Consider the following 52,075-nt stretch of genomic DNA (forward strand, 5'->3'; position numbering starts at 1 on the left):
TCTACACTTAAAATCATCGCCACAACAAAAGATGTTGTTCACGGATTTGAAGTTGCAGGAACAAATATTAATATGATGCTTGAACCAGGGTTTGTCAGTGAATATACAACAACCCTTGATAAGACAGGGGAATTTCTAGTTGTCTGTAATGAATATTGTGGTGTAGGTCATCACACAATGAAATCTATGATTAAGGTGGTGGACTAAAATGAAGCGATTTGTAAGGATTGATAAAAAAGATGCTACATTGGCGATGGCACATATTTATGTAGGCTTTATTGCCTTGGCACTAGGTGGATTGGCAGGATTATTACAAGTGTTGGTGAGGTCAGGGAAGTTCATATTGCCTGCAGGGATCGGCTATTATCAGGTGTTAACGGTTCACGGTGTATTACTGGGGTTGGTATTGACCACTTTCTTCATCTTAGGATTCCAGCATGCTGCCATTTCGCGAACTTCCGGTACCTATTCCGGGAAATCCCGCTTGTTTGGCTGGTTAGGCTTCTGGGTCATGCTTATGGGCACAATCATGGCCGCTGTTATGATTCTATTAAATGAAGCAACTGTACTATATACTTTCTATGCTCCTTTGCAGGCCCACTGGATATTTTACTTAGGGTTGACCTTCGTCGTTGTTGGAAGCTGGTTGGGTGGAGCCGGCATGATCATCAAATATGTAAGCTGGCGAAAAGAAAACCCTGGACAACCAAGCCCTCTGTTAACATTCATGGCCATCATCAATACCGTCTTATGGATTGTCGCCACCATTGGTGTGGCTGGAACGGTTTTATTTCAGCTCCTTCCTTGGTCTCTCGGTCTCGTTGATCGGGTAGATGTACTTGTTAGCAGAACATTATTTTGGTATTTCGGTCATCCCCTTGTATATTTTTGGCTGCTGCCTGCCTATATGGCATGGTATGTCATTATCCCAAAAATCATTGGCGGGAAAATATTTTCAGATTCGTTAGCCAGACTTTCCTTTATATTGTTCCTCCTATTCTCTATCCCGGTTGGTTTTCATCACCAATTAGTGGAACCGGGAATCGACGCGTATTGGAAGTTTTTACAGGTAGTTCTTACCTTTATGGTTGTCATACCTTCCTTGATGACTGCATTTTCTCTGTTCGCAACCTTTGAAATGTACGGCAGATCCAAAGGAGCTACCGGATTGTTTGGATGGTTTAGGAAGTTACCATGGGGAGATGCCCGCTTTACAGTGCCATTTATCGGCATGGTTGCCTTTATCCCAGCGGGAGCAGGCGGATTAATCAATGCATCGAACCAGATGAACCAGGTTGTTCATAACACCATCTGGGTCACCGGTCACTTTCACTTAACCTTGGCCACTTCTGTTGTCTTGACGTTCTTCGGTATTGCCTATTGGCTCGTACCTCATTTAACAGGACGCGTCTTGACGAAAGCAATGAACAAGCTGGCGATCGTGCAAGCCATTGTTTGGTCTGTAGGAATGGGCATCATGTCAGGTGCCATGCATGCTGTCGGATTACTCGGCGCTCCAAGAAGATCCTCTTTTTCAACTTATGGGGATGCACCGCAAGCCCTTGAATGGATTCCGTATCAAGTCGCACAAGCCATCGGGGGAACGATTCTTTTTATCGGGATCATTCTGGTTCTATACATCTTTATCAATCTGGCATTCTTCGCACCTAAAGGAGAGGAAGAATTCCCAGTCGGTGAAAAAGCCGAAGCAACTGAGAAAACACCAATGGCTATTGAAAACTGGAGGATTTGGTTAACCATCTTAGCAGCCCTCATTCTTGTTGCCTATACCGTTCCTTTCATAGACATGATTCAAAACGCGCCTCCTGCTTCCAAGGGATATCGTTTGTGGTAAATAGAAAAGCGGAGGCGGCTCGCCCTGGGGCGACAAGCATAAGCCAAGTAACCCGGAAAGGCGCTCTTTGCCTTTTTGTGTTACTTGACTTATGACCTCGAGCCCCAAGCCGCCGGAGCTGGACATATGGAAAAGCGGAGGCGGCTCGCCCTGGGGCGACAAGCATAAGCCAAGTAACCCGGAAAGGCGCTCTTTGCCTTTTTGGGTTACCTGGCTTATGACCTCGAGCCTCTAAGCCCTGGAGCTGGACATATCGAAAAGCGGAAGGGCTTTGCCCAGAGGCGACAAGCATAAGGCGGCCCCACCGGAAAGGCGCTCTTTGCCTTTTTGGTGGGGCTGACTTATGACCTCGAGCCTCTAAGCCCTGGAGCTGGACATCGCGAAAAGCGGAAGGGCTTTGCCCAGAGGCGACAAGCATAAGGCGGCCCCACCGGAAAGGCGCTCTTTGCCTTTTTGGTGGGGCTGACTTATGACCTCGAGCCTCTAAGCCCTGGAGCTGGACATCGCGAAAAGCGGAGGCGGCATGGTCAGGAAGGAAATTACTAAATGTATACTTATACTAATGGAAAAGAGGCTGCCTCGGGCAGCCTCTTTTCTATTTCTCTTTAATAGGAACAAACAACTCTAATTTCCGTCTGGAGTAGTCTTTTTCATAGCCATTTTCCTTAATCCAATTAAAGATCGAAAAGTAGGCTTGTTCTACTTCCGTTGACAGCCCTTCATAAAGAGCGTGAGCATAGACGCCTGCAGGGAGAGACAGTTCGACTAACCCCGGTGGAAGCTTGTCCACACGATCAACCTCTACGGTACAATAATACGTAAAATCAGTCGCTCTGTCATGGAAAGGAGCGTATATGCATTCATCTCCATTGATGTGGTGAATGGATGGGATCATCTGTAGAAACTTAGTGAATAGTCTCGGGATCTCTGCCCCTTTTCCATATGGACCTGTCCAGCCTATTCCAACAAGCAATTTATCCTCTAGTGATGCAACGTTTATTTCCATGATTTTGCCTCCATTGTATTCGTTAATTCAAGGAATATACCTTTGAATACTTCTCCGTTAAATACTCGGCCAAGTACTTTGCATTAAGCCCTTCTCCAGTAACTTCCCTGATGATTTCCAGCGGTTTTTTCATCTTGCCCCACTGATGGACGTTTGTCGTCAGCCATTCTCTGATGGGAACAAGATTTCCCTCTTCCAACAGCTCTTCATAATGAGGAAGATCTTTCAACATGGCACGCTTAAACTGCGCAGCGTACATATATCCTAATGCATATGACGGAAAGTAACCGAAGCTCCCACCAGCCCAATGAACATCTTGAAGGACACCTTCACCGTTATGAGAAGGGCGGATTCCCAAGTACTCTTCATATTTCTGATTCCAGATTTCAGGAAGATCCTTCACGTCTATCTCATCATTAAATAATCCCTTTTCAATTTCATACCGGATGATAATGTGTAACGCGTACGTTAATTCATCTGCTTCGATTCGGATTAAAGATGGCTTCGATTCATTGATTGCCCGGTAGAAATCGTCTTGTTCAACGGAATCGAACTGTCCTGAAGAGTAATCCTTCAGTAAAGAATAATTCTTCTTCCAGAAAGAATGATCTCTTCCTACAAAGTTTTCATAGAACAGGGATTGAGATTCATGGATCCCCATAGACGTTCCCGTGCATAGTGGTGTACCAATCAAATTCTTGGAAATGTTCTGCTCATACAGAGCATGTCCACCTTCATGGATTGTCCCGAACACGGCTGTTCTCCAATCCTTCTCGTCATATTTAGTTGTTACCCTTACATCACCAGGGTTTAAACCAATCGCAAATGGATGGACGGTCTCATCCAATCTGCCTGAGTTAAAATCATACCCCATTTGCTCAAGGATCTTTAAGCTGAAATCCTTTTGCTTATCCTTTGGAAAGTGTTCAAAGAGGAAATCGGTATGTGGCTTATGTTCCGATTCGGAAATCTTATGTACAAGCGGGACAATTTGATCTCGAAGATCGCCAAATACCTTATCTAACACTTCAACCGTTACACCTGGCTCATACATATCCAGTAACGTATTATATTTGTTATCTTCGTAGCCCCAGTAATCAATAAAGCGTTTCGTAAATGCCACCAGTTTTTCTAAATAGGGCTGAAACATAGAGAAATCCGCTTTTTCTTTGGCTTCTTCCCATACACCTTCAGCTTTCGATTGTAACACCACGTATTCCCTATATTCAGAAGCGGGAATTTTTTTATTCCGATCATACTCTTTTTGACACTCTTCTAACAGCTTTTGTGTCATGTTATCCAATTTGTCCATTTCTGGCGACAGTTTAGCCAGGTATGCAGCCATTTCATTTGAGGTCGACATTTCAAAAAGCTCAGATGAAAGCATCCCAATGACTTCAGATCGTTGTTCAACCCCATTTTTCGGAGCACCTGTCCGTAAATCCCATAACATCAAACCAAGCGCTTCGTTGTAGGCAGACATTTTTTTTACATAATCATGGAAACGATCTCTTATTTCTATTACTGATTCTTTCATTCTAAAAAAGCCCCCTTTTTTTACATTCAATCTATTTTATCATATTTTTCTGGCAACTTGGGTCAGAAAGATTGATAGAGAGACGATTAGAGAAGTCATAGTAGTCGAAGAGTAGATGTCTCTACATACAGAAAAAAACCGCCCAATTCAGGCGGCTCTTCCAACACTTTATGAATTCAACACTTCAATTCCAACTGGTAAAACGGATTCTACCAACTGTTTATAAGCTGCTTCATGACCGTTCACCAAGACATGGACGCTTCCTTTGTCCTCGCTCGTCCGAATCAATCGGCCAATACCCTGTCTCAGTCGAAGGAGCATGTAAGGAATGTCCACTTCTTCCACTGAGTTTTCAGCATGATTTCGTTTCGCATCAAACACAGGATCCCTAGGAGGGAATGGGAGTGAATAGATAATGACTTGGGAAAGTGACTCTCCTGGCACGTCCAAACCTTCCCATAAATGATAGGAGCATAGAACTGTAAAGGTTTCCTGCTGGAACTGCTGGACCGTTTCACTAATTTCCCTGTCACCTTCATAAATCACATTCCAGCCCTGGTTTCCCTGCTGCTTTTGATATTGTCTAAAAACATTCATTTCTTCCTTAGTAGAGAAGAGAATCAACGACTTCCCTTGGTTTTTCTTCAACATGTCAAAGGCATACTGATTTTTAGAATCACTGCCTTCTTCCAATGAAGGAAGAAAAGCTTTCATCATGTCTTCGTATTTATAAGGAGACTCTACCGAGAACCTTTCATATTTTTCAATCCCCAGCGATTGAGAAACATAAGAGAAGTCTCCATTATAAGAAAGGGTGGCAGAAGAGAAAATAAATGGGATATTTTGAGAAAAAACTTGTTCTCTCAAAATTTCTTCCACCAATCTTGGCATCACAACAAAGGTGTGTTCTTCTTCTGACGTTTCCAACCAATAGATTCCTTTTTCATCATCTATGAATAGTTTCAAGGAAAACTGAATCTGCTCAAGATACTCTTCTACTACCTTTAGTAAATAATCATCCATGACATACATTTCTGATTCAAAGACTAGCTCATTTAAAAGATTTTCAATTTTCTCAGTCAGCGCTCTCCCTTGCTGTAATATGGCTTCGGAACGCGAAATGTATTGTCTCTCAGAACCATTCTCTCCTTTGGATTCTTTCTCCAGGAGTTCGAACCACTTTTCATTATCCAGAATGATATCTTCAATGACATACAACGTTTCTTCCCTCATATCAGACGCTGAAAGCTTCTCCAGTAAGCCTTCAAGGGTCTCCATTCTCATGCGGTAAGTCATCGCTTTTTGAGAAGCAAATTCCAATAAGTGACCCTCGTCAAATACAACAGAGCTCGCTTCTGGCAGAAGTGGAAGTTGCCCTTCCCGTTTGCGGGAGTCTTTCGTCCAAATATGTTCCATATAAAAATCATGGGAACAGATGATTAAGTCTGCTGCCCCCCGGTAATGTTCACGATGAAGTGTAAGACCACAGCGATGGCGATAAGAACAAGACATACAGTCCTGAAGAGAATCCCAGCCAACTTGATTCCATTCTTCATCAGATAGATGAGCATATTCTTTTCTATCCCCATAATGACTAAAGCTTCTCATGGATGAATTATCGTGTACAAAACCCGGTAATTCCTCCCATATGTCCTGGTACCCCTTGTTTTGGGGGATGTTTTCTTCAAGTTTTTTTATACATAGATATTGTTCTCTGGACTTTGCCAATCGAACATCTATATCAAGATCCAGTGCATTCTCAAGCTTCTGTATGTCCCCTTCCTTTTTCACAATCTGCTCAATGAGCGTTTCATCCGCACACGCAATGATTGCCGGTTTGCCAGTATATCTGGCAAATGATAACGCATATAATAGGTAGACAAGGGTTTTCCCCGTACCGACACCTGCTTCTGCAAACATAACCTGCTTATTTTTATATGCTTGATTTAGCTGAAAGGCCATAAATACCTGTTCATCCCGTAAATCAAATCCCTTTTCAGGCAATAGATCATAAAACACGTCACCGACCCAATCGGATAATGCTTCATAAAATGATTGCTCCTTGGTTAATTCAAATGGTAATTTTCTTCTCATGAGGACCTCCTGCGTTACACAATATTTCTAATTTACTAGAATTCTTTCTTATTGAAAAGGGATAACCGTCATTTTTTTAATTGAAGGCTTTAACAATGGCTCTTTTCGCAATAATTGTTGTTTTCAAGAATAGAATCTGCCAGGGCTCTGTCAACCGGTTTATGCTGGATGGTGAGGGGAACTGCTCCGCTTGCAGCTAGCGTTCGGCCGAGCCTCCACAGCTTAGCCGAACGGGGTCTCGGCACGCCCGTACTTCCGCAGGAGTCTGCGCAGTTCCCCTCACCATCTTTAACAGAATTTTCATGACAGAGCTTCAAGGTGTGCAAGAACACAATGTAACTAGAAAAAATAATTCCTCTTCCTAAAAAGGAAAATCAATTTCTACTTACCTTAAATGAGATTGTTTGATAAAATTCTTGTTTTTATTGTATTCCATTGAGGATACATGCTCAGAAAGTTGATTCTCGCTGCAGGATGCTCGACTCCTGTGGGAATAGCTGGACAGTACGAAAAGCGGAGGGGCTTTGCCCAGGGGCGACAAGCATAAGACGAGTCTGCCGGAAAGGCGCTCTTTGCCTTTTTGGCAGACTTGGCTTATGACCTCGAGCCCCTAAGCCCCGTAGCTAGACAGGTGAGACCCCGGAGGCGCAGCCGAGGAGGCTCACCGCCAGCCCCGCGGAAAGCGAGCATCCTGGAGCGGAAATCAACTATTACTTTCTCCTCTACAATAGCAACAAACTATACGAAAAGAGCCTAAACAAAAGAAAAGAGACGCTCTATACAAGGGTAGTTCTACCACTTGTATGGATGTCCCTAGTCTCCCGAGAATGCACTCAGTCGTATATTCTCTTTTTCCTTAACAATTCATATTGAAAAGCCTGATCAAGGTTTTTCGTCGCTTCATCCAAGCCGGCTTGAATGGCTGCTCCTTCTTCTCCTGAAATGGAAGAAATAGAGCTTTGTAATGCCTGATAGATTTTGTGGTAATCGATGAAGGAATGGTCCATCCTCTTTCACTCCTCTGAAAATGATAGAACTATTATACGCAGGAAGTGAAAGGGATATTCTGAACTTCTTTTCTTTTTTTTGTACTTGAAATGATTACCCTTTTCTCGGTGGACGCGGGCCAAAGTACTGGTAATAATCTGTTCGAATGAATCCGTTAAACAATTTACGTTTTTTCGTAGCTTGTTTACCGTAGCATTGTTCAAAGTTTTCATGGGAAGTCATCATGTAAACAGACCAAGTATCGAGCTTCTCGAAAGCTTTCCCCATTTCCTGGTACATTCTTTCTACTTCTTTTCTTTCTCCCAAACGTTCACCATAAGGAGGGTTTCCGACGATGATGCCATATTCCAGTTCTGAAGTGAAGTCTCTGACTTGCATTTGTTTAAATTTCACCAAGTCTCCAAGCCCCGCTTCCATTGCATTCTCTTTGGAAACTTCGATCATTCGGTGATCGATGTCCGTACCCAGTATTTCAAGAGGCTGATCGTAGTTAGCCAAATCCTCTGCTTCCAAACGTGTTTTCTCCCAGACCTCAGCAGGCATCATTGGCCACTTCTCTGACAAAAACTCACGATTGAATCCTGGAGCAATATTTTGCCCGATCAAGGCCGCTTCAATCGGAATGGTTCCAGACCCGCAAAATGGATCTACAAATGGACGGTCAGGGTTCCATGTCGTTAATTGGATAAGGGCAGCTGCCAGTGTTTCCTTTAAAGGAGCCTCACCTTGTCCGATTCGATAACCCCTCTTATGAAGACCTTGTCCACTCGTATCCAGGGTGATGCTTGCTACATCTTTATGGATCGCCACCTCGATTTTAAACAAGGGACCGGTTTCGTCAAGCCACGCTGTACGTTTGTATGCTGTACGTAAACGTTCAACGATTGCTTTTTTTACGATCGCCTGGCAATCAGGTACACTGTATAGCTTTGATTTGACCGATTTCCCCTGAACAGGAAATTCCGCGTCTACTGGAAGGAAGTTTTCCCATGGCAGTTTCTTTGTATTTTCAAATAGTTCATCAAAGGAGTACGCTTTAAAGTCTCCGACGAGAATCTTTATCCTGTCAGCTGTTCTTAGCCACATATTGGCTCGCGCAATCGCTGTTTCATCTCCTTTGAAGATGACTTTTCCGTTATCCACCTGACATTCGTAGCCCAATTCTTTCACTTCTTTTGCAACAATCGCTTCTAAGCCCATCGCTGCCGTTGCAATTAATGTATATGTACTCAAATTCGTCACCCCGTTAATCATTATCTTTATTTCAATAGTATGGTCTTGTTTCCTTAAATATAAAAAGGACTGATACAAAAGAGCAGTGTATTACCTGCATGTATCAGTCACTTGCATTATTTAATCCATATTGCTCTTATCCCGTAATAGTGTTCTGTAAGCCATGTTTTGTTCCGTTGTACTACAAACGACTCTTCGTCTCGTACTCGGGTGGTAATCATCTATCTACAAAGGAAGCTCCTTTGTCCCTCTCTTCGTTCGTTTCCTCTGAGAGGATTCCCCTACCTAATTTTGGGTTTCTCGCTCGTGGGGTTTACCTCGTTCCACTCCTGCCATTTCTAACAGGACTTCGTCACTGTGGCACTTTCAAGGTAGTCACACCATATCCAAAGGACTTAGGTGTTTTCCCTGCCGTCAACTCAAAACTTGAGCTGCCCTAGCTTATGAATTGGCTAGGCACGAACACTACGTGCATCTCAGCACCGTGCGAGCATGGACTTTCCTCTACAACTTAACGTTGCAGCGATTACCCGAACACCATTAAGGATCAGCAATAACTAATTATACTGTAGTTCTTCCGAGTATTCAACTGGAAATATCAGTCATACAATTTGTTTCCAAATACGTGTTTCTCTAAATTAGACAAGCGCTTAAGAATATCGAAATTCGTTGTGCCTGTCTGTTGAGCAGGAGCAGCGGAGCGTTGTTTACTTGCTCCCTCCACTTGTTTCTTCAATCGCAGGTTCTCTTGTTGCAGATCTTCTATTTCTTGATGGAAGGTTTCATAATCTTTAATAATCAAATCTAAAAATTTATCTACGTCTTCTGGTTTATATCCCCGCATACCACTTTTAAATTCTTTTTCTAGGATATCCTTTGCGGTTAATTTCACTTTATCTGAGATCATTATATTCACCTCTATATTTATCACTATCATTTTTTCAAATAACCATCAGTTTGTCAATTATAATTGTTTTCGGGGCTATACAATTCCCGAAGTGTTAATGAGTGATAAAACATCCTCTACTCAATCTTCCACTGCTCTTCTTCGACGACCCATTGCAGATCATGGAAGGTGATCGCCCTTATTTCAAAGGAAGGATCAGTTTCTTTCTTCTTCTTTGCTTCTTGATAGAAGTACCTGGGTGAGCCTTCTTTTTCTTCATCATACAGTATCACTAACGCTTGGCTTTTTTGCAAGAATAACTGATTTTTATTTCGGAATTGCTGTGGACTCTTGTAAGGTTCTTTTGAGATTGACTCGACAAAATCAGCTTGAGAAAGAATGAGTTCATAGTACTCTTTATTCACGTCATTCCAATTTTCTTCTTGGGAGAGAAAAGGAGTCAATATAGCCAGTTTAAGATCAGGATAATCTTCCTGAAGCTCAAATACCACTTCTGCTCCCCAAAGTTCAACCCCAAGTTGCCCACTAATGAGTACCCATTCTAAATCTTCATCCAAAAGGGAAACTAATTCTTTCTTTAAAGCCTGCTTTATGTAGTAAATTGCTTTGTCATCTTGCTTAAAAACTCCTAGTTCAAAGGATTTATATCCGGTTATGCACGCAACATTACTCAAATGCAAAACTCCTTCATTAAACTTTCAGGACAGACAATTTCTCTTTAAAGCTTAGTGTGTCCCAATCCTTTACACTCTATTGTAACATATTTTACGAATTACGAGGTCAAGATCCCATTCTATCATAATAAAAGTTCACCATCATAAAGAAGAGATGACTCTAATAGTCATTAGTCACTTTTGCAGAGCGACACAGTGTGTCGCTCTGCAATTGAAACTAACCTCTTAGAGGCATCCCTCGGAAGTCTTCACTCAGAAAATTATCGTCCCATACCATATGGTCCGAATGGTGGTCTTGGACGCGGTCCGGGTCCGAATCCTGGGCCAAACCCCGGTCCTCCTGGGCCTCCAGGGCCTTGAGGTCCTCCTGGTCCACCCGGTCCACCGCCACAGTTGAAATGTTGGTGTGAAACACTGTCTACTTGTGATTGTGTTTGTGGGAAATAATGTTTATGTTGATACATAACATTATTTACATTTGTCGTGTGAGTAGGGTGAATGTGTGGCACCTCATAGGTGTTGCATGACTGATTCACACAACATTTTGTCGGGTGCATGACTGCAGGAAGTACTTGATTAGGTCTTGGTCTTTTATACATAGAAACGCTCTCCTTTCATCTCTTAGTTGTTACACTAATAGCCTATGAAACGAAGAGGATACATGTACTAATACAAATACCTATTTTTAGGAAAACATTTTGCAGACTTACATAAAGCTATATAAACTTTCCGGATAATTGGTAAAAACAAAAGCCGTTAAACCAATGACGACAAAGAACAAAATTAAGATCGCTCGGTTCATTTTCATCATCCCATCTAAATATTAAATATTTTCAACACAATTAACTATTTTACATCTACTTTTGAAAATTCTCAATATAAAAATAAGGAGTTTGAACCACTTTTTTAGTATAATTTATAAAAATTTGTGAATCTAGGATGGATGGTTTGTATTCTTATTCAATTTTCTTGTTAACCGGCTCTTTCGATGATGAAGTTTCCCTATAAAGACCTCGTGCTTTTGACTGTTTGCTTCCTCAGTTTCAATCAGCAGTGATTCGAGTTGCTCACATTTTTCTAATGCTAACTGGAAATTCTTCGTTTTGTGCTCATACAATTTAGCCAGTTCCAACAGTGCGACTTTTCTAATGGAAATAGGGGCTTCTTTCCACAATCGTTCCCATAACTCTATCGCCTTCCATTCTTCTTTGTCTTTCTTGTATTGAAGAGCGAGGAGGTGCATCGCCTCATAATTTGTTCTGTCATCTTCTCTAATAATCTCTTGGTAACGTTCTTTTGCAATCTCTCTGTTACCTGTGTATTCAAGCCATCTCCCGACCTCGAAGCGCTCTTGGTCAGTGGCTTTTTTATGAGCATTCAATAGTTGAAACGTTAAATGCGTATAGAGAGTGATCAATGACAATATATCCAGCTCATTATGGGTCATAACTTTGAATATACCTTCAGGATCCTTACGCTCGATATAATCAAAATATATCATAGGGGCTAAATATCCTGGAACATCGTCCACTCTATTAAATCCAAGGATCTTTCGCTCTACGTTTATTAATTTTACAGACTCTAACCTGTGCTTAAAGAGTCTTCTGGATCCGTGATAAAGGTCAAAATGCCCAAATGCGGGCAATTGGGGGACATGCTTTTTAATGAGTGTATGCCTTGTCTTAACTTGAGGCCAATCAAACGCTTTTCCGTTATATGTCACGAGTGTGTTATAATCCACATGGCTTAAAAAACTGTGATAGAGAGGTATTTCACTTCCCGGTTGAGGCAAAAAATGCTGGGTCACAATCACCTCTGTTTCTGTCACCCTCCCATGTCCCAATAAGAAGATTGTATTTCCAACCCCACCACCTAAACCGGTCGTTTCCGTATCAAAGAAAAACATTTGTTCATGAGTATGCCCTTTAGAAGACAAGGGATGGACACCCGCAAAGTCCTGCCAAGCATCCACCGCGCTAATAAAATCTCTAAACGTGTAGTCCCCATGTTGATGATCGATTGGATATCGTTTCTCTCTCACCAGACAGAAATCACCGTCAATATCGTACACAGTGGCACCATTTTGTTTCCATAAATCAAGAAATGGCAAGTCTGCCGATTCCTGCTCTAAAATGGGGGGCTGACTTTTCTTATCTTCAGCGTCTTCTTCTCTGATAAGATGTTTTTTCATTCTTGATAATTTATTTTTAAGTGACATATTGATTCCCTCCTTCTTTTATTGAAGGAAAAGATGAAGAAGCTTTAATGTATCCACTTTAGCTGTGTCCAGTGAATGATCAGTTCCAATACATGATGGACAACCAGTTTTACACGGACACCGCTCTATCATTGCAGATGTCTCAAGGAGTATTTTCTCCATCTGTTCATACACCTTTTCACTTAACCCGATCCCACCAGGGTACCGATCGTAGATAAAGATCGTAGGTTGTTCATTGTGTGCAGCTTTTATTTGTGGCACTACAAAAATATCACTGGGGTCGCACATCACAAATAAAGGAATAATCGATTTCAAGCTTTGTGCTGCCCCTATGAGGCCTTCTTCCAAACGCTCCTGACTTAATGAAGCAGCGTCTCTTAAAGAAATCCAGCTGGAACTCGTGTGGAGTTCTTCTTCAGGAAGATGGATGGGTCCAGATCCAATATTTTCGTGGGTATCAAATTTAATTTTCTTGAAAATCGTTGCCATTGCTTGAACAGTTACATCCCCATAAGCTACGTCATACCTTTCCCCCGTGCGAATCTTGTCTGTTTCGAGTACTCTTAATTGTACAGCCAGATTGGCATCAGTGAAATAATCCACGTCCACTTCCCATACATACGCTTTCTTTTCTTCCCAATCCAGTTCCTCTACTTGAAATTGAACTCCCTGGTGTAAATAAATCGCTTCATCATGCAATAAGGTCATAGCTGAAAAACGATCCATTTCCCCTATTACTTTCACGGCTGAGATGTCTGTTTGGTCAATAATAATGACATTTTCCTGTGAAGCTGAGCGAAGGCTGATGTTATGGGCAGGAAACACATCATTCATCCAATACCATTTTTCACCGTTCTTATGAACCACACGTTCTTCCACTAAAAATTCTAGAATATCATCAATATCGTGCCTGCCAAATTGTTCCCCTTCCTTAAAGGGGAGCTCATAGGCAGCGCACTTAATATGATCAATAAGAATAATCAAATTGTCAGGGTTGATTCTCGCCGTTTCTGGGGTTTGCTCAAAGAAGTAATCCGGATGCTCAATAATGAACTGATCTAATGGGCTTGAGCTTGCCACCATGATGACCAGAGATTCCCCATGCCTTCTGCCGGCTCTTCCAGCTTGCTGCCAGGCACTTGCGATCGTCCCGGGATAGCCCGTCATGATGCACACTTGTAATTGACCGATATCTACCCCTAATTCAAGGGCATTCGTACTGACAACTCCGTAGATTTCACCAGATCGCAAGCCTTTTTCAATCTCCCGGCGTTGAGTCGGCAGATATCCTCCCCTGTACCCTCTGATTGATTTCGATCCTAATTGACTCTTCACTAATTCTTGTAAGTAGGTAAGGATAATTTCCACCCTTACCCTGCTTCTGGCGAATATGATCGTTTGCACCTTATTCTTCAATAATTCACCAGCAATTCTCCTGACCTCCAGGGTCGCACTCCTGCGTATATTCAACGGTTTGTTTACAATCGGGGGATTGTAGAAAACGAAATGCTTTTTGGCACTTGGTGCACCGTTATTATCTATTAAATTCATTTCATTTCCGGTTAAATGCTCTGCCAGTTCTTTCGGGTTTGCAATCGTTGCCGATGTACATATGAAAATGGGAGAAGCTCCATAAAACTCGCAAATCCGTTTCAATCTCCTGACCACATTGCTTACGTGGGAACCAAAAACCCCCCTATATATATGAAGTTCATCAATTATTACGTATTTAAGATTCTCAAAAAGAGACACCCACTTTGTATGATGAGGAAGGATGGCTGAGTGGAGCATATCAGGATTCGTTATGACGATATGTCCAGCTTTCCTTACTTTTTGCCGGATATTGGCGGAGGTATCTCCATCATATGTATAGCTATTAATAGAAGCTTCAGCTTCTGAGATGATTTCGTTCAACTCACTTTTCTGATCTTGTGCGAGTGCTTTAGTTGGAAAAATATATAACGCCCGTGCATCCGGGTTGTCCATGATCGTTTGTAATACAGGAAGATTATAACAAAGAGTCTTTCCCGAGGCTGTAGGAGTTACTGCGGTAAAATTCTTTCCTTCCATTGCCAGCCGAAAAGCGGAATGTTGATGGGTATAAAGCTTTTCGATGCCTCTTTTTTGCAGCGCATTTATTATTTTATCATTTATCTCCAGTGGCATATCTACCAATTGAGCGGGTTTTTCATCTATGGTATGCCAGTGAACAATCTGTTTATTAAAATCATCTTCTCTTTTAAAATGTTCAATCAACTGTTGAAGATTGTTTTTCTTAAACACAGGTATCACCTCTTCTATTCATTTTACCGAATCTATGTTCGAAACTAAAGAAAAAAAACCAGGATATCTTTTCCTCAATTATTTAATAAGAATGTAGGGGAGTCTAAATCGATTTATATAGAGGTATAGGACAAATGCACATATTCAGCTAGCATTCATACACTAGTATGAATACTTTTGCGTGAAAGGAGCATACCCATGTCGAACGAGAAGAAAGGTTTTGGTGACCTGATGCATTCCATGAACGAGTTTTTTCATGAAAGACCTATGAAAGGAATGCTTCAAAGCATTGATGAATTTTTCACATCATCCTCTAACCCATTTGGTTCTTTCCCGGTTGAATTAACTGAAACAGACAATTATTATATCGTGACTGCACAACTTCCAGGTATTAAGAAAGACCAGATTCAACTTGATGTGTTCCCTCAATACATTACGATTTCCGTAACCAATAAAGAAGAGTTTTCCGAGGAAAATGACCAAAATCAAATGATCAGAAGAAAGCAATCCATGAAAAAGAGCAGCAGGACAATCCCATTTCCAAGAGTGGTTAATGAAAAGAATGTGAAGGCATCTCATAAAGATGGATTACTGACTGTGAAGGTAGACAAAGAAACCGGTAAACGAATACCTATCGAATAAGTTTCCTAATACAACTTTAAAAAAGGAGTTGCCAAATCGGCAGCTCCTTTATTTTAAAATTTAAATATCCCACCTAAGCCTTTTACAAGAGAAGAAACTTGATTTTTATATACCCAATACAGTTCAATTAGTTTCGTATCAAGGTTTTATGGTTTTCTAGGTATACTTGTTATCCTCATAAAAATATAAGTGCGTGGTATTTGTGTGGTCAATCTGTGGTACACAAAAAAGAAACCCCTTCTCAATGAGTTGGGGTCTTTCTTTTCAAAAACGCATTAATCAACTTTCGATTTTTCCATATAAACTCACGATCCATCTCCATTTCTCGTATATCCTCAAAGTGTTCATTCTTCCTGTGGTATGTGCAACTCCCATCCTCATACTGCATTAAGGTAATCCCGTCTAGTTTGATGTAGTGTTTCAGCCCATCCCATTCAGCGTAATCAGAAAAGTAAACTAAGAAGTGTGAAGCGTCAATTTTCTTCCTTATCATAATATCGCCAAACCTCCTAATATGAACGTGATGATTACACCCCATTTAGCGAACGAACGACTGAACATATTGCAAAGACCAAAGACGCCAAGACTAACCACTGCCAGGAGAGGAAATGCGCTAATGTAATCCGTAACAAAATGCTCGATACCACCACCAAGCGTTTTCTCATATAACCACCCCCATACAGTTGGATAATCGTTGTTCGCAACATTCCCGTTATACATAAACCGATCCCAGGCACTTCCTGTGTATTCTCCTACTTTGTCAGCTAGTGGAGTAGGGTCGATAAAGTGACCGTTCTCCTTTAGTCCAAAGTGTAGATGTGGGCCTGTGGAGAATCCTGTATCGCCCGATAAACCCAATGTTTGACCTTCTGCCACCTCATCCCCTTCCTTCACAAGAATACGGCTCATATGCCCGTATATGCCCGTTGTACCATCACTGAATTTCACTAGTACCCCTTTCCCTATGTTATCTGCTCCATAATCCACTACCTTTTCCACAACCCCATCAAAGACGCTGCGTAATGGTGTTCCCTCGTTTAATCCAAAGTCTATCCCTGTGTGACCATTTGGGTGGAGTTTATCTATATCTCCGTACCTTGATGTTATCCGTACTTTCATCATTAGAACCCTTTCATAATATCAACTAGGATATTTAGTAGCATTGGCATGAGGTTCACCAGGATGACTCCTAATCCAGCGTTACTCATGAGGGTGAATCCTTTCTCCTTTTGGCTAATGAGAACCATAATGGCCCCGAATAAGACCACTATACTCGCTACTGGATAGGCTAAAGCTTGAATGAGGTTGGTAATAGGCTCGAAGGCAGTCAACATCTTGTCGTATATCTGATCTTTCGTCATGGCTACAACAGGTGTAGCTTCATACGTTGCAGCACTCGCTTTAATGGTGGTTATAGGGAATACGGCTAGTGGTAGGAATGTACCGAATTTAGCAACGTTCCAAGCGACTGACGGGGTTTCCTTGCGATTCATAAACTCTTTAATGCTCATGCGTTCTGTTTTCATGGGGTTTCCTCCTAGATGTAATCTTGTGCCAATGACACGTTCACGTTTAATCCCTGGCATAGTTCAAGCAATTGTTTCTGTCTGTTGTGAGTTATCGTTATCCAATGGAATTGAAATTTCAACCCGGTCAATCTGACAATTTCACGATACTTTTCTATCTTCTTTCGGTTCTCGCTCATCTTTTGGGTGTGATCCACTTCGACTATATGGATGGTGTCTTTCTCTTCAAAGTGTGCATCTGCTACAATCTGAACATCCTTCACCTTTAATTTGATTTCGTTCTTCCAGGTGATGGGGCAACCCAATGAGATATACATGGAATTCCTCATAAGATAGTGGGTGATTTGTGGTGTTCGCCCTCTACATATTTTGGTTGCTCTCACACGCTCTCTACCGGCTTTGTTGAGGTAATACACGTTTTCTACATGCCTAAAGGATGAAACGTATTCAGACATATCCTTCATCACTCTAGTAGCGTTCCTATCGCTTCCTAGACGGTGGAGTTTTTGCAGCTGGCTTCTGCTCAAATAATCCAACTTCTTCAAGCTCAAGAGAATGTTTTCCTGTCTCTGTTCCTTCTTCATGATGTTGTGCATTCTTACTCTCCTTTCTTGCTTGGAATCGTATATGTGGCTCTATGTTGTCTCTAATGGTCTTATCATCTATATAAGGTGTTTGCACCTCGATTAGTTTTAACTCCTTGTATAAGGCTCTCCCTTCGATTGGCGGTAGTGATTCAGCACCACTCTGATCTAATGCGACATTGGAGGCTATTGCTGTATCGAGCACAAATGAAAGCCGCCCCATACACTGTCTCTTTATTTGAGACCTGACCACCTGCGCAGTTGGATATTGTGTCGCGAAAATTAATTTTAATCCACTTGCTCTACCCTTCCTTGCGATATCAGTTAGATACCCCTGACACACATCATCATCAGCTAGGTCAGCCCCTTCATCCACTATGACAAAGTGACGTTTTTTAATCCCTGCATCCTTTACATTGGAAAATCCGTTTTGTTTTAGATAAGCATTCATGTTACTCATTTCATTAATCGCTTTTTCCAACGCTACCTTTGCTTCTTCTGGGGTTTCAGCGTACGATTTCACTTGTTTTAAATTCCGATAACGATTAAGTTCCAACCCATCTTTCAAGTCAATAAAAGTAAATGTGACGTCATCAGGGTGATTTCCGACAAGAATATTAATCGTGCTATTTATCCAGTTTGATTTTCCATAACCAGAAGTTCCGGAAACGATGATATGATACACCTTTTCAAAATCAATGAGTATTCGTTTGCCCATGCGATTGATCCCCACTACTGCTTTCCACCCATTTATTTTTTTTGCAGTAGCGTCCTCGAAAGTATATTTATCGGTTAATGGCTCGTTATAAACTCTGAACTTCAACATCCCATCGAATTCAATATCCACTTCCTTCTTTAATGTGCGTTTCTTTTCGATAATCGTTTTAATCTGATTGAATATATCCGCTTGTAATTTGAGCTGCTTAAAATCCTTCAATGAAATATCCAGTATCGTCCCCTTGATGTTCAACCCATCCTGGAAGTTGTGAAGCTTCTCCTTGAATTGTTTGTAAGATAGTCCATGTGGCATCTGATAAACGTACTCACTCCACTCACGATTGCCACTTTTACGATGAATCCGAATTTCTTTACCGTCCTTAGAAACGAGTCCACAGTTCTTTGCGATTAACTGAATTTTTTTATGATCGCTGCCACCTTTGTTTTTCGCAAAATGACCAAAAGCAAAGACACCCCCACCGATTAAAGTTGTTGTGATTTCAGCTAACACAGACACCACCTCATTTTCTATATTACTTTAGTAATAACTCCCAACTAATAAGAAGGATTGGTACAGGGTTTGAATGTTGACCAGTGAACAAAAGAGTTATTCCTAATCAATTTCTGATGTAGACATTTCTTTGGTATGTTCTAAAACAATTTCCTTTCTGATTGCTTCGGTATATTCCTACCATATGTCTGATATGCCCACGAATTACATTGTCCATATAAAAATAATTGTATTTATTAATCATTAGTTGTATAATTAGTATATAAAGGAATATTAAAGAGAGGTGTTGAATATAACTAGTAGCTTAGATATAAGGGAGTTAGCAGGAATGAAACCACGCATTAAAGAATTGATCGTAGCAAGAGATTTGAAACAGAAGGATGTAGCGATGGAATTAGGGGTTACACCCCAACAATTAAGTAATTGGGTTAAAGGTGTGTCATATCCTAGAATGAAGCAAGCGTTTAAATTGGCTAAGTTTTTGGAATGCAAGGTGGATGATTTATATGTCGGGGATGTGAAAAATAATAGCGAATAAGGAAGATATTAAAGTTAAAAATGAATTAATTAGAGAATTAAGAAAATCTATATTCACTTGTGATGAATGTGGACATAAAGCGCCTTAGAAGGAGTAAATCATGATCTATACCATAGAACTACAGACACGCATAGTGGGTATGGGAGTGACACAGTATAACCGGTTGTGTGAGCCATTGGATAAGAATATTCATAAGTGGATATATGAGGTAAGGAAAGAATACGGGTATCGTGATATGGAGATTGTGAAGGTTACAGTGGATGGTGAGGATGTGACGGAACGAATAAGGAGGTCGTGATTATGGACAATGAAACTCTTAAAAAGTTTTCCTTGGAATTAAAAGATTTAATGAAAAAATATAACATGCAATCCATTAGAGCTGGAGGTGAAAATTTCATAATTCATTATGATAATGAAGATGACAAAATAAACCTCATAGAAGGTAAATATAACTTTTATAAAGCGCAGTTAGCATTAATAAATGGTGGTAAAATTGATTAACCTAAAGAACGAATAAAAGCCCCCTACAATTAAGTAGAGGGCTATATTTATTATAGGGCTTTCTTAACCTCTGCATATGTGGCTAAACGATCAGGGCCGGCTAACAAAGTAACTTTATCAGCTTTGATACCGTCTTTATCGCCACCCACTACATACATGTGTTTGACTTTATCCTTACTTTCAGCAAATGTCCGTTTGTCTGGGTAGATAGGACAGTTGATTTTCTTCGCTAATAGTTCGGCTGCTGGGTAGTCGTTAACGGAATTAATGATAATCGCATTCTCCACTATTTTCATTTCCTCTTTTGGTTTTTCTGCTGGTTTCGATTGCGTCTTAACAGGTTGATCTATTGAGTATAGGAACGCATTCCACTTTTGTTTGTCCTCTACAAACGGTTTAGGGCAATTCTTTCCGGTTACATCGTAATGACGTACTACTCTATTTTTGGTATCTCTCAATTGTGGGTATTTATCTTGAAGATACTTAATCACTAAGCGAGTACGCTCCACTGTATCAGGATGTAATGATCCGTTTTTCTCGATACACATTTCTATTCCTATTGTAAGTAAATTTGCGTTACCACCTGGATAGTAAGAGGTCGAAGCTTTCAACGCTGATAATTTCAATGTTTGGTCATTGGCATGGTAAGCAACTTCATTTAGAGGGATGATTTCAACTGCTTCATCCTTATCAACGAATATATGCGCCCCAGCATAACGGCCACCTCCACCATCTGAACCATCGAAGAATTTCTGGTGGTCTTCTGCGTTTGCATGAGGGTTTGCCGTATAGTGAACGACAATAGCTTGTACCTTAATTAAAGAGTCGCCTGATCGTGAGTATTTGTTTTTAATAACGTGGTCTTTGCGATAATTAAGTTTCACCATTATTTATCATCCTTTCCAACTTTGTTCGGGTCAAAATACTTCGTCAGAAACTTCACGTCAATTCCTATACGGCTGAAATTCTCAATAATGCTGATACCTTCATATGCGACAATCAACCCTACTCCAAGCTTTACAAGATACCCCTGTGACCCTACATAAGCATCCACGAAAACTAAAAAAGCTAACGCTACGAATAACGCTACCTTTCGGATTAATCCTATAAAGTTGATGGAAGAGTTTATCTTCCTTTCTGCTCCTGCTGCTAATAATCCCGTGATGATGTCAAACATGATAAAACCTATAGCTACATACCAGAAGTTCCCCACTACATTTGTTATATCGAATCCATAAATTAATAATTCTGATGGTTGTTTGTCCACGTTGTTTACTCCTATCATTTTTTATTCCCCCTTTTATAATTAAAAAAGACACCTCGTATGGATGTCCGTCTGTTTATTTTTCTACTAGTTGACCGTTTTCCACTTTATAATCGGATGGTTCAATTGGTTCTGTTAAAAAGAAAAAGTGTTCATATTGTTTATCTGGAATGATTCTAGGTCCAGCCACAAATAATGTGATGTTTCCTTGTTCGTCTGTATTGCAAAACACCAAGAATCCCATGTTATCCCTCCAAATATCTGTCAAACATCCTTGCACGCGCTTTAATGCCGCCTACTGTTGTGCGTAACTCTACGGCTAATTGTCTCCTAACTCCTGTAGGTACACCTAAATCCACTTGTACGACACTTACTGTTGATTCGTCCACAGAGCTAGAACCACCATAGCCTAAATATTCACCTGAAACCATATCCTTGATACGGATAGAAGATGTTGCTGCTGCATCATCTACATTTGTGAAGAAAGAGAAAACCGCATACCTTGAAATGTGTTTCATGAAGAACACACCTAAAGTGGCATAAGTTGAACTTGTAGTCGTGAGCCAAAAACCTTCCTTGGTAATAGCACCTTCATAATATTCCGGGTAAGCCGTGTTGATAGAATGTTGCATATCTAAAATCCCATCATTGACCGCCTTGAATCCATCTGGACGTTCTAGTGTGAAGGCTCCTTGTGAAATGTAAAGACCCTCTTGATTGTATTTAGCGTATTTATTTGGATTATTAGCATCTATCGCCATCAATGCGTTTCCATCCCAATAAAAAAGACCATCTTCTCCGATGATCTGAATATTGTTTGTATGGATTTGACCAGCCGTTAAAACGTCTGTATTGACTCCTAAATAAGTGATAGCCTGTCGGAACGTTTGACCTCCATCATCACTGATGCCCAATCCGGCAGAATTGAACAAGACTAATCGATTTGGATTGTCTGGGTCACGCGCAATTATGCCGCTCTCGAATTCAAGTTCGGTCTGCGCGTTTTGTAACGCTTCTGTAGCCCTTCTGACCGCTTCATCCATGACGTTGTATGGTAAAGGTTTAGAACCGTCTAAGATAGCATTAACTTGCTTCTGAGTCTTTGAGAAGCTTGCCATTTTATCAATGATGCTTTGCTTAAAATTCGCAAGGGTGACAGACGTTTTCACCACTTCAAACTTTTCATTATATTCCTCGTCTATCTCCATGATACGGGCTTCTGTGTCGATGTTTAACGGCTCGTATATGAGAAAGATTCTATCCCCTTCATTCGGGACCTCATACGTGTACCCGGCTCTTCTTAAATCCACAATGTCTATGCCTATACTTAGATTCGGAATATCCTGTATCTCGCTCTTGAGTCGTTCTAACAGTCCTTCTGTTGTGGTGTATCGTTCATCCCTTACAGGTTTAGCGTCACGCACACCGAATATAGACACGTTGGGGCTTGTGTAATCCGTTTCTACACCCTCCGCACCAAACCCCTTAATGTAGGTCGAAAGGTTGCTTGTGTCCACTTCCTCGGAAAGAGACTTGACATTGTGATTGAATCGGAATTGAACATCTGTATCTGATCCGATTTTCTCACGGAATGTTAGGTGTGTTCCGTCCCTTGTGTATTCTGCATTATATCGTTGCAACAGTGTCTGAAACAACGCTATACGGTTATCGTCACCAAAATTCTCGAATGGTTCAGCGTAGAAGGAATCGACTATGGAGAAAGTGATGTTTGTGCCGTTGAATACAAAATTTAAAGCTGCCGCAAACGTCATGCTACCTGTGTGTTTTTCGTATTGGTGTGAGTCGATAAGAGAAGCGAAGAAGTCATGTATTGCCACTACTTCTTTATACGATGCCTTCCCCTTTGTATTTCGCTTTATATTCTTAATCCGGTAGATGTCACCTTTATATTCGATTGTGGATTCTTCCATCACCATAGGATAGGAATATTCGTTTGTAGGCAAAGGAAAAAGGAGAAAGCGCAAGACTCTCTCCCCGTTCAGATTCCTATTACGGGCCAATCCTTTAAACCCGGTTAGAGGTTCAGATTCACCTTGTAAATTTGTAACGATTAGCAATGAATGACCTCCTTCCCTCTATTGCACAGTAGTGTCCGATTATGCTTCACGTTCTTTATTTTCATTTGATTGTTCGATTATCCCGAATAAGGTTTTTCTTAAATACTCTGGATAATACTTCAACACGTCATTGTGGTTTGAATAATTCTCTAAATCAACCTCTATCCTAACCCCTTTGTCCATTAAAGCTCTTTGTAGAGGTATAACATGTTCAGTGTAATGCATCTCACCTATACCACAATGTATCCTTATATCAGGAAACACTTCAGATTCTTTAACGACTTCATATAATAGATCGTCTAAAAAGACCTTGTTTTGTTCCCTTACTCCACCGGAAATATATTGAGCTATATATGCATTAGCGATATTTTGCCTTATTAAATACGAACCCAGTTTTGTTTGTGGAGATGCGGAAATCACGTGTCCATAGTTATATTTAATTCCGTAATATAGTGAGGCATACCCACCCTTACTCGAACCCATTGTGATGATATTTTCTTTAGGTATTTCATTTTCTTGTGCTATTTTATCAATTAACCCAGCGATAGATCGCTCTACTGCAAAATCCTTGTTCTCACCCAGATAATAGCACCCTATCATACCATGATCATCAAGAATAAAGAGTTGATTAACTTCTATATCCATTATGGTTCTCATGTAATTGTATCTAGGAGGAGTCCCTACTTTAGGAATCCCTGAAAAACCCACGGTAAGAAAATTGCTTTTTTCATTCTTTTTAAAAACATATTTAATTTCTTTTTCGCCGTAATAAATGGCTTCTTCTTTAATTTTTTTTGGTTTTTTTATAACTTCAATATTTTCACCTGTGTTAATTTCACCCGTTGCATTTGTCATGAAAATTCCCCTTTTTCTCTTAGTTCAAGAAAATTTTAACATGACTAAATGTAAATTGTATAGAAAATTAAAAAAGAGCCTTAAATTAAGACTCTCGAATCGTAGAAGCTTCCTCTAATAGTGAAGGAATTAGTTCATATTTGTTTTGTAAGAAAGCGCCATAGATTTCACTCATTTTTTCATAGTATTTTGCCTTGCTTTCAGTTTTTGTTCTGTTGATGAATACTGAAAGGTAGTATGACCAACGATTTGACCATTCATCGTAATCATTATCTTCAATAATTTTAAGAAGATTTTCTTCTATTTTTTCAGCATCACCAAAAAGAAAAATCACATCTTCCTCATTTTCTGAGTTTTTATCCCAAACTTCCCATTCGTGTCGATTTAATTCAGCTTTTTCTAAAACGTTAATGCTATTCAAATAAACCCCCTCCTATTTATTTGAATTTTAACACAAACTTTTCCAAATTTCGACTGTTTTTTTAACTCCATATAATCCCTTGACTCCCTTGTATAGCATTAAAGGCAGTTACATTTGTATCACCTAATGCCGGTGAGCCTACACCATTTGTGGTAGAACAATCAAAAGCATTTAAAAACGATCCGCGAAGGATAGATAAGTCTTTATTGCCTGAATCTTTAACAGATGCGGAACGAAGATTAATAGATGATCCTTGTTCGCAATACACACCATGATTACCAGAGTTTGATATTGATGTACCGCTTGCATTAATGGTACCAACTCTGTTTGCTATTACATTGAATCCACCAAATCCTGTTACTGTCGCTTGGTCAATATCTAGGGTTGAAGCATTTTCGCACAATACTCCATTAGATGTATTTCCAGCGTTCGCAGTAATAGAAGTTTTAATAGCGTGAACATTAGAAGCACCTTGCGAAATAAGTCCAATTTTACCCGTATTTTCGATTAATGAACTTTCTAAATACGCAATAGACCCTCCTGTAATTTGGACGCCATTATCTTGTGCTCCCGAGAAATTTCCGTTAGGTGCTGAAAAAATTGAACCGCGTTGCACTTTAACCGCTGTACCTAAGCTATTTTCAACATTAATGTTTAGACCATATACTCTTGACTGCCTACTAATGTGAATTGATAATGGTTCATCTAAACTTTCTGCTCCTCCACCTCCAAAAAAGGCATTATCAACAAAAGCAGTTGAAACACGAGATACCCATAATGCTTGTATTCTCCCACCAGTAAAAATCGAGCCCTCTGCCCATACTCTACTCGTTTTATTAACGTACAATCCTCTATCGTAGGTATTTTTAACACCTGCTCCTACGCTGACATAACCGTCAGATTGTTCATCTAACCAAACACCAGCACCACCTTTTAAATTAGCGTTGATTAAACAAGATAATTTCGGAGCGTTCGCTCTGTATGCCTCAAGAAAATTCCCAGTATAATCATCTGAAACAAGTACCTCTGCATCTACAGAACTAATAATAAAATGACTATAATCTCCATTTTCAACCTTTAACCCTTTTGATGGTCGGTAACCGCTTTCCATTTGTAAAGCAATAGTTTTACCTTGTTTCGGCTTCCGTTCGCTTAAATTATCAATTGCTTCTTGTAAAGTGTCGAAATCTGAAGGGATATTAACTGTAATATCATCAAATTGAACTTGCGCTTTTTCTACCAACTGCGTATCAACTTTATTCAAACGATCATTCAAAACAGGCTCCCCACCACGTGCTTGAAGAACCTCTGCGTCACTTGTACCACTTTCGATAACGATAGTGTTTAATTGTTGTTGGACATCATCAGAGGTTGCATTAGCTTGATTAGCCACTATTTCTGCATTCTCTGATTGTGCTTTTGCTTCATCTGCTGTTTGTTTAGCACTAGATGAATCAGCCAATGATTTGTCTACATCGACTTCTATGTCGTCAACATTTGCGTTATAATCGTCTCGGAAATTCCTGTCTAGGTTTACACCTAATTTTCTATATCTCCCCATGTTTCAACCTCCTTTAGATGTAATAGAAGCGGAAATCGAACGAGATTGTAAAAGTGTCCGTCGCTCCCGTAACTTCAAGTTCGTTCCATCCTGATGCAATGGTGATTAATTTTCTGTTGGTATCTCTGAAAATAGATAACCCATTCTTAGTGGAACGAATGCCATCTAGTTTAATTGTGTCTAAGTCGTGTGTTGTGCCTGTGTAGCTCCACTCGTCACCTGTAGTGATGTTCTTTATTTTCAGGTTATTAGAAGCACCCATGAACTCAATAACAACAGGTGTGTGAACCTCTCTCGGATCAATCTTTTCATCCCCTGCGTTGTAGATGGAAAATAAAGAGGTTGTGTGCGTGTATTCCGGTTCTTCGACTGTTAACCCTTGACCTATCTGCCATAGTTCAGAATCGAATGTTAGAGGGTCTAGGGTGGTTCCTATGGAATGACTGAATGGAGAGTAGGATTTAAACTGCACACCAAAGACTCCCGTGTTCGCTATTCGTTCAAGATCAATCGTTGACTCGGATTTTACTTTCCACCTTATCCCCGGCATTTCGCTAGGACGGACGTAATAAGGTTCTTTGCTTTGGAACAGTTTGAATAGTTCGTTTCTCATTAAAGGATAATCTGCGTAATCCATCGCTCTGGAAAAGAATGATGCGTTAATCATCCTTGATTTGTAACGAGAACCTAAATCAATTTCTCCTTCACCTACGACGTCAGAGTCCGTTTCCAAACTAGGGGAGTCAGGGCGAAAATAAAGCGTATCAATGCCCAATGATTTCAAGTCGTATAATGCACCGTCCACTCGTTCAATGATTAGATTCATCCTTTCACACCCCCGAACATTAGTTTAGTTTGGACATTCTGTTGTTGCTTGGACATAACCTCATCGTATAAGTCCCTGTCGATGTTGCCTTCTACTGTGATGTAGGTGTTATTCACTTGTTGACTCCGTAACATATCTTTTGTTTCGTTTGCAGTACTAACTTTAGAACCTCTAGGTAATCTAACCAACTCCGGGCCACGTTCTCCCACCATGGCTAATCCTCCTGGTGCGTAGTTCGTGCCTGTGGCATAGCGTTGAACACCACCTAATCTTCCACTAGATGAAGTACGTCTTTCTTCAACTTCCACTGTCTTTTTTGATGCTGGTTTGTTGTTCCATGAAGTTAACCAGTCATAAGCCGTTTTGATTGCGCCTGTGACTTTCTCGAATACTTTAACAACTCCTTCAACAATGGTAATTACTGCATTGAATGCACCTTCAACAATACTTTGTATTTTCGGTAAATGTGGTTTAATCCAATTCCATAAAGCTTTAAGCACTGGGAGTAGCAAGTTTTCAAATATACCCCATGCGATTTTAACCACGTTGGATATAACTTTGAAAACACCCTCGACTATGCTTCGTATCTGCGGCATCTTACTTTGAATATACTCGTAAAACCTCGCTATGATCGGGAGTATATTGTCCTTAAAGAAAGCCCATACCATTCTCGCCACTTCAACTATTCTGTTGAATACAGTTGATATGGTTGCTTTGATTGTCGGCATATGACCTTGTACCCAAGAAAACAAACTCGCAAAGATAGGAAGTATATATGTCACAATGAAATTCCAAACCAACTTCATGACTTCAACTGCTTTTTCCATTACCGAAACAATGGTATCCCTTAATGAATTTAATTTCGGGGAATTATCCTCTATCCATTCCGTGATTTTACTCCTAATTTTCTCAACCCACTCAAAAAGAATTAAAAAAACAGGCATTACTTTAATTCCTAAATCAGTTACCAATGCAGAAAAGGTGGTTTTCACTTCATTCCACTTCAACTTAAACGCATCAGCTTTTGCTAAATTATCTTCACTGATTACATTTGCATTACCTTTCATTTTCTGTAATTCTTCATTTGTCATATTTAATACAGGAGCCAACTCTTCACCTGTGGTTGATAACATAGCTGTTGCAATTGCGTTTCGTTCTGTCGCGTTCTCCATGCCTTGTAATCCACCGATAACATCATTGAATAATTGTTCTTGGGTTTTTAGTTTTCCGCTGGCATCTGTAACCGAAACACCTAGCTTATTAAACATTTCAGCATTTTCACCTATACCACTTTGAGCTTCCATTGCTCGTTCAGCAAGCATAGCCATATCACCAGATGCTTGTTCCATGGAAAAACCAAATTGTTTTGCTACGTGATCCCATTCTTGAAACCCTTTGGTAGACATACCTGTAACTTGTGAAAATTTATTAATCTCCGAAGTGGCTTCGAGTGTTTTGGATAACAACCCTGTCATAGCAGTCCCTGCAACCGCAGCAGCAGCTCCGATAGCAGCACCAGCAACCCCTACACCTTTTGCCATTTTTCCTAATGTTCCACCTGTTTTCTTCGCTTTCCCTTCAACCTCTTCTAATCCTTCTTTCGCCTCTTTGTTATCTATAAATACAGATCCAAATAAACGGAACAATTCAATAAGTCCTCACCTACCTTCATAGGTACAAATAAAAAAGCACCCCCTATTTGGAGTGCTTCATGTTTTTCAATATATTTTCTGCATCTTGTATAACTTCTTCATCTGTTTTCTGTTTCTTAGGTGGTTTCTTTAATTCTTCGAGATACTTTGAATAAGGGATAAAGGTTTCTTCCTCCATATTTGGATAAACAGAAAGCCACTGTTCCCACACTCTACTTTCAGCAATGTTCTCTTTTGCTTTCGCTAATACCTCTGCTCCTGTCTCAATATCCAAACCCATAAAAAAAGACACATCAGAATAGCGATTCATCACTAAATCTAATGTATCTATTTCATCAATTTGGTAACAGAGTCCAAAAAACCTTTTAGCCCTGGCATTTCTTTAAACTCTTGCAGCACTTTTGCAGATTCTTCAAAACTAAGTTTCTGGAAATCTTCTTTACTCATACCTTTTAGATCAGCAAGGAAAGCCGTCACTTCTTCTTCTGCATCCCCTAAGTTTTCAAAAAACTTAATAATGATTTCAGCCCCTAATGATTCTTGCGTGTGTTCCGCACTGAAATTAGGCTTAATCTGCATCTTCTTTAAAATACGACTCACTGTGAATACATCGGTAAATTTTAAGCTACGCATTAATTAAACCACCTCTTTGGGAAAGTAAATTGTATATGGAGGGGTTTCAATATCTGCACCGTCATAATGGCCCATGAATACCATAGGGACAATCGCTTCGTTATCATCCTCGGTTGTAATTGTCAGACCCTCTACAGAGATAGCGTTATGAATGACCACAACAATCGGTTTATCAGAACCCGTGATGCGCCCGACTAATGCAACGTTATCAAGGTAATCGTCAATATCAATCTTTCCTTTACCTGTGATAATGTCATAGTTCGTATCTGTCGTATCTACATCAGAACCAGCGATTGCTAACGCTAAGTTATTAGCTGTTAACTCTTTCAGATTCACTGTTAATTGAGGTTCTTCTGATACTAGGATGGTGTTACCCTTCGCACGACCTCGCACACCGTCTACCTCAATAGCACGTGTTTCCTGTGACAGAGCAAATTCGTTACCCCCACTTGTCGCTCCTAGTAGCTCTCCTGTGAAATCTCCTGTCACATCGTCAAATTCTAAGTTTTTATATACCGCCCCTGCATCAATTAAATAACGTTCTGCGGTCTTAGCTGAATATCCGTTTGTTACTACTGCCATGTAACTTCACTACCTTTCATATGTTTTAACCTCGTAACGCAACTGAATACGTCTAATATTTTCATCTGGATCGGGTAACTGTAACTGATTGAGTTTGCTAAAGATTAAGAGGTGATGTTCATTTAGGATTCGAGCCTTTTTCATAGCATCGTTCACTTTACTAACTTCCTCGTAAAGCCTTTCTGTGTCCTCTAAAGACTGCCAAAAGGTTTTGTCATCCCACAGGTCTACCTCAATGATAAAGTCCTCTCTATCGCTCTCTGTGTTGTTTGAATTGGGTAACTTAAACACGATATACGGATAAACTGCATTTTGATTAGCTTGCGTGTCGTAAACGCTCCATGTGGTCGATTGTGAAATGATGGTGTATAAGGATTGGATAAGATTTTTCATAGTTTGAATAACCTTTCAGCGAGGGCTTTGATTTGTTCTTTGTTACCCTCTACCGCAGGAGTTAAATATGGTTGAGGTGACATTCGAGAAGTGCCTTTCTCAACAAATATCGAGTAATCCACGTTAGTTCCTATCTCCACACTACGTTTACCTTCGTTAACTTGGTGAGTTATACTCCCCCTCAAATTACCACCTACTCTACCATCATCATATTGACCAACAGGCGCTAACGACTTTGCTTGACCTTCTGCAAATTCCCCAATACCCAACAAAACACGTTTTTCAGCATCATTTAAGGCTTTGAACACATCTTTTTTATTCGATTTAAACTTCATTATGTTCACCTTCATATTCAATCATGATTTCCAAATGTCTGTTGAGGTTCATGGGATTGTCCACGTTTCGCACGTTAAACCGTTTACCATTAGCGATAACCCGGTCTTGTCGTTTTATATCAGCCACTTCACCGATTAAGATATGAGTGGAGTTTTCAGCGATTCTATCCGCTTCGACTATTTCGTTACCTGTTAATTGGTCAATGATCCCATCATATTCAAGGTGAAATACCCACTGATTAAACGAACCACCCATTCCGTTATCAACACTTGTATAACGCTCCACAATCACCATATAAGCTTTCTCCTTAGTCCTTTTAATACACTAGGAGGATAATCGGTTACAAAGCTTACAGAGTGCCTTGAAAGGCTTTCGGACGCATAGCCTGTTTTCACATTTAAATTGTACTCAATCATATTAATGGCATTGATTTCGTATTCAAGTGGCAACTCAACCACATTACAGTAACTTTTGAGCCATTCCTCAACCTTTGGAATTAGACTTATTATTTGCTCGTCCTTTTGATCTGTCTTTATCCCCAGACTGTTTTTTACTTCTTTCAGAGTCGTTATCATTAGAACCACTCACTTTCTTAGGCTCTTGTTTTCTATGTCTGCGTAATAGCATGTAATCATCCTTTCATAATAAAAAAAGAGGGCATTAAGCCCCCTTCTTATGCAGTAATTGTAATTTTAACCGCTTTAGAATCGTCCGCAAGGTGAACGCCATAATGCTCATCCGCAGTAATAACAGTTGTTTTATTTACGATGTCACGATCTGATTCGACCATTACACCACGTTTCATATAAATAGCAAGCGCCCCCTGTTTCACTAGGTAAGCTTCACCTTCAGCAAGTTTGTTAGAGCGTACTACTTGCGCCCCTAACACTTCACCAAATGTACCATTTTGAAGGATAGCGTCACCTAGTTCAGATGCTCTAGCCCATTGTCCGGCAGCATCTTCACGAAGCACCGCAGCATCTTTAGGATTCGCAATAAGAACCATTGAACCTAACTCTTCATCTCCGAATACCTGTTGTGCTGCATCCACAGTTGCTACATCTAATTTACCACCAGCAGCAGTCGCATAAGTCAATACTGCGCTTTGAAGCGCTGTAAGAGCATCGTTGTCCACTTTGTTAGCAATAGCTAAACCTAGTTGACGTTGTGCTTCCCCAATAGGATCACCATAACCAGAAAGAGCCGCTTCATCTGTGATTTCTACCCCTTTACCAGCCTTTTTGATGGAGAAGGTATCAGTAGATGTACTCATTTGGTCAAGTGGAATTGATTCCCCTTCTGCAATATCAGCAGCATCACCGATATAGCCCCATTTTGGTACGGTTACTGTATCACCTGGACGTCCTGCAAGTTCATTGTTCACTCTCGCAAGTGGAGCAAATCGGATTAAGTTAGGAAGTTGAGCAGAGATCATATCTGCCATTACTTCGGGATTTACAAGATTGGATAATTGTGTTTGTGCCATTTAGGTCACTCTCCTATTCAGATAATTGTTTGTATTGTTCGGGATTCTCGTTATAGAGTTTGACTCTTTCTGAATATCCCATTTGATTAAATTGTTCTTTTGTCAATCCTGTTGGTGTTTCTTTACTATCATTCGGCTTGCGCCCTTTGAGGGAAGGTTCTTCCTTCTGCTCAAATAAATAACCATCAGACTCATGTAGGGCTTTTAGCTGCTCATCTAGCCCTAGCAACTTATCACCATCAAGTTTAATGGCTTCACTGTTCAACAATGCTTTAACGGCTTTCGGATTCTTCGCTTTGGCAGATGCAAGGGCTTCACTCAGTTTGAAGTCAAACGCTTGTTTATCAAGTTTCTCTTGATAGTCTTGGGCTGTTTGCTTATTTGCTTCTTGAAGGTCTGCAATTTGTTTCTGCAAATCTTCGTTACCATCTGCCTTTTTGCTCAAATCCTTTAATTGTTTGTCACGATCATTGAGCTGACCTTGTAACTCTTTGATTTCTTCTATCTTGTCATTCAATCGGCTACGAGGTACTTTCTCTTTGTCCGCTTCATCAATCGCCTTTAAAACATCATCAACAGTTTTTTCGCCGTTGGCTAATTGTTCGAGTAATTCTTTCATGGTACATCCTCCTATTTCGCATTAACGTAGTACGCACGATAGGTTTACCTTTTGTTCTTTAACGTCTGCATAAGGTAAAAAAGACGATAAAAAAGCCACCTCATATGAAGTGACTTGGTAATCTATTTAGTTTGATTCATTAATTTAACCTGTCGTTCCATTCGTTTTTCTGCTTTCTTCTCATGTACTACGAATACCGCGTGTATTGCGCCTGGTATCCAGAAGAATAATGTTAATACTAGATTGATAAAGCCTTGAATTGGCTTTCCTGACAAGAACACCGCTACAGGTGGTAATAAAATAGCTAATAAGTACATCATAATGATTCCACTCCTTAATAGGTTATACTGGTTACTTCTATACTACACCATATATTTCCTCTTTAGAAGTGATCTATTTCGACAGAAACTTTTTAATGTCATAATCTCTACCTAATATTTTTTGAAGCTCAAAGCGTATAAAGTCCTTTGTGTGACTATTTGTATTCGGATGGTTGTAGACATCCCTCACCATCATTAAACACTTTCTCGGCAACCCTACGTCAGATAAATCTATCTTCAAGCGCCCACCCCCTTTTTACAAGAGTATGCGCTATTGCTTGTTTTGTAAACGTGGCTTATTTCGACACATTGTTTTTCCATTCGGAATAGGTTTTGTATTCTGTGACACCTTCACCTTTTACACGTCTTCTATTCGGTTCGAATCCTTCTACAATACTTACCATCGTGCAACGGCAGTTTATAGTATTCTCCGGGCTTGAGAAGTTACCAGGTGCATCCCCGGAATCACCATCTATTTCAAAATTTTCATCAAGATCAATCGTCACACCATCTAAATCCCCATGAGAATCACGTGTTTTTTTATCCAGTGTAGCCATCCATCGTTTTTTTATATTAACCCCTGCATCTGACGCTTCTTGCATAGAATCAATTTTTGCTCTGTTCCTAACTCTATTCGTTTCCGTCTGTACAATGCGTGTAGCTTTGAACGCACCCACTCCGAAACGTTCCTTTACCTTTTTAGCCGTCTGTCCATAAGATTTCCCTTGTATTAGCCCCTGGGTGATTTCTTCCCTCAATTGACGAGCGAGAACTAATTGCCCCTCTTTGTGACGGTTGATGAACCCCACTCTGTCTAAAGGGTTTTCAATGGCCTGTAAGATAGCTTTCTTATTCATAAGCGCATATCCTAGTGAAGCCTTCACCTCATTCTCCAATAGAAAGGCAGTACGTAAGAATGATTCTTCGTAATGTCCTGCAATTCCATTTTGGAGGGTTTTAGCATTCTTCTTGGTTAGTTCGCTTATCTCTTTTGATATGGACGCTTCAAGGGCAGCCAAACGATTGTATTTATTCGCTGCGTTAAAGTCTCCGTCTGTCTTTTCGTATAATTCCGCTAACTTCCCACGTATTTCTTTCAATGAACGCTGATAATTCGCTATGAGTTCCTTCTCGACACCCCGGACATGACGATCTAACGCTTTATCCTGTTGGAGTTGTTTCTTCTGGTTCATCGTCATCATCCTCAAATTTAATTATGGATGCGTTCTGTTCTTCCATACGGGCTTTTTCTTGTTCCAGGTCTTGAACCCAAGGGTGATTGGCCATAATGGTTTCATCACTGATAACCCCTTTGGATTTCTGCGCAATGTCTGCCTGTTCCAATTCATTCACCATGACATTGTACTGGAATACCATATCTACACTCTTATAGTCATAGATTCCCTGATTGCTAATCTCTAAGTATTCAGCTAGGTACCACAATAACTTTTGAATGGATGGACGTATCTTTCTTTCGGTTGTCTGTGCCTTTAAGTCCAATAACGAGTACAAGAACTTCAACGCAATCCCTGACGGAGAATTCCCAAACTTATCTGTATTCGTATCTACGCCCATACCGAATGTGAAGATGTTATCCTCTAATCGGTTTAAATGAGCGTCTATAGAGGTCATAGGGACTTCTGCTTGCTTTGTATCAAGTCCACCTTCTTCTGATACCTTCAACGCTTTATAATACTTTAGATTGCGTCTGAACTCACTCAAGTCTGTACCTTCATATCCTTTCAAGATGTACACTAACTCTTGCATCTCATCAAATGAGTTTTGGTTATCACTCACACGATTGTCATAGGAGTCAATTAAACTTTTGTAATAGGATAGGTCGCTACGTTGTTCCTCGTTGTTCTTAAAAGGAATGAAAGGCACTTCCCCCCACCCATAACCTTTATATCCTTCCGATTCTGTACCATATTGGAAATGATCCCTTGGATTCACTTCTTCATACGAATCTAGGACGTACTCACCGTTTAATTTGATGTAGTAGGTCACTCGCTTATCATCCCACCACTCAGCCTTGGTTGTTTCTTCGCCATTTAACGTTATCGGGTAATGACGGATACCATACTGTTGCACCTTCTGCTTACTTCCTTCATAGATAGGAATGTACTGTTCGGCTGGTACGACAATATAATCAAAGTTTCCATCTTCATCAATGTAAGGGTGTAACCACTCTATCCCTTTATTGGATGCCCCTTTGATTAATTCGTTTATCACATCGTCAAACCGTTCCCCAAAGTGTTCGTTAATCTGTTCAAGAAACGCATCGTCCTCTGTAGAGAAGTTAATCGGATTCCCCACCAAATAAGATGTTTTCTGATCCACTAAGATTTTATGGAATCCATGAGCCACCTTGTTATTGGGTTTATCCAAGTCCTCCACTTGCACACCATCCACAACAGCGTACTGTCGCCTTTGTGTGATGTCTCCCTCGTTATTGTAGTACCTTACCCCTTCACGCATCTTTAACGTGTCGTGAGCTTCTATATAAGCCCTGATTATCTTTTCATTGGTGACATTCGAGTTATCAATCACCATTTGATTTAACTCATCACTGTGTGTTCTATCGAAAAACATCTACTCACCTCATTTCAAAAAGCTGATTGCTGATTGTTTCATATCGTTCTCTAGTGCGTAACGGCACTGATCTATGGCGTGATTATCCTTATCCTCTAATTTCGGTTTAGGATTACCGTCTTTATCTGTCTGATAGTCAATGTTTTCAAACTCTCTTGCGGTGTTCGGTGTGCGTTTCGGGTCGATTATGATTTCTTCCAGGTCATCGAGCCATTTCTCACCATACTCAACACTGCCTGGGCCTTTCTTCGCTCCCTTAATCCGAATGCCATATGTTTTCATCTCTGCAATACTTTTCGGCTCTGCTGAATCAGCAATACTCATAACATCGTGATACTGTTTATCGAGCATCCATTCAGCTAGTTCTCTATTGCTTATCTTCACACCGTAATATTCATCCATTGCATATAGACGTTTTCTTGTCTTGTCATAATGCCACCTGCCGAATGATACCGGGTCAACACCATATCCCCAGTCAATTCCTTGTCTGATGTTGTCGAACTGTTTATATTCCTCATCCGTTATTTCTCTAAATGTCAGATTGTCAAACGGCACAACACCCGAACCGATAGCATGACCAAGATACTCCCATCTGTAACGCAATCCATTACGTTTCTTAGCTGCTTCTGCTTCTTCAATGAACTGTTGAGCGATAAATGGATTATCTAAATAAGTGGAATGGTGGACAATTGTGTTATCAGCAACAAACTGCGTTTCGTACTTCTTATTCACCCATGATTGTTTTCTTTTTGGTGGGTTATATGAGTAAAAGAATTTATAAAAAAGACCATCGCCCAATTCTCCACGTAATAAGGAGTTGGTGATAGTCGTAACTTCATCTTCTGTTTTGAACTCCGCTAATTCTTCCAGCCACGCAATCGCAAAGGGAAAGTTTGCACTCTTCAAGGATTTAATCCTCTCTGGTTCTTGTGCGCCCCTAAACACCATGTAATTCCCTCTGGGGATGTATGTTATTCTCATGGGGGTTTTATTAATCTTAAACAGATGTGATACCCCTTGTTCACTTATGGCCCATTTCATTTGCTCATATATGGATAATTCAATCGTGTTATCTATCTTTCTTATTCCTACCGCATTTACCGGATACCTCATGAGCAATTGGACGATGATATGAGCGATTACTGATGATTTACCAGAACCACGACCACCCTTGCATACAATGTTTAGTACCTTCGGGTTTAACGCAGCTCTCCATACAATAAAGAATATCGCAAATATAAACTGTGATAGTTTAGCTTTCATCCTCGTCACCTATATCATCCACGAACGTCACACCTACATTAGCTTCTAATTGTTGTTTATCCGTAAATAAGGCATATCGTTTACCGATTAGTTCAGCAGCTTTCGTCCTATCTTTTAGTGAAGGTTCTTTGTCGGCCATCTCCCAGTAATCCTTCATGGTGATAGGCACTTGTTCTGTAACCTCACCCCTTAACACTTGCGTAAGGAATGATAATACTTCATCTTGCGAAGCTATCCTCTCAGCATCTTTCCTAGCCATCTGTTCTTCGATGTATTTTTTAATGCTCACATTCGCAACTAACTTATGAGCGTTACCTCTTGCGTATCTTTCACTATATCCAGCCTTAATAGCAGCCTGTTCAATTACTCCCAATTCTATATAGTAATCAGCAAAACGTTTTTGTCTTTCATCCATTACTTCATCTCACTCCCTCCTAACATAGATTGAAACTTGGCTTATTTCGACACTATCTTATCCACTCAATTTCAATATTACGTTTCTTCCTAACCCCACTAAGCTTTATAACCGCCTGACTAGGGAATGACTCTTCATAACTAAATTTCTGTGCATAGGATTCTGTATCTACTAATGTATTCCCACATAAGAACCATCGTTTGTATTCCTTTAGTTGGTTGTTATACGGATCAATGTGATATTCCTTAAACGGTTTAGCGTATTCCTTATGCCAGTGACCACAATACATAATGTCAGCCGTTGAACGCTTCATTTTCTTTAGGTTTCGTTCTGCTGCTGCTATCGTTGCCCCTCCACCCGTACCATGGAACATTTCGATACTGTAGAAGTTTTTATTGATGCTATATCCTACCACTCCACGATACTTTAAGTATTTATCTTCTATCCCCAACCGTTCACAGAATAGAAGCATTAAGTCTAGGTCTGCTTCTTCCTCTGATCTCCAGTCGTGATTTCCTAATGTCACCCCATCTATAAGGCTTGCATAAGGCTTTAATACTTCAATCGCATAATTGAGTTGTTCGTGAGCCGTCATACTCTGGTCTTTGTGATTACCCTTACTGTGTTTATTGATGTTATGAAATAAATCTCCATTGAGCAAGATGCGTGTGTTCTCTCTATTCAAGTTTATAAACTCAATACATTTATTTAATAACTCATGGTTGATAGCGTGGCTACCTATGTGCCAATCATTAAAGCAGAGTATATTCCATTCTTTCTTTCGTTCTAATTTCGTCTTTATAAACTTCAATAGAGGTTCACCTTCTATCCCTCACGCATTTTGGTAATAGGCATAATACTTTTTCGTTACTTACAAACGTGCCGTATACACACCCTTTACATGGATGTTTCTTCGGCTCTATCCTCTTATACACGATCGGCTTATTCTGTCGTACTAACTTTTCATATCCCCCATACATGTGAATCCTCCCTTTGTTTTCTCTCTCTATGAAAGATACCTTGATACCCTTTATACAAAGAGAAAGAGAACCCTCAGGCAGTCCTAGTGATTCTCTGTTTCGTTTATATAAGACATTGATGGCTTGCACGTCACGACCAATCACAGTTTATTGGACTGTTGTGTATATCTTTAACAGGCGGGGCAGGAATCGAACCTGCTACAGACGGTTTTGGAGACCGACTCGCTACCTTAGAACATGCACACCTATAAAAAGAAAAGACCCTAGTCGCTATCTAGAGTCTTGAATAAGAGGGTAAATAACCTTTCATTGATTATTTAGACCGACGAAGGACTACGTGAGCCACTGCGGAACGTTTTTTTAGATATTATACATCAAAGATAAACTTGTTATAGTACCATTGTATAACGGATTTCTTGGAAAATCCTGTCCTTTTTAGTGCGAAATAGTGCCAAAGTATTACGATTTACTGTTTATTTAATTCGCTAAGTGCTTTTAAACTTTCTTTTGATTGTTCAATGAAATAATCCCGATGATGCTCAATTAAATTAAAATATCTTTCTTTCCATGTATCAATCTCCTTTGCGTGGTTGATGATTATTTCCTCTTGTTGTTTTATTTTCAGGCCCCTTTCTGCAATTCCTTCGATGAGTTTAACATAATCTTCCGGCAAGACAACATAACCTTCAGAACACATATTTGTTCTTCCTTTAATTTCCGCAATATTCATTTTAACTTCCCCTTTTCATCGTATTGTTCGTTTATACGTAAGTAACACAATAACTTCTCTCCAGTACTCCTTTGATTCTTTTTTAAAATTCGTTTCGACACCGTTCCCTGAGTATTCATACCACTTTGCGAATAAGTGAAATGGATAAAACGGAAAGCAAAATATTAAACACATTAGCTTAATACAAAGCATCTTCAAGCTTACCACCCCTTCAAAACATTTTACTACACCAATCCCATTCCCTCTGCCACCACTGCAATCATTTCCTTCTTCAATCGGTAATACGTCCTGTGTGGTATTCCCAGGTTCAAGAATACATCTGTATCATACATCCCTAACATGTATCGTTGCTCCCATATCTTCTGCTGATCCGGTTTCAGTGAATCAAATATCAGGTCTAGCTTCTTCTTCGTAAGTATATATTCCTCTAGTTGTATCTCATTCATGGCTAGTTCCTCTGTCTGACTGTGGAACTGGTTTCCCCTTTGCGATTCACTTGCGTCATAGTTGACGGTCATCTTGTTTGTTTTGAGCTGCCTTGATTCTATAATGGCATCCAGCATACGGTAACGGCTCATAAGTTTTTGAGCTTTTCTTTTGGCTTCTTTCGGGATGCTCGTATCAATGAATTGTAGTTGATCTATCATCTTCTCTCCCCCAATATAAATCCGACTAGGCATACAAAAGCTAGAAACATAATTACAGTGTTAATCATTCATTCATCCTCCTTACAGTAGGAAAAATACCATGACTGTCATCGAAACAGTAAATATGAATGTATACGCATGTTGGTTTTGGGCTTTCTTGTCACTTTCTGCAATCGCCCCCATTGCGAACAGTATTAAAATATAATTAGAACCACCTTTAATGTAGTAACCATTCAACTTCCCCCTTCTTTATCAATAGCCTTGATCATATCCTTCATGGTGAGCATAGCCCCTGCGTAGCTGGTAGCGATTCCTTTCCATGTAACGTAATGGCCTTCATATATGCCTGATATCTCTTGGTTGATGCCCTCTTGGACCTTACTTCGATAATTGGAGTCATTCACCGTCACTTTGTTTGTCTCACGTTCGTATATATAAAACTGTCCACGTTCTGTACTCGCTTTACCATAGTAATATTGATACTGACTTTTAAAGTACCCTGCAAGCTTCCACGCTTCCCTCTCTGCCTTGTTGTAGTAGTATTGGAGTTTGCTAATTTTAAAGGGTGTTAGCGCGTCTATATCCTCTTCATACTTATTGATGAATGTGAGCATTTGGTTGTGTTTCCGGATGACGTCCCGGATTGTGTCCGGGATATCGTCCTTCACCTCTTTCCGTAGAGCTTCTATATCAACTGGTTGCTCTCGGAATATATCCTCTGTTGGTTGAGTCATTTACTCACCCCTTTATTCCGGTCTTTTATTCTTTTCTGAATACTTCTTGTACAAGAATTCCACGAAACTTTTCTTTAACTTCAACTCGTCAACAATTTTATCGAATAGCCAATCCCAGAGAAATATCATGCCTGTTAGCAAAACCATACACCCCAAAATTAAGGTTAAATAAACTGATATTAAAACTAACCAATCAAACATACTTCCATCCCCCTTTATGCTTCTTCACGACCAATAACTCAAACCCTTGTGTATACTCGAACATTTTGCGTACCAGGGGAAAGCGTTCATTCGCCCACCCCTTTACATCAATCACTTCCACTTTTCCGTTATCGTATGTGACTTTGAAGTCTGCTTTATATGTCCAAGGTTGCTTGCTTCTATATCCCTCTCCGTTACATGCCTTGCATTTAATCATATTGCCTGTTTTGGGTGACTTAACTCTCCCCTTGATACAACGTCTACATTCAAACTGAAACGATTCTACGAGCGTGTAGTGAGGTTGTAGGGCTATGTCTGATATATCATCACGACTTTTAAGATATTCATAGTATTGGCCTTCACTGGTTGAGTCGAATTCATGACCGTCAATGATTACTTTTACACTGTTTATTTTCTTACCCATTACATCAACCCCAATCCACTTGCTATATACTGACCAAATTCGTATATTCCAATTATCAAAGGTATGACCATAGCTATCAAAATCCCTACCATTACCTCGCCACCAGTTTCAAGGCCGAATGCCATACCGACTAACAAGCCCATTACGGAAATAACAAGTAATCCGATTACGAAACACCCAATGACTACGATCATCCCTTCACCAACATTTCTTCATACATCTTTTCAATGGATTCATCTTTCATACTGTCAAAGTAGGAGCGATTGTATCCTGTGGCAGCGACTAACCATTCAATGAGGTTGTTTCTTTCCTCTTTGGTCATTAATATCCCTCCGTCTGTCTAGCATGATTTTTTTCGTTCTTCTTCACGTACGCAATCTGTATATCCTCTTCACTGAATCCAAGTTGATCGCCAATCGCTAAGTAATACCGGAACATCCTCGCCCATTCACCGCATGAGTTTAATCCCGATTGAAAAAGGTCATTGAATAACTCCCCAAGCGACTTGTGTTGTTTATCGAATCGTGAAGCTTTTACTTCTTTAACGAACCTATCCCATCCTCTTTCGATTGCTATTGATAAAAGGAAGTGGATGCCGTCACAAAATTCTTCTAAGACTACTTCTCTCTCATCCGATGATTTGTTACTCCAAAATTTAAAGAATCGGTTACTGTTCGCTAACTCACCCAACTCCACCTTAAATGCGATTATTTTCAGTTCCAAGACATCATCTGGAATCTCGTGATCTTTCTTTATCCGGTCATCTAAACATCGTTGTATCTCATAATATGGTAATAGGTTCATGATCCACTTCTCCTTTTCAACCCGTATTCATTTATTTTGTTCTGCACCATGTATTGCTCTATCCCAAGTTCCACTGCTATAGATAGGAGAGAGTGCCCTCTCCCATATAGCAAGATTAAATCAGGTATCATATCATCCGACCATTGATTGATTTGAAGCTCTCTTGCCGCTGCGTATTTATCGTTTAAGTCGCAATCCTCATGCAAGGCAATTTGTAGTAGTTGACGTTTGGAAGCTATATCCCATTTCATGTGTTCACCTCATTACTTTAGTGCGTTAAAAGGGTAAATCATCCGAGTCAATGTCAATTGGCACATTGTCATTGGTGAATGGATCATCATTTAGTTTGTTGTTATTTTGACTGCTTGATTGATTTGTAGATTGATTGTTTTCGTTCCACTTCTTGACCGTGATAAATTGCACTCTTTCAGCATTCACACTCCAAAAGTATTCTCGTCTACCGTCTTTATCTCTGCTGCTCGTTCTAATCGCACCCGGCACACCTGCCGTATCTCCTTTTTGAAGTGTATTCGCAACGTTTTCCGCTGCGTTACCTCCCCAAAACTCTACCGGGATAAAGTCAGCATCTATTTCACCTTGCTTATTCTTAAATGACCTCGATACCGCTAAAGTAAATTTCACTACAGGCTTACCGTCTGGTGTATAAGTTAGTGATGGATCATTCGTTAATCGTCCTACCCAAGTTCCGTTGTTAATCATAGTTAATTCCTCCTAAGAATATATGTTCCTCTTGTCCATTTTTAGATTTGACTGTAATGTTAACATGTGACTTTCTATGCTTATTTTCTGATGAATACAAGATAGTCATATTTCCGGGGCTTACATTCGTATACGATCACCTTCTGTAAGGTGTCCCCATCTACTGTTTTAATGGTCTTTTGTTTCACCCAACGCTTCACGTTTCACCCTCCATTCTTTTGAGTTCCACGTTTGCCGTTCTTGAAGTGCTGCTTCTCTTTCTTTTTCTTTTTGTTGATTACCCTGGTGAGTTCTTTAATTTTCCGATTCTTATTGCTTAACTGTTGTTTCAGATGCTTATTCTCTTCTGCTAACCGTTGATTGATTTCCTCGTAATGTTCCGATGTTTCAACGAATACTCGCTCCACTTCATCCATATGAACACCCCTTATAGGTAATCTCCGTTTTCATCTAGGTTCTTCTCAACCCATTCTTCAAACCACTTACGAACCGATTTCAAAGCATGTGCTTCTCTATGGCAGTTGATACAAATGGATACACCGTTTCGTTTTACTCCTTGGCCCATCTGTGACTTATAGAAAACATGGTGCGGTATTTTCTCTAAATAGTATGATCCGCACCGTACACACTGGTAATTGTCACGTTCGCATATTTCTTTGATGGTCTTGGATGAGAACTTTCCTCTGTCCTTCTGTTTAGGTGTGCGTCTGTTGTGGTTTGTCTGTTGACTCTTTGAGTATGGATTATATTCACCTAGCAAACTATCACCCCTTAATTAATTCATCGAATATCTCATCTGCCTTCTTTGCAGCTTCCGTGTGTTCGATTGCTTCCACTTGACTCCACCACATGAAGAAGCATTCATCCTTGTAATACCACTTCACTAATCTCTTTTCTATTGTTTTGAAGTAAGCCCCGTGTTCTTCCCATTTCTCGGTGAGGTGTTTATATTCGAGTGCTGCATTGTATTGTCTTTGCTTTAACTCGTTTCTCGCTCTGTTGTATTTCTCTTCTGACTTAATGAGCTTATCTAACTTATTAAGTCTATCTTCTCTAAATGGAGCGTCCAGGTTCTCAAGAAGATAATCCCTAAATTGAATTGTTTCTCCTGGTGTTAGTTCACTAGCTATATACTTACCTTGGAGTATTTTGGGATCCATCCACCTTCTCCTTCATATACAGAACCATCAAAGGCCGTAAATGTTCTAACTCTTTCCCCTGGCTTACCACTTCTTCCCTTGCCTGTCTTAACTCTTCTCGCTTATTTTCGAGTTCAGCGTCAAGGTGAGTTAACTTCGATAGAGTGTTAAGGTAATTTCGTTCTTCTTTTTCCAATAACCATTTTCCCTTGTCAATCAACGCTTGTTTATCTTCGTTCTGTTCTTGTAAATCCTTGATAGCCATTTCCCTTACCTCTAATTCACGTTTTAACCGTTCGTTTTCTTTTTTGGTGTAAACTAACCTTTCAGCAACCTTCATCCTCTTCACCCTCTCATTAATTCCTCAAACCAATCTTTATCCCCGCTATCCAGCGACAGGTTGATTAATACTTGTATATCTTCTGGGTATACTTTCGTTTCAAGTGGTTTCAGTAAGTCTACTAACACCGCATCCTCTTTCACTTCCTTGTAGTGATGCTTCACCCCGTCCTCGCCCTCTCTATATACCTTGACGATTCTGTAATAGCGTTCGTTTGTTGTATCTACGATGAAGGCGTATGCTTTGTACTTGAAGTATTGGATATATACATAGTCACCTTCTTGCATGTTAGACACCCCTTAACCTTTTTATTGAATTACTTCCAACCGTTTATCTTGAATACCCATACTGCATATTTTTCCGCCTTTTTTAGATTCCAAGAAAACACAAACGTAATCATTTCCCAACGGACGTTCTTCCCAGTAAGATACTCGCAATGTATTGCCCACTTTCAACCAATTATGTTTTACCAATGGAGCCTTTACGATTTTCACTATGTCGCCAGATTTAATTTCAGTTCCATTTACATCAAATGCTTTCACACTTCTCACCTCTCCGTTTCAGATAATCTGCCTTCATCTTCACATGTTCATCCCATGACGGCTTCTGATTATACTTCTTCGCCAAATCACTGTTCGCTATCTTCTCGTACCATTCTTTTGTCATGATTTGCTTTTTATTTTCCATAGTGTTCTTCCACTTCCTTAATCAATGAATCTCTCATGCCTCGGATATCCGAAATGATTTTACCTTGTATTTCGTCCAATTTTTGGTCGGTTGATATAAGCTTTAATCCGTACTCTTCAATCAACTTACTCCGTATCATTTTCAATTGATTTTCTGAAGCTGGTTCATATTCTTCATCCATTCCATAGAGCAAGGCATCAAATGCTAAAAGTAAAATTAATTCATCCTTCATTGTGAATCCCCCTTTTTAAAGTTCCTTTGTAAGTCTTTACACCATTGGCATAGCCCGCTATATTTACCTGTTTTTTCCGCTTTCTTGACAAGATGTTCTTCTATTTGACCGTCGCAACTAAAGCAATAGTAAGCTTCCTTGCTCATTTCTTCCCCTCCACCAAATGTTGTCTTACCGCCTGTACCGTTTACTGGTATTCAGCTTTATATTGCTCAACCTTTGTGAGTAATTCGTTTTGGATGTCTATGATGCGTTCGTGATGGAGATTAACCTTACGTCCAAGGGCTTTGCTGATTCTTTCCTCTGTCGTGAATCGGTAGCTTTCTGGAATATCCTCGAAGTTCATGTTAATTTGCTTTGACATGTTTCCAATTCCTCCCATTCCTAATGTTGGAAATGATATATGTTTTTATATTGAATATTTCTGATATTTCTTTGTTAGACTTACCTCTCGAAATGAGAATCTTAATTTCTTTTACTCGACTTTCTGTTAATTTCGAATTATGATGTTTTTCCCCTTTAGCACCCACGAATGTATTCAATCCCAATTTATGTGCGTGTCTTATATTTTCGGATCTGGTTAACCATTCAAGATTATCAACAGAATTATTCATTTTGTTTCCGTCAATGTGGTTTACATCACCTTTATTTTCGGGGTTAGGGATAAAAGCATTCGCAACAAGTCTATGAACGGTCAGTGATTTTTGTTTTCCGTCTTTGTTCAACATTGTGAATTTATATCCATGATTTCCGATGTATAATTTTCTCAACTTACTTTTAATCCTTCTCCCATGGGTAGTTACTCTTTCCACACCCCTTATATCACCTGAACTACTAACCTCATAAAAACCTTCATATCCTCCGACGGGTTTCCAAACCAGATTTCTCATACGATTTCCTCCCGTTTTCTGTAGTGGTGGTACATTCCTAACTTCCGAACGTTTCCTAATTGACTGGATAATGTTTTAGGTGTCCTCCCTAACGCTAGAGCAACCTTATTTAAGCCGTCTAAGTCGTGCCAGGTACAAAGGTATTGGATTTCCTCTACCGTCCATTCTTCGCCCTGTCTGTCGTGATATATAGGGTGGTAGTTCATACGACTTGCCTTGTCATGCGTTACACCCTCTTTTAACTCCAATTCCTCCATGATTCTATGCTGCCGTTTAACGTGTAGGGCCATGACGATTATTTCTTCTTCCGGTCTGTTGAAGTGATCCACTAACTCATGTAAGGGTGTATCTTCGTATAGTCTGATAAACTCCCTCTCATTCTCTATCGTCCACTCATGATTCAAGTCACCCAATGCAGTAGTCGTACTCTTTATTCGGCTTGTATCCGTACTCTTTCTCATAAGCCTGTTCAAACCTTTCACAGAATTTCTTGTATTCCTGTTCTTTTGCTTGTCTTACTGTCATAGACTGTTTACAGGAGCAAGGGATAATGTGCGTTACCCCTGCTTCATGTGTGTAGTAGCGACCTTGATTGGAACATTTAGGACAGGTCATAGTCTATATTCTGCCTTGGGCCAAAATTCAGAACATGAATGGAATGAGTTTGTATATCTACCTAACTTTTGGCTCGCATGACCACACGTTCCTGTATTGATTATTTTTCTAGTCCAATAAAGGCAATTTCTGCATTGTATTGCCGTTCCTTCTTTTGTCATGAAATGACCCATCTTCATTCCTCCTAGAAATCTTGTAACCTCATATCCTCGCCTTCAACTACTACTACCTTTGTACCTTTTCTCATACGCGAGATAATCCTTGAACCATTCTTTCCATACATAGCGATTAATTCCTTCGATGAGCAGTTTGTCGTGATGATCTTCGGCTTTCCGTTTCGATTGGAGAACATTTTGAATAGTACCTCTCCCACAAACGATTCACCGTTTTCAGACTGTTTGATATACTCTGCTCCCAAATCATCGAATATGACCATATCTGCTTTACTGACTGCGTTGTATAACTCTTCTGTGGATTCCCCTGTCTTAAATGTGTTCTTAATCTTATCCATTAGGCTGGGTACGTCTATGAAGATGCAGCTCTTTCCGTTTTCCATGAGCCTGTCCATAATGGCTTTTGATAAGTGGCTTTTCCCTATGCCGTATGTTCCTTTGAATAGGAGTGAGTTCCATTCATCCAACGTATCAAAGTTGTTAGCGTACCAGACAGCCTTTTTAAGCGCTTCTTTCTGCGTAGGGTGTTTAGGTATGTAAGTCTTGAATGTAGCACCCTCTAGGTCATATGGGACGTTTGAGTAACGTATATGAAGTCGTTCATGGTCTTTAGGTTTATTCTGCTCTACATAGTCTGTGTGTTCTTTCGATAGTTTCAGATTTTCACAGTTGATACACTCGCTTACTTCACCTTTTGCCGTTTGTATGATCTGTACTGTTGCCTGGCAATGTTCACAGGTTCGTTCTCCGATTATCTGAAACTTAGAAGATGTTATCGTATGGAGTTGGTTCTTTATGCTTTCCAGTTTGACCACTTCCTTTAGGCTTGTGTTCGTTGTCTAAGGCTTGAACATCAGACAATGTTTTAGCACCTTTACCATGCCAATCCTTCAATATGGCTTTTGTATATCCCCAATTACGCTTATTACGTTCTAAGGAGATTTTCAATGCTTCAATGATAATGTCCTCATTTCCGTTAAAGTCATCAACCCAAGCTGATATGTCTTGCATAAGGTGAGAAGATAACATTCCGAAATTCTGTTCATAAAATTGGAAGGCATTAGTAGTAGTAGTTATATTAAATGTATTATTAAAAGATGTATTATTATCTATAACCTTTTCTTCCATAGGGGTATTAACGTTTTCTTCCATACCCCCTAGAACAATTCGTAAGTACCTATAGAGAATTTCTTTACTACCCTCTTTGTAAACAAGTTCTGATGTGATATATCCTTTTGAAATGAGTTGATTAATCCATGTTGATACTGATTTCTTACTGACTTTGTATAAATCCGAAAAGTAACCGTTACCCGCCCAGCAATAACCTCTTTCGTTACATAGGGCGGTGATCTCTCCGTAAAGTAGTTTAGCGTTTGGTGTTAGGTCTTTGTCATAACGCACATTTGCTGGTATAATTGCGTAGTAGCTTTTTTGCATTTATTTCACCTCGTTGGTATAACTTGTCCGTAATCTGATATACTGATATTAAGTCGTTTTATTTGAGCCTTTATGACGTTGCAGCGTCTAGGCTTCCTTTTCTTCCAAAAACTTATTGATGAAATATATCTGCCCCTTACCTGTGACTTTAGGTGTCTTGGTGACTCTGACTGATCCGTCAGGGTTATTTATTTGCCGTTTTTTAATCTCGAACCATTCATTTTCCATACTGTATTGAGTAGGCAGATTGTACGTTTCACCGTTGCGTTTAATGAGATAACCGTTATCCCTCAACCAATCAAACAAGCGATTCTGTCCAATGCTGATACCGTTTTGTTTAAGCAACTTTGCCAATTCCCCGACTAGAATAGAAGTATTAGAGGTTTCAAGTGCTTCTGCAAACAATACTTTAGGCTTGTTCAACTCCAATTTAGATTTCATTTCAGCAATCTGTTTATCTGCATATTCCAATGCTCGCTTCATAACCATTTCTGGACTGTTCCACATTTTTTCAAGGTGGAGGAAATACTGTCTTGCTTGTTTTCCTTTATCGGTTCGTTGAATCATCGCAATCTCTTTTGACATATCTAGTTTGAGATGATGGTCATCAACCATCTTATATCCGCCATTTGCAACTGCTCTTTTTTGAGCGATTGTAATGAAGTCAATATTTTCTTCAAAACCATAATTCAGCATTCTTGGAAACCAATCTTTATATGCAGTTTTCACTCCCAAAAACTCATGCAATTCTCTCCCACTTACAATAATTTCACCTTGTTCATTATGATTAGTTGTGATTAATTCATTCATTAAACCACCTCCAAGTTAATATCTCTGAATGAAACCCTAGCACCTAACAAAACTTCAACAACCGGGCAATCGTGAGAAGCAGCTTCAAGTTCTGCCCTTTGGTTTGCTTTATCTAACGATTTATACTCACCTAGGAATATTTGATTCAATCCGTCTACTTTAGACTCAACAAGAACACCTTGTCCGTATACTTTATATAAATTATTTTTCGTTTCATAAACTGTAATTAAGCTATATAACATTTATTGTTCCTCCTTATTTTCTAATACGAGCAATTCGCTGATTTCACAATCCAATACCTCACAAAGTGTTGCTAACGCTTCAACATCTATTCGTTTGTTCTTTTTGTTGTAAGCCTTCGAGATTGACTTACGTGAAAGCCCAGAGAGTTTATGTAGTTGCTCGATCGTCTTGATGTTTCTCTTGGCCATAATCTCATGAAGCTTGATTTCTACCGTTTGCATGTGTCTGACCTCCTTTCTAATTAATATTATACCACCCATCGGTAGTCTTGTACACCCCATAGGTTGTATTTTCCACTAAAAATTTTTGTTACAATGGTATATAATGAATACATAGTGAGTACAATAGGTAGTGAGGTGGGACAAGATGATAGTACGAAACAACCTAAGGGTCATGATGGCTAAACAAAAAATGAATATCCAGGACGTTTCAGATGCCACAGGATTGAGTAGAAAATCAATTTCCAAGCTATACCATGAGGAATCCATTCAGATAACATTTGACGTTATAGGAAGGCTGTGCGACTTATTTAAGTGTGAGCCGGGTGATCTACTTTACCTGGAAGAACAGAGAGAGGACTAACATCCTCTCTTATAAATCAACCTCGTCATTGAGCGCACATGGGTCATTTTCAGCTAATAATGTTCCATCTTTATCCCAATATTGAGTAACCTCTCTTAATACGGTATCAACTCCATTACCTCTTATAGATACCGTCTGAATAACTTCGACTGTTTTTACACTTCTTGGTGTTTCTGGTTCAACTGGTTTTCTTCCCATTTCATTCATCCTCTCTTTGTCGGTATATGGTCGAACTACGTCACAATTCTAAATGGTCAAAGCTTGCCATTTATTCCATTACGCTACAAGGAATAATTCCGTCAGAAGTCATTGTACCTTCAAAAAACAATCGGCAATTTTCAATTGTTGTATCCTCGTTAAAGGCCTTTAATCTAATGGCATTACCTATTTTCAAAGTTTTTCTCCGGTTTTCCATAGAAATACAACTATTTTTGATAAGAATTTCATAGTTAGGACTTTTTGATTTATTAGCATTCACTTTCATTCCCATTGGTAACACTAATACTTGATTCTTATAAGTTTTCATTTGTTTACCTCCGTTTTCTTATTGTGTATTTTGAGTCAAAACTCCATTAACTACTCTTACTCTCCAATTCCTTCACTCTATTACGGTAGTAATCTACCAAATGCGTTCCCACAGGCAATGTACACGCTTCTTCCATCGTCCACCCTTGTTTACTTACCCGACTCTGAAATGTTCGGATAGGGATTTCGTTTTTCTCCACTTCTTCATACACCCATGCCGGGTATTTACGTTGACGATCACGATTCTGTTTGGCGATTTCTTCCCGGGTCATAGCTGGGGTAGTCGCTGCCTTCTCTTCGTCCCATCCGTACCGTAAACAGTTATCGTAGGTCAATACGTCTACAATGCCTAACTCCTTGCATTTGGCTCTCCAAGGTGACTTAGAGTGTCGTCTGACTGGACGTGTCATGGCTTCATCTTTGTTCCAGTAGTGGACGTAGAAACGAGCGTATAAGGTTTTCTTGTCAATTCCTCGACTTTCAGCTAATTCATAATCTTCCTTCGTTAATTCGTGTTCCTTTGCAATCATTATCATCCATTCCTTCCCATTAACACTTTAGATTTCTCTTTGCGAACTGTACACTGATATTTCGCCATGACATACCCATCAAACTTGCGACCATGTGGATCATATAAGCGTCCAGCACTGTTTAAATTGGTGATGTCCTTTACTAACTCCCGTCCATCGTCTAATTTGGCTTGTAGGGACTTCTCGACTTCCTCACGCTTAGCTGACGAAATGTTGTGTGTGAAATATTGTTTTAGTTCCATACTTTTTCCCTCACTTTTTCGATTAATCCAGGATTATATTTCACATAGCCGTTTACCACTTTGATGTTATGGCCCTCACTGTGTAGTTGCTTTATGTAGAGTTCTATGAGGTAAAGTGAGTTGTGGTTGCCTAATTGTTTTTGTAAATCCTCTAATTTGATAACGAGTGTGATCTTTGCGACAGATAAAATTCGTTGTTTAGTTGGTGCGTTCATTTGATTTCTCCTTAATGAATTTCAATATTTCTTCCGGCTTAATTCCGATTGATAACGCTTCCTTTACAAGTGCTTTCCATTCGTTCATTTCAATTCCCCCGTTTCAATCTCAAAGAATGTACAGATCATACGCTTCACACGACTAGGAGATACTTTGTAAGCTGCGACTACAATTACACCTAGAATAGACATCAGAATTAGTAAGAATGGGATTCCCATATATAAACCTCCAAAGGGGCTAGTGTTTCGCCCCGGTTATTTGTTTTAAAAACTCCACTGTCTCTTCAAGGGTTTGGATGTACTCTTCTGTGGTTTTATGCACTTTTGCCACCCTGGAGTATCTCTATGGCTTTAGATGCTTCGCCTACGCTCCAACTTTCGATTTCCTTAGTAGTGCCTATCTTCTGCTTTAAGTTGTTATATAGGGCATCGTATGACCACTGATCGTTAATCTTTTTCTTTAGTAAGGAGTTAACAAGGTTGAGTTGCTTCTCACTCGCTTGTTTACCACCGCCACCACTGTAATTTTTCTTATTGGCGCTTTTACCACTCGTATCTTTCGCATCTGGATCATCACCGTCTGTAGGGATTCCAAAGAATTTAAGAAGGAAGTAACGTTCCGAGTAAGTCAATCCACTACCGAACGCCTTTGAAATGTCATCCTGTTGGCCGAATGTAGGGAAAGGGATCTCGATTGTTTCCTCTGGGTTTTCAGCATTCACCCATACATAATTCATTTCAGCCGTTACAATAAAATCTGTTTTGTCATTGCCTTTTTTGTCCTTATAATCAAAGGTTGAGTACGATTGATTTAACACTTTCGGCATAAGAAGGATTTGTAGTTCATCCATCTTCGCTTGAATCTTTCTTAACACTTGCGTACCACTTACATATGAGTAACCGTAACTGTCACTATCCTTTGTGAAAGCTCCAATATTCTTCCTTACTTCAACTAACTTCTGGTAAATGTTTAACTTAGGCTCAGTCATGGTTAATTTCCTCCGTTTCCGTAATCTCGTCATTCTCAATCATCATGTAATACACT

At 39.8% G+C, this 52,075-nt stretch carries 80 protein-coding genes and 1 other RNA gene (2 of these 81 running past the window's edge); 7 read left to right on the forward strand and 74 right to left on the reverse strand.

The features are described 5' to 3' along the window. On the forward strand, positions 1 to 207 hold the 3' end of the coding sequence (locus FZC88_RS06970) for a cytochrome c oxidase subunit II (RefSeq protein WP_148994138.1). It extends 270 nt beyond the left edge of the window; the window shows 207 of its 477 coding nt (coding positions 271-477); its start codon lies off the left edge, out of view; its stop codon occupies positions 205 to 207. Position 208: 1 nt separating this feature from the next. Next, on the forward strand, positions 209 to 1,855 hold the full coding sequence (locus FZC88_RS06975; RefSeq protein WP_148994139.1) for a b(o/a)3-type cytochrome-c oxidase subunit 1: 1,647 nt from the start codon (positions 209 to 211) through the stop codon (positions 1,853 to 1,855). 595 nt (positions 1,856 to 2,450) lie between these two features. Here FZC88_RS06975 and FZC88_RS06980 read toward each other — a convergent pair. From FZC88_RS06980 to FZC88_RS07025, 11 genes are all read right to left on the reverse strand, one after another. Beyond that, positions 2,451 to 2,861: a GyrI-like domain-containing protein gene (locus tag FZC88_RS06980; RefSeq protein ID WP_148994140.1), complete on the reverse strand. Its 411-nt coding sequence runs from the start codon at positions 2,859 to 2,861 to the stop codon at positions 2,451 to 2,453. 22 nt (positions 2,862 to 2,883) lie between these two features. After that, positions 2,884 to 4,398, reverse strand: a complete 1,515-nt coding sequence (locus FZC88_RS06985) for a carboxypeptidase M32 (protein WP_148994141.1) — start codon at positions 4,396 to 4,398, stop codon at positions 2,884 to 2,886. A 168-nt stretch (positions 4,399 to 4,566) separates the two neighbouring features. Continuing rightward, a complete protein-coding gene (locus tag FZC88_RS06990) occupies positions 4,567 to 6,492 on the reverse strand; it encodes an ATP-dependent DNA helicase (RefSeq protein ID WP_148994142.1) in 1,926 nt (641 codons plus the stop codon). Positions 6,493 to 7,325: 833 nt separating this feature from the next. Beyond that, positions 7,326 to 7,499: a hypothetical protein gene (locus FZC88_RS23910; RefSeq protein WP_187443267.1), complete on the reverse strand. Its 174-nt coding sequence runs from the start codon at positions 7,497 to 7,499 to the stop codon at positions 7,326 to 7,328. A gap of 94 nt (positions 7,500 to 7,593) precedes the next feature. Continuing rightward, a complete protein-coding gene (locus tag FZC88_RS06995; protein WP_148994143.1) occupies positions 7,594 to 8,733 on the reverse strand; it encodes a THUMP domain-containing class I SAM-dependent RNA methyltransferase in 1,140 nt (379 codons plus the stop codon). Positions 8,734 to 8,885: 152 nt separating this feature from the next. Then, an RNA gene (gene rnpB / locus FZC88_RS07000) (RNase P RNA component class B) lies at positions 8,886 to 9,271 on the reverse strand. 60 nt (positions 9,272 to 9,331) lie between these two features. Continuing rightward, positions 9,332 to 9,640 carry a cell division regulator GpsB gene (gene gpsB / locus FZC88_RS07005; protein WP_113970666.1) on the reverse strand — a complete coding sequence of 103 codons (309 nt, stop codon included), beginning with the start codon at positions 9,638 to 9,640 and terminating at the stop codon, positions 9,332 to 9,334. A 116-nt stretch (positions 9,641 to 9,756) separates the two neighbouring features. Further along, a complete protein-coding gene (locus tag FZC88_RS07010) occupies positions 9,757 to 10,314 on the reverse strand; it encodes an SLOG family protein (RefSeq protein ID WP_148994144.1) in 558 nt (185 codons plus the stop codon). Positions 10,315 to 10,574: 260 nt separating this feature from the next. After that, positions 10,575 to 10,913 (reverse strand): CotD family spore coat protein, encoded by a 339-nt coding sequence (locus FZC88_RS07015; protein ID WP_148969429.1) that lies wholly within the window; start codon positions 10,911 to 10,913, stop codon positions 10,575 to 10,577. A 335-nt stretch (positions 10,914 to 11,248) separates the two neighbouring features. Further along, positions 11,249 to 12,532, reverse strand: a complete 1,284-nt coding sequence (locus tag FZC88_RS07020; RefSeq protein WP_148994145.1) for a ribonuclease H-like domain-containing protein — start codon at positions 12,530 to 12,532, stop codon at positions 11,249 to 11,251. A gap of 18 nt (positions 12,533 to 12,550) precedes the next feature. After that, entirely contained in the window at positions 12,551 to 14,788 is a 2,238-nt protein-coding gene (locus FZC88_RS07025; protein ID WP_397541175.1) for a DEAD/DEAH box helicase, read from the reverse strand. Positions 14,789 to 15,013: 225 nt separating this feature from the next. Here FZC88_RS07025 and FZC88_RS07030 point away from each other — a divergent pair, with 225 nt between their 5' ends. Further along, complete coding sequence (locus FZC88_RS07030; protein ID WP_148969431.1) at positions 15,014 to 15,457, forward strand: Hsp20/alpha crystallin family protein; 444 nt, start codon at positions 15,014 to 15,016, stop codon at positions 15,455 to 15,457. Positions 15,458 to 15,946: 489 nt separating this feature from the next. On the opposite strand, the gene FZC88_RS07035 is transcribed toward FZC88_RS07030, so the two are convergent. From FZC88_RS07035 to FZC88_RS07050, 4 genes are read right to left on the reverse strand one after another with little or no spacing between them, the layout of a single operon-like run. After that, positions 15,947 to 16,576 (reverse strand): M23 family metallopeptidase, encoded by a 630-nt coding sequence (locus tag FZC88_RS07035; RefSeq protein ID WP_187443520.1) that lies wholly within the window; start codon positions 16,574 to 16,576, stop codon positions 15,947 to 15,949. 2 nt (positions 16,577 to 16,578) lie between these two features. Continuing rightward, positions 16,579 to 16,983 carry a hypothetical protein gene (locus tag FZC88_RS07040; RefSeq protein ID WP_148994148.1) on the reverse strand — a complete coding sequence of 135 codons (405 nt, stop codon included), beginning with the start codon at positions 16,981 to 16,983 and terminating at the stop codon, positions 16,579 to 16,581. Between the two features lie 11 nt (positions 16,984 to 16,994). Continuing rightward, a complete protein-coding gene (locus FZC88_RS07045; protein WP_148994149.1) occupies positions 16,995 to 17,579 on the reverse strand; it encodes a replication-relaxation family protein in 585 nt (194 codons plus the stop codon). After that, the gene (locus FZC88_RS07050; protein ID WP_148994150.1) at positions 17,464 to 18,795 is read right to left on the reverse strand and encodes an FtsK/SpoIIIE domain-containing protein; all 1,332 of its coding nucleotides are present in this window, start codon (positions 18,793 to 18,795) and stop codon (positions 17,464 to 17,466) included. The genes FZC88_RS07045 and FZC88_RS07050 overlap by 116 nt, the downstream gene beginning before the upstream one ends. A gap of 328 nt (positions 18,796 to 19,123) precedes the next feature. Between FZC88_RS07050 and FZC88_RS07055 the strand changes: the two genes are divergently transcribed. The 3 genes from FZC88_RS07055 (at position 19,124) to FZC88_RS07065 (ending at position 19,834) form a co-directional block, all read left to right on the forward strand. Beyond that, positions 19,124 to 19,333, forward strand: a complete 210-nt coding sequence (locus FZC88_RS07055) for a helix-turn-helix transcriptional regulator (RefSeq protein WP_148994151.1) — start codon at positions 19,124 to 19,126, stop codon at positions 19,331 to 19,333. A 100-nt stretch (positions 19,334 to 19,433) separates the two neighbouring features. Next, positions 19,434 to 19,631, forward strand: coding sequence for a hypothetical protein (locus FZC88_RS07060; RefSeq protein ID WP_148994152.1), 198 nt, complete (start codon positions 19,434 to 19,436; stop codon positions 19,629 to 19,631). Between the two features lie 2 nt (positions 19,632 to 19,633). Beyond that, positions 19,634 to 19,834 carry a hypothetical protein gene (locus tag FZC88_RS07065; RefSeq protein ID WP_148994153.1) on the forward strand — a complete coding sequence of 67 codons (201 nt, stop codon included), beginning with the start codon at positions 19,634 to 19,636 and terminating at the stop codon, positions 19,832 to 19,834. Between the two features lie 50 nt (positions 19,835 to 19,884). On the opposite strand, the gene FZC88_RS07070 is transcribed toward FZC88_RS07065, so the two are convergent. From FZC88_RS07070 to FZC88_RS07295, 50 genes are all read right to left on the reverse strand, one after another. Further along, positions 19,885 to 20,721, reverse strand: a complete 837-nt coding sequence (locus tag FZC88_RS07070) for a peptidoglycan recognition protein family protein (RefSeq protein WP_148994154.1) — start codon at positions 20,719 to 20,721, stop codon at positions 19,885 to 19,887. After that, positions 20,721 to 21,119, reverse strand: coding sequence for a phage holin family protein (locus FZC88_RS07075; RefSeq protein WP_148994155.1), 399 nt, complete (start codon positions 21,117 to 21,119; stop codon positions 20,721 to 20,723). The genes FZC88_RS07070 and FZC88_RS07075 overlap by 1 nt, the downstream gene beginning before the upstream one ends. 55 nt (positions 21,120 to 21,174) lie before the next feature. After that, complete coding sequence (locus FZC88_RS23915; protein WP_187443521.1) at positions 21,175 to 21,342, reverse strand: hypothetical protein; 168 nt, start codon at positions 21,340 to 21,342, stop codon at positions 21,175 to 21,177. 1 nt (position 21,343) lies between these two features. Continuing rightward, on the reverse strand, positions 21,344 to 23,176 hold the full coding sequence (locus FZC88_RS07080) for a phage tail protein (RefSeq protein ID WP_148994156.1): 1,833 nt from the start codon (positions 23,174 to 23,176) through the stop codon (positions 21,344 to 21,346). A gap of 39 nt (positions 23,177 to 23,215) precedes the next feature. Next, positions 23,216 to 24,031 (reverse strand): accessory Sec system protein Asp2, encoded by an 816-nt coding sequence (locus tag FZC88_RS07085; protein WP_148994157.1) that lies wholly within the window; start codon positions 24,029 to 24,031, stop codon positions 23,216 to 23,218. Between the two features lie 85 nt (positions 24,032 to 24,116). Continuing rightward, entirely contained in the window at positions 24,117 to 24,452 is a 336-nt protein-coding gene (locus FZC88_RS07090) for a hypothetical protein (protein WP_148994158.1), read from the reverse strand. Between the two features lie 61 nt (positions 24,453 to 24,513). Next, positions 24,514 to 26,013 carry an alanine-zipper protein gene (locus FZC88_RS07095; protein WP_148994159.1) on the reverse strand — a complete coding sequence of 500 codons (1,500 nt, stop codon included), beginning with the start codon at positions 26,011 to 26,013 and terminating at the stop codon, positions 24,514 to 24,516. A gap of 13 nt (positions 26,014 to 26,026) precedes the next feature. After that, positions 26,027 to 26,839, reverse strand: a complete 813-nt coding sequence (locus tag FZC88_RS07100) for a phage tail family protein (RefSeq protein ID WP_148994160.1) — start codon at positions 26,837 to 26,839, stop codon at positions 26,027 to 26,029. Continuing rightward, positions 26,836 to 28,485, reverse strand: coding sequence for a phage tail tape measure protein (locus FZC88_RS07105; protein ID WP_148994161.1), 1,650 nt, complete (start codon positions 28,483 to 28,485; stop codon positions 26,836 to 26,838). Before FZC88_RS07105 ends, FZC88_RS07100 begins: the two co-directional genes overlap by 4 nt. Positions 28,486 to 28,534: 49 nt before the next feature. Continuing rightward, positions 28,535 to 28,771 (reverse strand): hypothetical protein, encoded by a 237-nt coding sequence (locus FZC88_RS07110; RefSeq protein ID WP_148994162.1) that lies wholly within the window; start codon positions 28,769 to 28,771, stop codon positions 28,535 to 28,537. 47 nt (positions 28,772 to 28,818) lie between these two features. Continuing rightward, positions 28,819 to 29,124 carry a hypothetical protein gene (locus FZC88_RS07115; protein WP_148994163.1) on the reverse strand — a complete coding sequence of 102 codons (306 nt, stop codon included), beginning with the start codon at positions 29,122 to 29,124 and terminating at the stop codon, positions 28,819 to 28,821. A gap of 3 nt (positions 29,125 to 29,127) precedes the next feature. Further along, the gene (locus FZC88_RS07120; RefSeq protein WP_148994164.1) at positions 29,128 to 29,706 is read right to left on the reverse strand and encodes a hypothetical protein; all 579 of its coding nucleotides are present in this window, start codon (positions 29,704 to 29,706) and stop codon (positions 29,128 to 29,130) included. Between the two features lie 9 nt (positions 29,707 to 29,715). Then, on the reverse strand, positions 29,716 to 30,099 hold the full coding sequence (locus FZC88_RS07125; RefSeq protein WP_148994165.1) for a hypothetical protein: 384 nt from the start codon (positions 30,097 to 30,099) through the stop codon (positions 29,716 to 29,718). After that, entirely contained in the window at positions 30,096 to 30,434 is a 339-nt protein-coding gene (locus tag FZC88_RS07130) for an HK97-gp10 family putative phage morphogenesis protein (protein ID WP_187443522.1), read from the reverse strand. Before FZC88_RS07130 ends, FZC88_RS07125 begins: the two co-directional genes overlap by 4 nt. Continuing rightward, the gene (locus FZC88_RS07135) at positions 30,424 to 30,729 is read right to left on the reverse strand and encodes a phage head closure protein (protein ID WP_148994167.1); all 306 of its coding nucleotides are present in this window, start codon (positions 30,727 to 30,729) and stop codon (positions 30,424 to 30,426) included. Before FZC88_RS07135 ends, FZC88_RS07130 begins: the two co-directional genes overlap by 11 nt. Further along, on the reverse strand, positions 30,723 to 31,010 hold the full coding sequence (locus tag FZC88_RS07140) for a phage head-tail connector protein (protein ID WP_148994168.1): 288 nt from the start codon (positions 31,008 to 31,010) through the stop codon (positions 30,723 to 30,725). Before FZC88_RS07140 ends, FZC88_RS07135 begins: the two co-directional genes overlap by 7 nt. Positions 31,011 to 31,108: 98 nt before the next feature. Then, the gene (locus FZC88_RS07145) at positions 31,109 to 31,921 is read right to left on the reverse strand and encodes a N4-gp56 family major capsid protein (RefSeq protein ID WP_148994169.1); all 813 of its coding nucleotides are present in this window, start codon (positions 31,919 to 31,921) and stop codon (positions 31,109 to 31,111) included. Between the two features lie 13 nt (positions 31,922 to 31,934). Further along, on the reverse strand, positions 31,935 to 32,540 hold the full coding sequence (locus tag FZC88_RS07150; protein ID WP_148994170.1) for a phage scaffolding protein: 606 nt from the start codon (positions 32,538 to 32,540) through the stop codon (positions 31,935 to 31,937). 122 nt (positions 32,541 to 32,662) lie between these two features. Beyond that, positions 32,663 to 32,860: a YqaE/Pmp3 family membrane protein gene (locus FZC88_RS07155; RefSeq protein WP_148994171.1), complete on the reverse strand. Its 198-nt coding sequence runs from the start codon at positions 32,858 to 32,860 to the stop codon at positions 32,663 to 32,665. A gap of 296 nt (positions 32,861 to 33,156) precedes the next feature. Then, positions 33,157 to 34,053, reverse strand: coding sequence for a phage head morphogenesis protein (locus FZC88_RS07160; protein ID WP_187443523.1), 897 nt, complete (start codon positions 34,051 to 34,053; stop codon positions 33,157 to 33,159). Then, complete coding sequence (locus tag FZC88_RS07165; RefSeq protein ID WP_148994173.1) at positions 34,022 to 35,452, reverse strand: phage portal protein; 1,431 nt, start codon at positions 35,450 to 35,452, stop codon at positions 34,022 to 34,024. The genes FZC88_RS07160 and FZC88_RS07165 overlap by 32 nt, the downstream gene beginning before the upstream one ends. 9 nt (positions 35,453 to 35,461) lie before the next feature. After that, positions 35,462 to 36,715, reverse strand: coding sequence for a PBSX family phage terminase large subunit (locus tag FZC88_RS07170; RefSeq protein ID WP_148994174.1), 1,254 nt, complete (start codon positions 36,713 to 36,715; stop codon positions 35,462 to 35,464). After that, the gene (locus FZC88_RS07175; protein ID WP_148994175.1) at positions 36,705 to 37,130 is read right to left on the reverse strand and encodes a terminase small subunit; all 426 of its coding nucleotides are present in this window, start codon (positions 37,128 to 37,130) and stop codon (positions 36,705 to 36,707) included. Before FZC88_RS07175 ends, FZC88_RS07170 begins: the two co-directional genes overlap by 11 nt. Before the next feature lie 52 nt (positions 37,131 to 37,182). Beyond that, complete coding sequence (locus FZC88_RS07180) at positions 37,183 to 37,941, reverse strand: metallophosphoesterase (RefSeq protein ID WP_187443524.1); 759 nt, start codon at positions 37,939 to 37,941, stop codon at positions 37,183 to 37,185. Between the two features lie 635 nt (positions 37,942 to 38,576). Then, a complete protein-coding gene (locus tag FZC88_RS07185) occupies positions 38,577 to 38,840 on the reverse strand; it encodes a hypothetical protein (protein WP_148994177.1) in 264 nt (87 codons plus the stop codon). 224 nt (positions 38,841 to 39,064) lie between these two features. After that, positions 39,065 to 39,487, reverse strand: a complete 423-nt coding sequence (locus FZC88_RS07190; protein ID WP_187443525.1) for an ArpU family phage packaging/lysis transcriptional regulator — start codon at positions 39,485 to 39,487, stop codon at positions 39,065 to 39,067. A gap of 81 nt (positions 39,488 to 39,568) precedes the next feature. Beyond that, on the reverse strand, positions 39,569 to 39,724 hold the full coding sequence (locus tag FZC88_RS23920) for a hypothetical protein (RefSeq protein ID WP_187443526.1): 156 nt from the start codon (positions 39,722 to 39,724) through the stop codon (positions 39,569 to 39,571). Continuing rightward, positions 39,721 to 40,221: a hypothetical protein gene (locus FZC88_RS07195; RefSeq protein ID WP_148994179.1), complete on the reverse strand. Its 501-nt coding sequence runs from the start codon at positions 40,219 to 40,221 to the stop codon at positions 39,721 to 39,723. Before FZC88_RS07195 ends, FZC88_RS23920 begins: the two co-directional genes overlap by 4 nt. A 193-nt stretch (positions 40,222 to 40,414) precedes the next feature. Then, positions 40,415 to 40,846, reverse strand: coding sequence for a DUF1064 domain-containing protein (locus tag FZC88_RS07200; RefSeq protein WP_148994180.1), 432 nt, complete (start codon positions 40,844 to 40,846; stop codon positions 40,415 to 40,417). Continuing rightward, positions 40,846 to 41,040 carry a hypothetical protein gene (locus tag FZC88_RS07205; RefSeq protein ID WP_148994181.1) on the reverse strand — a complete coding sequence of 65 codons (195 nt, stop codon included), beginning with the start codon at positions 41,038 to 41,040 and terminating at the stop codon, positions 40,846 to 40,848. Before FZC88_RS07205 ends, FZC88_RS07200 begins: the two co-directional genes overlap by 1 nt. Continuing rightward, complete coding sequence (locus tag FZC88_RS07210) at positions 41,037 to 41,168, reverse strand: BH0509 family protein (protein ID WP_148994182.1); 132 nt, start codon at positions 41,166 to 41,168, stop codon at positions 41,037 to 41,039. The genes FZC88_RS07205 and FZC88_RS07210 overlap by 4 nt, the downstream gene beginning before the upstream one ends. Further along, the gene (locus tag FZC88_RS07215) at positions 41,168 to 41,650 is read right to left on the reverse strand and encodes a dUTP diphosphatase (protein ID WP_148994183.1); all 483 of its coding nucleotides are present in this window, start codon (positions 41,648 to 41,650) and stop codon (positions 41,168 to 41,170) included. Before FZC88_RS07215 ends, FZC88_RS07210 begins: the two co-directional genes overlap by 1 nt. Beyond that, entirely contained in the window at positions 41,647 to 41,901 is a 255-nt protein-coding gene (locus FZC88_RS07220; RefSeq protein WP_148994184.1) for a hypothetical protein, read from the reverse strand. The genes FZC88_RS07215 and FZC88_RS07220 overlap by 4 nt, the downstream gene beginning before the upstream one ends. A 25-nt stretch (positions 41,902 to 41,926) precedes the next feature. Then, the gene (locus tag FZC88_RS07225) at positions 41,927 to 42,370 is read right to left on the reverse strand and encodes a single-stranded DNA-binding protein (protein ID WP_148994185.1); all 444 of its coding nucleotides are present in this window, start codon (positions 42,368 to 42,370) and stop codon (positions 41,927 to 41,929) included. 203 nt (positions 42,371 to 42,573) lie between these two features. After that, on the reverse strand, positions 42,574 to 42,786 hold the full coding sequence (locus FZC88_RS07230) for a hypothetical protein (protein ID WP_148994186.1): 213 nt from the start codon (positions 42,784 to 42,786) through the stop codon (positions 42,574 to 42,576). A gap of 11 nt (positions 42,787 to 42,797) precedes the next feature. After that, positions 42,798 to 43,130, reverse strand: a complete 333-nt coding sequence (locus FZC88_RS07235; protein WP_148994187.1) for an HNH endonuclease — start codon at positions 43,128 to 43,130, stop codon at positions 42,798 to 42,800. A 4-nt stretch (positions 43,131 to 43,134) separates the two neighbouring features. Beyond that, positions 43,135 to 43,530, reverse strand: coding sequence for a hypothetical protein (locus FZC88_RS07240; RefSeq protein WP_148994188.1), 396 nt, complete (start codon positions 43,528 to 43,530; stop codon positions 43,135 to 43,137). Beyond that, positions 43,505 to 43,849, reverse strand: a complete 345-nt coding sequence (locus tag FZC88_RS07245) for a hypothetical protein (RefSeq protein WP_148994189.1) — start codon at positions 43,847 to 43,849, stop codon at positions 43,505 to 43,507. The genes FZC88_RS07240 and FZC88_RS07245 overlap by 26 nt, the downstream gene beginning before the upstream one ends. 5 nt (positions 43,850 to 43,854) lie before the next feature. Continuing rightward, positions 43,855 to 44,136, reverse strand: a complete 282-nt coding sequence (locus FZC88_RS07250; protein ID WP_148994190.1) for a hypothetical protein — start codon at positions 44,134 to 44,136, stop codon at positions 43,855 to 43,857. A 21-nt stretch (positions 44,137 to 44,157) separates the two neighbouring features. Further along, entirely contained in the window at positions 44,158 to 44,391 is a 234-nt protein-coding gene (locus FZC88_RS07255) for a hypothetical protein (RefSeq protein ID WP_148994191.1), read from the reverse strand. Then, positions 44,378 to 44,536, reverse strand: coding sequence for a hypothetical protein (locus FZC88_RS23925; protein WP_187443527.1), 159 nt, complete (start codon positions 44,534 to 44,536; stop codon positions 44,378 to 44,380). The genes FZC88_RS07255 and FZC88_RS23925 overlap by 14 nt, the downstream gene beginning before the upstream one ends. Beyond that, on the reverse strand, positions 44,526 to 44,768 hold the full coding sequence (locus FZC88_RS07260) for a hypothetical protein (protein ID WP_148994192.1): 243 nt from the start codon (positions 44,766 to 44,768) through the stop codon (positions 44,526 to 44,528). Before FZC88_RS07260 ends, FZC88_RS23925 begins: the two co-directional genes overlap by 11 nt. Positions 44,769 to 44,955: 187 nt before the next feature. Beyond that, positions 44,956 to 45,132 carry a hypothetical protein gene (locus FZC88_RS23930; RefSeq protein WP_187443528.1) on the reverse strand — a complete coding sequence of 59 codons (177 nt, stop codon included), beginning with the start codon at positions 45,130 to 45,132 and terminating at the stop codon, positions 44,956 to 44,958. Next, positions 45,116 to 45,658: an NUMOD4 domain-containing protein gene (locus FZC88_RS07265; RefSeq protein WP_148994193.1), complete on the reverse strand. Its 543-nt coding sequence runs from the start codon at positions 45,656 to 45,658 to the stop codon at positions 45,116 to 45,118. Before FZC88_RS07265 ends, FZC88_RS23930 begins: the two co-directional genes overlap by 17 nt. Continuing rightward, entirely contained in the window at positions 45,655 to 46,119 is a 465-nt protein-coding gene (locus FZC88_RS07270; protein WP_148994194.1) for a hypothetical protein, read from the reverse strand. Before FZC88_RS07270 ends, FZC88_RS07265 begins: the two co-directional genes overlap by 4 nt. Positions 46,120 to 46,457: 338 nt before the next feature. Then, positions 46,458 to 47,261 (reverse strand): ATP-binding protein, encoded by an 804-nt coding sequence (locus FZC88_RS07275; RefSeq protein WP_148994195.1) that lies wholly within the window; start codon positions 47,259 to 47,261, stop codon positions 46,458 to 46,460. Then, positions 47,209 to 47,883, reverse strand: coding sequence for a DnaD domain protein (locus FZC88_RS07280; RefSeq protein WP_148994196.1), 675 nt, complete (start codon positions 47,881 to 47,883; stop codon positions 47,209 to 47,211). The genes FZC88_RS07275 and FZC88_RS07280 overlap by 53 nt, the downstream gene beginning before the upstream one ends. Before the next feature lie 87 nt (positions 47,884 to 47,970). Then, positions 47,971 to 48,693 (reverse strand): phage antirepressor KilAC domain-containing protein, encoded by a 723-nt coding sequence (locus FZC88_RS07285; protein ID WP_148994197.1) that lies wholly within the window; start codon positions 48,691 to 48,693, stop codon positions 47,971 to 47,973. After that, positions 48,693 to 48,935, reverse strand: a complete 243-nt coding sequence (locus tag FZC88_RS07290) for a hypothetical protein (protein WP_148994198.1) — start codon at positions 48,933 to 48,935, stop codon at positions 48,693 to 48,695. The genes FZC88_RS07285 and FZC88_RS07290 overlap by 1 nt, the downstream gene beginning before the upstream one ends. After that, positions 48,936 to 49,157 (reverse strand): helix-turn-helix domain-containing protein, encoded by a 222-nt coding sequence (locus tag FZC88_RS07295; RefSeq protein ID WP_187443529.1) that lies wholly within the window; start codon positions 49,155 to 49,157, stop codon positions 48,936 to 48,938. It abuts the gene before it with no gap. 145 nt (positions 49,158 to 49,302) lie between these two features. Here FZC88_RS07295 and FZC88_RS07300 point away from each other — a divergent pair, with 145 nt between their 5' ends. Continuing rightward, complete coding sequence (locus FZC88_RS07300; protein WP_148994200.1) at positions 49,303 to 49,518, forward strand: helix-turn-helix domain-containing protein; 216 nt, start codon at positions 49,303 to 49,305, stop codon at positions 49,516 to 49,518. Between the two features lie 9 nt (positions 49,519 to 49,527). Here the strand turns inward: FZC88_RS07300 and FZC88_RS07305 are convergent, their stop codons facing one another. The 9 genes from FZC88_RS07305 to FZC88_RS24420 form a co-directional block, all read right to left on the reverse strand. After that, positions 49,528 to 49,716: a carboxypeptidase gene (locus FZC88_RS07305; RefSeq protein ID WP_148994201.1), complete on the reverse strand. Its 189-nt coding sequence runs from the start codon at positions 49,714 to 49,716 to the stop codon at positions 49,528 to 49,530. Positions 49,717 to 49,786: 70 nt separating this feature from the next. Beyond that, a complete protein-coding gene (locus FZC88_RS07310) occupies positions 49,787 to 50,044 on the reverse strand; it encodes a hypothetical protein (protein WP_148994202.1) in 258 nt (85 codons plus the stop codon). Positions 50,045 to 50,090: 46 nt separating this feature from the next. Further along, entirely contained in the window at positions 50,091 to 50,579 is a 489-nt protein-coding gene (locus FZC88_RS07315; protein WP_148994203.1) for a hypothetical protein, read from the reverse strand. Beyond that, the gene (locus FZC88_RS07320) at positions 50,576 to 50,815 is read right to left on the reverse strand and encodes a hypothetical protein (RefSeq protein ID WP_148994204.1); all 240 of its coding nucleotides are present in this window, start codon (positions 50,813 to 50,815) and stop codon (positions 50,576 to 50,578) included. Before FZC88_RS07320 ends, FZC88_RS07315 begins: the two co-directional genes overlap by 4 nt. Next, positions 50,806 to 51,030, reverse strand: coding sequence for a hypothetical protein (locus FZC88_RS07325; RefSeq protein ID WP_148994205.1), 225 nt, complete (start codon positions 51,028 to 51,030; stop codon positions 50,806 to 50,808). The genes FZC88_RS07320 and FZC88_RS07325 overlap by 10 nt, the downstream gene beginning before the upstream one ends. Then, on the reverse strand, positions 51,014 to 51,118 hold the full coding sequence (sinI, locus tag FZC88_RS07330) for a DNA-binding anti-repressor SinI (RefSeq protein ID WP_148994206.1): 105 nt from the start codon (positions 51,116 to 51,118) through the stop codon (positions 51,014 to 51,016). Before sinI ends, FZC88_RS07325 begins: the two co-directional genes overlap by 17 nt. After that, a complete protein-coding gene (locus FZC88_RS24415; protein ID WP_262371777.1) occupies positions 51,115 to 51,249 on the reverse strand; it encodes a hypothetical protein in 135 nt (44 codons plus the stop codon). The genes sinI and FZC88_RS24415 overlap by 4 nt, the downstream gene beginning before the upstream one ends. A gap of 95 nt (positions 51,250 to 51,344) precedes the next feature. Further along, positions 51,345 to 52,019 (reverse strand): ERF family protein, encoded by a 675-nt coding sequence (locus FZC88_RS07335; protein WP_262371778.1) that lies wholly within the window; start codon positions 52,017 to 52,019, stop codon positions 51,345 to 51,347. Next, positions 52,012 to 52,075, reverse strand: partial view of a hypothetical protein gene (locus tag FZC88_RS24420; RefSeq protein ID WP_262371779.1) — the 3' portion only. Its footprint extends 62 nt past the window's final position; 64 of the gene's 126 nt are visible here — the last part of the coding sequence; the start codon falls outside the window, past its right edge — the gene reads right to left on this strand; the stop codon is at positions 52,012 to 52,014. The genes FZC88_RS07335 and FZC88_RS24420 overlap by 8 nt, the downstream gene beginning before the upstream one ends.

The sequence above is a fragment of the Rossellomorea aquimaris genome (assembly GCF_008180865.1).
GTDB lineage: Bacteria > Bacillota > Bacilli > Bacillales > Bacillaceae_B > Rossellomorea > Rossellomorea yichunensis.

Excerpts from the sequence above, each read along its gene's own strand:
- FZC88_RS06975 (WP_148994139.1), top strand. The coding sequence starts at position 209 with ATGAAGCGATTTGTAAGGATTGATAAAAAAGATGCTACATTGGCGATG.
- FZC88_RS06980 (WP_148994140.1), bottom strand. The coding sequence starts at position 2,861 with ATGGAAATAAACGTTGCATCACTAGAGGATAAATTGCTTGTTGGAATA.
- FZC88_RS06985 (WP_148994141.1), bottom strand. The coding sequence starts at position 4,398 with ATGAAAGAATCAGTAATAGAAATAAGAGATCGTTTCCATGATTATGTA.
- FZC88_RS06990 (WP_148994142.1), bottom strand. The coding sequence starts at position 6,492 with ATGAGAAGAAAATTACCATTTGAATTAACCAAGGAGCAATCATTTTAT.
- FZC88_RS23910 (WP_187443267.1), bottom strand. The coding sequence starts at position 7,499 with ATGGACCATTCCTTCATCGATTACCACAAAATCTATCAGGCATTACAA.
- gpsB (WP_113970666.1), bottom strand. The coding sequence starts at position 9,640 with ATGATCTCAGATAAAGTGAAATTAACCGCAAAGGATATCCTAGAAAAA.
- FZC88_RS07015 (WP_148969429.1), bottom strand. The coding sequence starts at position 10,913 with ATGTATAAAAGACCAAGACCTAATCAAGTACTTCCTGCAGTCATGCAC.
- FZC88_RS07020 (WP_148994145.1), bottom strand. The coding sequence starts at position 12,532 with ATGTCACTTAAAAATAAATTATCAAGAATGAAAAAACATCTTATCAGA.
- FZC88_RS07030 (WP_148969431.1), top strand. The coding sequence starts at position 15,014 with ATGTCGAACGAGAAGAAAGGTTTTGGTGACCTGATGCATTCCATGAAC.
- FZC88_RS07035 (WP_187443520.1), bottom strand. The coding sequence starts at position 16,576 with ATGAAAGTACGGATAACATCAAGGTACGGAGATATAGATAAACTCCAC.
- FZC88_RS07040 (WP_148994148.1), bottom strand. The coding sequence starts at position 16,983 with ATGAAAACAGAACGCATGAGCATTAAAGAGTTTATGAATCGCAAGGAA.
- FZC88_RS07045 (WP_148994149.1), bottom strand. The coding sequence starts at position 17,579 with ATGCACAACATCATGAAGAAGGAACAGAGACAGGAAAACATTCTCTTG.
- FZC88_RS07055 (WP_148994151.1), top strand. The coding sequence starts at position 19,124 with ATGAAACCACGCATTAAAGAATTGATCGTAGCAAGAGATTTGAAACAG.
- FZC88_RS07060 (WP_148994152.1), top strand. The coding sequence starts at position 19,434 with ATGATCTATACCATAGAACTACAGACACGCATAGTGGGTATGGGAGTG.
- FZC88_RS07065 (WP_148994153.1), top strand. The coding sequence starts at position 19,634 with ATGGACAATGAAACTCTTAAAAAGTTTTCCTTGGAATTAAAAGATTTA.
- FZC88_RS07070 (WP_148994154.1), bottom strand. The coding sequence starts at position 20,721 with ATGGTGAAACTTAATTATCGCAAAGACCACGTTATTAAAAACAAATAC.
- FZC88_RS07075 (WP_148994155.1), bottom strand. The coding sequence starts at position 21,119 with ATGATAGGAGTAAACAACGTGGACAAACAACCATCAGAATTATTAATT.
- FZC88_RS23915 (WP_187443521.1), bottom strand. The coding sequence starts at position 21,342 with ATGGGATTCTTGGTGTTTTGCAATACAGACGAACAAGGAAACATCACA.
- FZC88_RS07085 (WP_148994157.1), bottom strand. The coding sequence starts at position 24,031 with ATGACAAATGCAACGGGTGAAATTAACACAGGTGAAAATATTGAAGTT.
- FZC88_RS07095 (WP_148994159.1), bottom strand. The coding sequence starts at position 26,013 with ATGGGGAGATATAGAAAATTAGGTGTAAACCTAGACAGGAATTTCCGA.
- FZC88_RS07100 (WP_148994160.1), bottom strand. The coding sequence starts at position 26,839 with ATGAATCTAATCATTGAACGAGTGGACGGTGCATTATACGACTTGAAA.
- FZC88_RS07110 (WP_148994162.1), bottom strand. The coding sequence starts at position 28,771 with ATGGGTTTGGATATTGAGACAGGAGCAGAGGTATTAGCGAAAGCAAAA.
- FZC88_RS07115 (WP_148994163.1), bottom strand. The coding sequence starts at position 29,124 with ATGCGTAGCTTAAAATTTACCGATGTATTCACAGTGAGTCGTATTTTA.
- FZC88_RS07120 (WP_148994164.1), bottom strand. The coding sequence starts at position 29,706 with ATGGCAGTAGTAACAAACGGATATTCAGCTAAGACCGCAGAACGTTAT.
- FZC88_RS07125 (WP_148994165.1), bottom strand. The coding sequence starts at position 30,099 with ATGAAAAATCTTATCCAATCCTTATACACCATCATTTCACAATCGACC.
- FZC88_RS07130 (WP_187443522.1), bottom strand. The coding sequence starts at position 30,434 with ATGAAGTTTAAATCGAATAAAAAAGATGTGTTCAAAGCCTTAAATGAT.
- FZC88_RS07135 (WP_148994167.1), bottom strand. The coding sequence starts at position 30,729 with ATGGTGATTGTGGAGCGTTATACAAGTGTTGATAACGGAATGGGTGGT.
- FZC88_RS07140 (WP_148994168.1), bottom strand. The coding sequence starts at position 31,010 with ATGATAACGACTCTGAAAGAAGTAAAAAACAGTCTGGGGATAAAGACA.
- FZC88_RS07145 (WP_148994169.1), bottom strand. The coding sequence starts at position 31,921 with ATGGCACAAACACAATTATCCAATCTTGTAAATCCCGAAGTAATGGCA.
- FZC88_RS07150 (WP_148994170.1), bottom strand. The coding sequence starts at position 32,540 with ATGAAAGAATTACTCGAACAATTAGCCAACGGCGAAAAAACTGTTGAT.
- FZC88_RS07155 (WP_148994171.1), bottom strand. The coding sequence starts at position 32,860 with ATGATGTACTTATTAGCTATTTTATTACCACCTGTAGCGGTGTTCTTG.
- FZC88_RS07160 (WP_187443523.1), bottom strand. The coding sequence starts at position 34,053 with ATGAACCAGAAGAAACAACTCCAACAGGATAAAGCGTTAGATCGTCAT.
- FZC88_RS07165 (WP_148994173.1), bottom strand. The coding sequence starts at position 35,452 with ATGTTTTTCGATAGAACACACAGTGATGAGTTAAATCAAATGGTGATT.
- FZC88_RS07170 (WP_148994174.1), bottom strand. The coding sequence starts at position 36,715 with ATGAAAGCTAAACTATCACAGTTTATATTTGCGATATTCTTTATTGTA.
- FZC88_RS07175 (WP_148994175.1), bottom strand. The coding sequence starts at position 37,130 with ATGGATGAAAGACAAAAACGTTTTGCTGATTACTATATAGAATTGGGA.
- FZC88_RS07185 (WP_148994177.1), bottom strand. The coding sequence starts at position 38,840 with ATGAATATTGCGGAAATTAAAGGAAGAACAAATATGTGTTCTGAAGGT.
- FZC88_RS07190 (WP_187443525.1), bottom strand. The coding sequence starts at position 39,487 with ATGATAGATCAACTACAATTCATTGATACGAGCATCCCGAAAGAAGCC.
- FZC88_RS07195 (WP_148994179.1), bottom strand. The coding sequence starts at position 40,221 with ATGACTCAACCAACAGAGGATATATTCCGAGAGCAACCAGTTGATATA.
- FZC88_RS07200 (WP_148994180.1), bottom strand. The coding sequence starts at position 40,846 with ATGGGTAAGAAAATAAACAGTGTAAAAGTAATCATTGACGGTCATGAA.
- FZC88_RS07205 (WP_148994181.1), bottom strand. The coding sequence starts at position 41,040 with ATGATCGTAGTCATTGGGTGTTTCGTAATCGGATTACTTGTTATTTCC.
- FZC88_RS07210 (WP_148994182.1), bottom strand. The coding sequence starts at position 41,168 with ATGACCAAAGAGGAAAGAAACAACCTCATTGAATGGTTAGTCGCTGCC.
- FZC88_RS07215 (WP_148994183.1), bottom strand. The coding sequence starts at position 41,650 with ATGAACCTATTACCATATTATGAGATACAACGATGTTTAGATGACCGG.
- FZC88_RS07220 (WP_148994184.1), bottom strand. The coding sequence starts at position 41,901 with ATGAAATGGGATATAGCTTCCAAACGTCAACTACTACAAATTGCCTTG.
- FZC88_RS07225 (WP_148994185.1), bottom strand. The coding sequence starts at position 42,370 with ATGATTAACAACGGAACTTGGGTAGGACGATTAACGAATGATCCATCA.
- FZC88_RS07230 (WP_148994186.1), bottom strand. The coding sequence starts at position 42,786 with ATGGATGAAGTGGAGCGAGTATTCGTTGAAACATCGGAACATTACGAG.
- FZC88_RS07240 (WP_148994188.1), bottom strand. The coding sequence starts at position 43,530 with ATGGATCCCAAAATACTCCAAGGTAAGTATATAGCTAGTGAACTAACA.
- FZC88_RS07245 (WP_148994189.1), bottom strand. The coding sequence starts at position 43,849 with ATGAAGGTTGCTGAAAGGTTAGTTTACACCAAAAAAGAAAACGAACGG.
- FZC88_RS07250 (WP_148994190.1), bottom strand. The coding sequence starts at position 44,136 with ATGCAAGAAGGTGACTATGTATATATCCAATACTTCAAGTACAAAGCA.
- FZC88_RS23925 (WP_187443527.1), bottom strand. The coding sequence starts at position 44,536 with ATGGAAAATAAAAAGCAAATCATGACAAAAGAATGGTACGAGAAGATA.
- FZC88_RS07260 (WP_148994192.1), bottom strand. The coding sequence starts at position 44,768 with ATGAAGGATGAATTAATTTTACTTTTAGCATTTGATGCCTTGCTCTAT.
- FZC88_RS23930 (WP_187443528.1), bottom strand. The coding sequence starts at position 45,132 with ATGTCAAAGCAAATTAACATGAACTTCGAGGATATTCCAGAAAGCTAC.
- FZC88_RS07265 (WP_148994193.1), bottom strand. The coding sequence starts at position 45,658 with ATGAGAAATCTGGTTTGGAAACCCGTCGGAGGATATGAAGGTTTTTAT.
- FZC88_RS07270 (WP_148994194.1), bottom strand. The coding sequence starts at position 46,119 with ATGAGAAAGAGTACGGATACAAGCCGAATAAAGAGTACGACTACTGCA.
- FZC88_RS07280 (WP_148994196.1), bottom strand. The coding sequence starts at position 47,883 with ATGCAAAAAAGCTACTACGCAATTATACCAGCAAATGTGCGTTATGAC.
- FZC88_RS07285 (WP_148994197.1), bottom strand. The coding sequence starts at position 48,693 with ATGAATGAATTAATCACAACTAATCATAATGAACAAGGTGAAATTATT.
- FZC88_RS07290 (WP_148994198.1), bottom strand. The coding sequence starts at position 48,935 with ATGTTATATAGCTTAATTACAGTTTATGAAACGAAAAATAATTTATAT.
- FZC88_RS07295 (WP_187443529.1), bottom strand. The coding sequence starts at position 49,157 with ATGCAAACGGTAGAAATCAAGCTTCATGAGATTATGGCCAAGAGAAAC.
- FZC88_RS07300 (WP_148994200.1), top strand. The coding sequence starts at position 49,303 with ATGATAGTACGAAACAACCTAAGGGTCATGATGGCTAAACAAAAAATG.
- FZC88_RS07305 (WP_148994201.1), bottom strand. The coding sequence starts at position 49,716 with ATGGGAAGAAAACCAGTTGAACCAGAAACACCAAGAAGTGTAAAAACA.
- FZC88_RS07310 (WP_148994202.1), bottom strand. The coding sequence starts at position 50,044 with ATGAAAACTTATAAGAATCAAGTATTAGTGTTACCAATGGGAATGAAA.
- FZC88_RS07315 (WP_148994203.1), bottom strand. The coding sequence starts at position 50,579 with ATGATAATGATTGCAAAGGAACACGAATTAACGAAGGAAGATTATGAA.
- FZC88_RS07320 (WP_148994204.1), bottom strand. The coding sequence starts at position 50,815 with ATGGAACTAAAACAATATTTCACACACAACATTTCGTCAGCTAAGCGT.
- FZC88_RS07325 (WP_148994205.1), bottom strand. The coding sequence starts at position 51,030 with ATGAACGCACCAACTAAACAACGAATTTTATCTGTCGCAAAGATCACA.
- sinI (WP_148994206.1), bottom strand. The coding sequence starts at position 51,118 with ATGAACGAATGGAAAGCACTTGTAAAGGAAGCGTTATCAATCGGAATT.
- FZC88_RS24415 (WP_262371777.1), bottom strand. The coding sequence starts at position 51,249 with ATGGGAATCCCATTCTTACTAATTCTGATGTCTATTCTAGGTGTAATT.
- FZC88_RS07335 (WP_262371778.1), bottom strand. The coding sequence starts at position 52,019 with ATGACTGAGCCTAAGTTAAACATTTACCAGAAGTTAGTTGAAGTAAGG.